This is a genomic window from Inmirania thermothiophila, from assembly GCF_003751635.1.
GTDB classification, from domain to species: Bacteria; Pseudomonadota; Gammaproteobacteria; order DSM-100275; family DSM-100275; genus Inmirania; species Inmirania thermothiophila.
In genome coordinates this window covers 1-55,397 of the sequence record NZ_RJVI01000001.1, presented here as the reverse complement: position 1 = coordinate 55,397, position 55,397 = coordinate 1, and the positions used below count along the sequence as shown (strand labels likewise).

Sequence of the window (55,397 nt, the reverse complement as noted above, 5' to 3'; positions counted from 1 at the left end):
TGGATGGAGCGGCTCTTCCTGCCGGGCCGGGGGCTGCCCGATCCGTCGCTGCTGCGCACCCACCCGCCCACCGAGGAGCGCATCCGGCGCATCCTCTCGGTGGCCGCCCGGCCCGTGGACTGGGGTCTCGACCCCGGGACGAGGCCGGTGCTGCGCCTGCCGGCGGTGGCGGTGCGGCCGCCGCGCTGGCGCATCGGCGGCCTCTGGTGGTAGGGCCTCAGTCTCCGCCGCCGCGGGCGAGGGCGGGCAGCGGACCGTCGAGGCCCATGGCCAGGCGCATGACGCCGGTCTTGAGCGGGCCCGCGCGGTCGGCCAGCGCGAGGCCCGCGCGCCGCGCCCACGCCAGCGCCGGGCTGCGGTTGCCGAAGCAGCGCTTGAAGCCGTCCATCACCGCCGCCGCGGCGAGGTTGTGGGGCCGGCGGCGGCGCTCGTAGCGGGCGAGGAGGGCGGGTTCGCCCGGGTCGTCGCCGGCGAGCACCGCCGCCGCCACCTCCTCGGCCAGGGTGGCCGCGTCGAGCAGGCCGAGGTTGACGCCCTGGCCGGCGAGGGGGTGCACGGTGTGGGCGGCATCACCCACGAGGGCGACGCGGGGCGCGTGGTAGCGCACCGCGTGGCGCAGGTGCAGCGGGAAGGCGGCGCGGCCCTCGATCGCCAGCATCTCGCCGAGGACGCCGCCGCTCGCCGCCTCCAGCGCGGCGAGGAAGTCGGCCTCCTCCAGCGCCATCAGGGCCTCGGCGCGCCCCTCGTCGTTGTGCCAGGCGAGCGAGCAGCGCCCGTCGGCGAGGGGAAGGAAGGCCACCGGGCCGGTGGGCAGGAAGCGCTGCCAGGCGGTGTCGCGGTGGCGGCGCGAGGTGGTGACGTGGCCGACGATGGTGCGCTGGCGATAGGGCCAGCCCACGGTGGCGATGCCGGCGAGGCGCCGCACCCCGGAGCGCGCCCCGTCCGCCCCCACCACCAGGGGGGCGGCGAGGCGGGTGCCGTCGGTGAGACGCAGGCAGGCCTCGCGGGCGCCGACGACGAGGCCCGCAAGCCCCGCCCCGGCGTGGATCCGCACCGTAGGCAGGGTCTGCAGCACCTGCCACAGGGCCAGGCGCACGGCGCGGTTCTCGACGATGTGGCCGAGGCGGTCGGCGCCCGTGGCGTCGGCGTCGAAGCGGGTGCCGGGGGCGTCGCCCTCCCAGACGCGGATGCGCCGGAAGGGCGCGCGCCGCCCGGGCTCGATCCGCTCCCAGGCGCCGAGGGCGGCGAGGATGCGTTCGGAGGCCACGGTCAGGGCCGAGACCCGCACCTCGAGGCCCTCGCCGGGGACGGGCGGCGCCGGCTCCACCAGGTCCACCGCGACCCCGGCGCGGGCGAGCGCCGCCGCGGTGCAGGCCCCCACCATCCCGCCGCCCACGACGACGACCTCGCTCCGGCGCATCAGACCGCCTCCGGGTCGGGCTGGTACGCGGCCTCGCCGCCGCCGTGGGCGAGGACCGCGCGGCGCAGGGGCGGGACCCAGCCCAGGAGGGCGGCGAGGCGCGCCGCCAGCGGCCGCAGCGGCGAGCCCCCGGCGAGGGCCCGCGCCGCGAGGTCGGTGAAGGCGGCGGTGCGCCGGTGGTCCTCGCGGCGGGCGCGGGCGTAGGCCTCCAGCACCGGCCAGCCGCCCGGGTCGCCCCCCGTCGCCACCGCCTCCGCCACCAGGGGCGCGAGGGCGGCGACGTCGCGCAGGCCGAGGTTGAGCCCCTGCGCCCCCAGGGGGTGGAGGGTGCAGGCGGCGCCCCCCGCCAGGGCCAAGCGGTGGTGGACCAGCGTGCGCGCGCGCACGAGGCGCAGCGGGACCGCCTGCGCCGGCGCCAGGGGCCGCCCCGGCGGCTCGCCCGCGGCGGCGGCGAGCGCCGCGGCGAGGGCGGCGGGGTCCGACCCCGCAAGATTCCGGGCCGCCTCCCGCGGCAGCAGCCAGACGAGCCCCAGGGCCTCGCCGCACGGGAGGAGGACGAGGGGGCCGCGGGGGGTGAAGCGCTCCTCCACCACGCCGTCGTGGGGGCGTCGCGGCGCCAGCAGGGTCACCAGGGCCGACTGCCCGTAGTCGGCCTCACGGGTCCCGATCCCGGCCAGCGCGCGCACCGTGGAGTCGGCCCCGTCGGCGCCCACCACCAGGCGCGCCCGCACCCGGGCGCCGCCCACCTCCGCCTCGACGCCATCCGGGCCGCGGCGCAGCCTGCGCACGGGGGCGCGCAGCCGCTCCACCCCGGCGCGCTCCAGGGCGGCGTCCAGCAGCCCGGCGAGGGTGTCGGCGCGGACCACCGCGCCGAGCGGCGCCCCCTCCCCGATCCGGCTGCTCCACCCCCCGGCGGCGAGCCGGACCGCCTGCAGCGGCGTCGCCGCCGCCGGCGCCCAGACGTCCAGCCGCGCCAGCAGCCGTACCGCCGCGCGCGACAGGGCGAGGGGGCGGGGGCCGTGGTGCCGCCCCGGGCCGGCGAGGGCGACGGCGACACCGCGCCGCGCCAGGGCGAGCGCCAGCGCCCCCCCCGCCGGCCCGTCGCCGGCCACGAGCACCTGGGTCCCTTGCTCCATGGGCGGGCAGTGTCGGGTCGGCCCGGGCGGGATGTCAACGCAACCCGACATGGGTCAGGCCGCGGATCGCGCAGCACGGGCCGGACCAAAAGGTGGAGGGGCGAGCGCTTGGGCGGCGGCGGCGCCTGAAGTACCATCGCAGTGGTCGGCTCCATCGAAGGCTTTCCATCGACGGGATTGGAGGTTTCTTGCGCCGGTATCCCATCCCCCTCGGCCGCTGGCTCCTCGTGCTGACGGTGCTTGCCCTCGCCGTGGCCCTGGCCGGGATCTACCACCTGGAGCGCGGCCTGCGCGCCCGCGCCGTCGAGGAGTTCGCCCGCGTCGACGCCCGCCAGCGCTCGCTCATGGTGTTCGAGACCCTCTACGCGGCCATGCGCGCGGGCTGGGGCAAGGACGACATCGCCCCCATCATCGAGCGTCTGAACCGGGTTGCGCCCGGGGTGGAGGTGCGGGTCCTGCGCGGCGAGCCGGTGATCCGCCAGTTCGGCGAGATCCCGGGCGAGCGGGCCGTGCGCGAGGCCGACCCGGTGCTGCAGGCGGCGCTGCGGGACGGGCGCGAGTTCCTGCGCACCGAGCGCGGGACGGTGCGCTACGTCTACCCGGTGCGGGTGCGCGACGAGTGCCTGCGCTGCCACACCGAGGCCCGCCTCGGCGACGTCAACGGCGTCATCGACGTCCGCATGCCGGTGGGGGAGGTGCGGGCGCCGGTGACCGTCGTCGCCCGTTCGGTGGCCGTGTCCGGGGTGGTCCTCCTCCTCGTCGTGTTCGCGCTGCTCAACCTCGAGCTGCGCCTCGGGGTGGTGCGGCCGCTGCGCCGCCTGGTGGAGGCGATGGCCGCGGTGGAGGCGCGGCGCGACTACGGGCGGCGCGTCGACGAGCGGGGCCGGGTGCGCGAGCTGGTGGTGCTGGCGCGCCAGTTCAACCATCTGCTCGAGATGGTGGAGCGGCACACGCGCGAGCTCGAGGAATACGCCGTGCGCGACACCCTCACCGGGCTCTACAACCGGCGCAAGTTCGAGGAATTCCTGGCCTTCGAGGTGCAGCGGGCGCGGCGCGCGGACACCGAGTTCTGCCTCGTGATGTTCGATCTCGACAACTTCAAGCACATCAACGACACCTTCGGCCATCCCGTCGGCGACCTCGTGCTGCGGGAGGTGGGACGGCTGGTGCAGGAGGGGCTGCGCACCACCGACCTGGCGGTGCGCCTCGGCGGCGACGAGTTCGCGGTGATCCTGCCCGAGACCGAGCCGGAGGCGGGGGTCGCCGTCGCGGCCAAGCTGCACCGGCGCCTGACCGAGGCGGAGATCGCGCTGCCCACGGGCACGACGCGGGTCACCGTGAGCATGGGCGTGGTCAGCTACCCGCGCAACGGCGACTCCCCGCAGGCGCTGCACGGCGCCATGGACGTGGCCATGTACGAGGCCAAGCGGGCGGGCAAGAACCGCCTGGTGCACCTGGGGCCGGAGGAGCAGGCGCGGGTGATGGAGGTCTTCGCCCAGGCCGACTGCCTGCGCCGCGCCCTGGACGAGGACCGCGTGGAGGTGGTCTTCCAGCCCATCGTCGCCGCCGCCGACGGCACCGTCGTCGCCTACGAGGCCCTGGCGCGGGTGGCGCTCCGGGGCGCCGAAGCCAAGGCGGGGCAGTTCATCTACGTCGCCGAGCAGGTGGGGCTCGCCGAGGCGGTGGACCTGCGCGTGGTGGAGCGCGTCTGCGGCCTGGTGCAGGCGGGGGGGCTGGGGGATGCCCCGGTCTTCGTCAACCTCTCCCGCGGCACCTTCGGCGATCCTGCGCGCATGGCCGAGGTGACCTCGCGCATCCGCGCCGCCGGCGTGGACCCGGCGCGGGTGGTCTTCGAGATCACCGAGCGGGAGGCGCTGCCCCACCTGGGGCGGCTGGCGCCGCAGGTGCAGGCGCTGCGCGAGGAAGGCTTCCGCTTCGCCCTGGACGATTTCGGCAGCGGCTTCTCCTCGTTCATGTACCTCAAGTACCTGCCGGTGGACTTCGTCAAGATCGAGGGCACCTTCGTCCGCGCCATGCCCCGGGATCCGCGGGACCGCGCCCTCGTGGAGCACATGCACGGCCTCGCCCGGCGCTTCGGCCTGCGCACCATCGCCGAGTTCGTGGAGGATGCCGAGATCGCCGCCGCCGTGCGCGAGCTCGGCATCGACTACGCCCAGGGCTACCACTACGGGCGCCCCGCCCCGGTGGGACGGGTAAGGGAGCGGGGCTGAGGCCGCGCCGTGGACGTCCTGCCTCCGTACCGGATCCGCGTCAGCGGGCGCGCGCGCCGCGCCCGCCTCACCGTGGACCCGGGCGGCGAGGTGGAGGTGGTGCTGCCGCGGGGGGCGCCGGCGCGCCTGGCGGCGGAGCTGGTGCGCAGCCACCGCGGCTGGATCGAGGCCCGCCGGGCGCCGGCCCGGGCCCGGCGCGCCCATCCCCGGCTCGGGCTCGCGCCGCGGCTCGTGGCCCTGCGCGCGGCGGGCGAGGCCTGGCGGGTGGTCTGCGACCCCGCCGCTCCGCCCGGGCTCCGGGAGGAGGCGGGCGCGCGCACCCTGCGCCTCGGCGGCGAGGCGGCGCGGCGGCCGGCGCGCTGGCTGCAGGCCTGGCTCGGGGAGCGGGCGCGCGCCCTGCTGCCCGCCCTGGTGGCGGCGCAGGCGGAACGGACGGGGCTTCGCCCGGCCCGGGTCACGGTGCGCGCCCAGCGCACGCGCTGGGGGAGCTGCTCGGCGGCGGGCACGGTGAGCCTCAACCGCAACCTGCTCCTGCTGCCGCGCTGGCTCGTGCGCTACCTCATCGTCCACGAGCTGGCGCACCTGCGCCACCTGGACCACTCCGACGCCTTCTGGGCCGAGGTGGCGCGGCACGAGCCGCGCTGGCGCCGCGCCGAGCGGGCGCTGCGCCGGCAGGTGCTGCCGCTGTGGAGCCTGCCCGCATGCGGCCGCTGACGGACGCCGCCACCCTCGCCGCCCGCCTCGGCGATCCGGGCTGGGTGGTGGTGGACTGCCGCTTCCGCCTCGACGCCCCGGAGGCCGGCGAAGCGGCGTGGCGCGAGGGCCACATCCCGGGCGCGGTCTACGCCCATCTCGAGCGCGACCTCTCGGGGCCGGTCACCGCGGCGAGCGGGCGCCATCCGCTGCCGGCGCCGGGGCCGCTCATGGCCCGGCTCGGTGCGTGGGGGATCGGCCCCGGGACCACGGTGGTGGCCTACGACGACGCCGGCGGCGCCTTCGCGGCGAGGCTGTGGTGGCTGCTGCGCTGGCTCGGCCACCGCCGGGTCGCGGTCCTGGACGGCGGTCTGGCGGCCTGGCTGGCCGCCGGCGGGGGCCTTGCCCGCGACCGCGGCGCGGTGCGGCCGTGCCGCTTCGAGGGGCGCCCCGGAGGCATGCCCACCGTGGACGCGGAGGCCGTCCGCGCCGGCGGCTGGTGCCTCGTGGACGCCCGCGCCCCGGAGCGCTACCGGGGCGAGGAGGAGCCCATCGACCCCGTGGCCGGGCACATCCCGGGGGCGGTGAACCTGCCCTTCACCGGCAACCTGGACCGGGCGGGCCGCTTCCTGCCCCCCGCCGCCCTCGCCCGGCGCTTCGCCGCCCTCGGCGCCGCCCCGCAGCGGGTGGTCCACTACTGCGGCTCCGGGGTCACCGCCTGCCACAACCTGCTGGCGATGGAGCTGGCGGGGCTCGCCGGGGCGCGCCTCTACCCGGGCTCGTGGAGCGAGTGGATCCGCGATCCCGCACGTGCGGTGGCCCGCGGCCCTGCGCCCTGAGGGCGGCGCCGCCCCCTCAGCGCCGCAGCGCCGCGGCCGCCACCAGCAGCCAGCCCGCCACCATCGCCGTCCCGCCCACCGGCGTCACCCAGCCCAGCGCCGCCGGCGCACCGAGGGCGAGGGTGTAGAGACTGCCGGCGAAGAGGCTGCCCGCTGCGGCGAGGAGCCCCGCGAGGGCCGCCGCCCGCGGCAGCGGGAGGGCGAGCACGGCCATCGCCGCCAGGGCGTGGGCGAGCTGGTAGCGCGCCCCCTTCTCCAGGAGCGCGGCGGCATCGGCCGAGGCGAGGTGGGCGGCGAAGGCCCCGGCGAGCACGGCGCAGGCCCCGCCGAGGGCGGCGAGGGCGAGGGCGGCGCGGGCCCCCGCGGTCACGGCGCCAGGGCCCGGCGCAGGACCTCGCCGCGGAGGCTGCCCGCGGCGCCGAGCCCGGCCACCACCCGCGCCTCCTCCGCCTCGAGGCGGTAGAGGGCGAAGTCGGTGAAGGCGAAGCGCGGCGCGGCGGCGGGGAAGCGCGCCAGGTAGGCCTGCCCGGCGGCCGCGCGCGCCGCCGCCTCCACCGGCGCGACGCGCCCGCGCAGGGTCGCCCGCGCCAGGGTCTGGGGATCGGTGCGGCCGTCGTCGGCCTCGCCCACGGCCAGCGCGGCGGCGGGATCGGCGAGGAGGTGGCGGGTGTGGGCGGCGAGGGTGCTCAGGTGCAGGAGCAGCCCGCCCCGCCAGGGGGCGAAGGCGACGTGGGCCGCCCACGGCCCGCGCGTGGCGAGGACGCCCCAGCGCTGCGTCTCGAGCAGCCGGGCGAGGATGCGGGCGAGGGCGGCGGTGTCCACGGCCGGCAAGGATACCAGGGGCGCGGACGGCGCCCAATCCCGTGCTACGCTGTCAAGTATGGCGGAGGCCGCGTGAGGAGGCCTGCGGACCTCGTGGACGGGACGTCGGAGGATGCGGCGCTGCGGCAGGCGGCGGCGGTGTTCGAGGCCGCAGGCGACGGCATCCTGGTCACCGACGCCCGCGGGGTGATCGTCCGCGTCAACCCCGCCTTCACCCGCGTCACCGGCTACACGCCCGCGGAGGCCCTCGGGCGCACGCCGCGCATCCTGCGCTCGGGCCGCCACGACCGCGCCTTCTACGACGCCATGTGGCAGGCGCTTCGGGAGCGGGGGCGCTGGGAGGGCGAGGTCTGGAACCGGCGCAAGGACGGGGAGGTGTACCCGCAGTGGCTCACCATCACCGCGATCCGGGACGGGGACGGCCGCACCACCCACTACGTCGCGGTCTTCACCGAGATCGGGCCGCTCAAGGCGGCCGAGGCGCGGCTTCGCCGCCTCGCCTACCGCGACGGGCTCACGGGGCTGCCCAACCGCATCGTCCTCCACGACCGGCTGGCGCAGGCCGAGCGCCGGGCCCGCCGCGGCGGCCGCCGCTTCGCCCTCCTCTACGTCGACCTCGACGGCTTCAAGGAGGTCAACGACCGCCTCGGCCACGCCGCCGGCGACGAGGTCCTGCGCGAGGCCGCGGCGCGCCTGCAGGGCGCGGTGCGCGGCGAGGACACGGTGGCGCGCATCGGCGGCGACGAGTTCGCCCTGATCCTGGAGGAGGCCGACAGCGTCGGGGCGGCGGTGCGGGCCGGGCGCGAGATCCTGAGGGCGCTGGCGCGGCCGTGGACGGTGGCGGGGCGCGAGGTGCGGGTGGGGGCGAGCCTGGGGGCGGCCTTCTACCCCGACGATGCCCCCGGGGGCGAGACCCTGCTGCGCTGCGCCGATGCCGCCATGTACCGGGCGAAGGCCGCCGGGGGTGGGTGCCTGCGCTTCTACGACGGCGCCGTGGCGGCGGAGGCGCAGGCGCGGGAGCGGATCGCGGCGGCGCTGTCGGCGGCGCTCGCCGCGGGTGGGCCCGAGGTGGCCTTCCGGCCGCGGGTGCGGCTCGCCGACGGTGTGGTGGCGGCGCTGGAGGCGGTGCCCTCGTGGCGCGGACCCGACGGCCCGCTCGAGGACGAGGCGCTGCGCCTCGCGGCGGAGCGGACGGGGCTCGGCGAGGCGCTGGACGAGGCGGTGGCGGCGGCGGTGCGGGCGGCGCAGGGGCGGTGGGGCGGGGACGTGCCGGTGGTGAGCCTGGCCGTCGGGCCGCGGGTGCTGGGCGGGCTCGCCCCGCGCGGGGCGTTGGGGCCTGCACGGCTGGAGGCGATGCTGCGGCTTGCGGAACTCGCCGCCGCGGCGCGGCTGCCGCGGGGGCTTGCGGTGGTGGGCGACGGCCTCGGCGCCGAGGCGGTGGCCCTCGAGGCCCTGGCGGCGGCGGGCCTCGCCGGCCTGCGCCTGCATCCGCGCCCGAGCGAGGCCGGGCTGCGTTCGGCGGCGGCCGTGGCCGCGGCCCTGGGTCTGCCCCTCTACGGGTGCGGCGTCGGCGACGAGGCCGCCTGCCGCCGGCTCGCCGAGGCCGGCTGCGCGGCCGCGAGCGGCCCGCTCTGGGGTCCGCCCTGGTCCGCGGCCGAGGTGCCGGCGCGCCTGCGCCGGGGGCGGTGACGCCGCCTCAGGCGGTCTCCGCCGCCCGGCGCTCGGCCACCACCGCCTTCTGCACCTCGGGCGGGGCGGGCTCGTAGCGGCTGAAGCTCATGGTGTAGCTGCCGTGGCCGCCGGTGGCGCTCTTGAGCCAGGAGGCGTAGTCGGCCATCTCCGCCAGGGGTGCCTCGGCACGCACCACCACGAGCCCCCCGGGGAGGCTCTCGGTGCCCTGGATCCGCCCGCGCCGCCCCGAGAGGTTGCCGGTGATGTCGCCCACGTGGGCCTCGGGGGCGGTCACCTCCACCTCCACCAGCGGTTCCAGCAGCACCGGGCGGGCCTTGGCGAAGGCGTCGAGGAAGGCCTTCTTGCCGGCGGTGACGAAGGCCACCTCCTTGGAATCGACGGGGTGGTGCTTGCCGTCGTGGACGATGACGCGCACGTCCTGGATCGGGTAGCCGGCGAGGGCGCCCTCCTCCATGGCCTGGCGCACGCCCTTCTCCACCGCGGGGATGAACTGCGACGGGATGGCGCCGCCCACCACCTGGTTGACGAACTCGAAGCCGGCCCCGCGCTCCAGCGGCTCGATGCGCAGGAAGACCTCGCCGAACTGGCCCGCGCCGCCGGTCTGCTTCTTGTGGCGGTGATGGCCCTCGGCGGCGGCACGCACGGTCTCGCGGTAGGCGATGCGCGGCGGGCGCGTCTCCACCTCCAGGTGGTGGCGGCTGCGCATGCGCTCGAGGATCACGCGCAGGTGCAGCTCGCCGATGCCGCGGATGATGGTCTCGTGGGTCGAGGGCGAACGCTCGTAGCGGAAGGAGGGGTCCTCGGCGGCAAGCGCCGCAAGCGCCCGCGTGAGTTTCTCGTCGTCGCCCTTCTTGGCCGGCTCCACGGCGAGGCCCTGCATGGGCTCGGGCAGGGCCACCGGCACCATGCACACGCCGCCGTCCTCGGGGGCGTCGTGCAGGACCGCGTTGTAGTGGAGCTCCTCGATCTTGGCCAGGGCGCAGAGGTCGCCCGGGATGCCCGCATCCACCTCGGTCTGCGTCTTGCCCTGGATGCGCAGGAGGTGGCCGACGCGGAACGGCTTGCGCCCGTCGTCGACGTAGAGCTGGCTGTCCGGGCGCACGGTGCCCTGGTGGATGCGGAAGATGCCGAGGCGGCCGACGAAGGGGTCGGTGGTGACGCGGAAGACGTGGGCGAGGACGTGGTCGTCCGGGTCGTGGCTGGCGTGGAACGGGGCCGCGCCGCGGCGGAAGGGCCGCGGGTTGCCCTCGAGCGGATTGGGGAAGAGCTCCACGATGGCGTCGAGCAGCTCGCGGATGCCGGCGCCGGTGGCGGCGCTGGTGAACAGGAGCGGGATCAGGTGGCCCTCGCGCAGGGCCGCCTCGAACGGCTCGTGGAGCTGCTCCGGACGGACCTCGCCCTGCTCCAGGTAGAGGGCCATGAGATCCTCGTCCATCTCCACCACCTGGTCCACGATCTCGGTGTGGGCGGCCTCCACCGAGTGGAAAGCGGCCTCGCCGCCGGGGGAGAAGAAGCAGTCGACGACGCCGCCGTCGCGCGCGGGCAGGTTGATGGGCAGCACCTCGCGGCCGAAGGCCTCGCGCAGGGCCTCGACGAGGGCGGCGAGCGCCTCCGGCCCCGCCTGGTCGATGCGGTTGACCACCAGCACCCGCGGCAACGCCAGCTCCGCCGCCTTCTCCATCGCCCGGCGGGTGCCGAGCTCGATGCCGCGCTCGGCATCCACCACCACCACCGCCGTCTCCACCGCCGGCAGCACGGCGTAGGCGCGCGGCAGGAAGTCGGGGTAGCCCGGCGTGTCCACGAGGTTGACGTGGCGGCCCTTCCAGTCGCAGGAGGCCACCGCCGGGCTGAGGGAGTGCCCGTGGGCCTGCTCCTCGGGCTCGAAGTCGCACACGGTGGTGCCGCGCTCGATGCTGCCCATCGCCGGGATCGCCCCGGCCGCGTGCAGCAGCGCCTCGGCGAGCAGGGTCTTGCCCGCCCCGGCGTGGCCCAGGAGGGCGAGGTTGTGGATCTCCGCGGTGGTGTAGCCCGGCATGCGCACCTCCTTCCCGCGCCCCGCCGCAGGGCGGGGCGTCCCGATGGCCCTTCAGGAAGGGGTAGTCGGCGCCCGCCGGGGCGTCAACCCCGGGCGGCGGGCGCCTCAGCGCTCCAGGTACTGGCGCTTGCCGGCGACGCCGTTCCACTCGTCGGCGTCGGGCAGGGGGTCCTTCTTCTCGGAGAGCACCGGCCAGACCTTGGCGAGCTCGGCGTTGAGCTGGATGAATTCCTTCTGGTCCTCGGGCACCTCGTCCTCCGGCACGATGGCCTCGGCCGGGCACTCGGGCTCGCAGAGGGCGCAGTCGATGCACTCCTCGGGGTCGATGACGAGCATGTTGGGGCCCTCGTGGAAGCAGTCCACGGGGCAGACGTCCACGCAGTCGGTGTACTTGCAGCGGATGCAGTTCTCCAGCACGACGAAGGCCATGGTGCCTCCTCCCTGTGGGGCCTGCGGCTCAGGCGGCCGAGCGGCGCCGGCCGCCGCGCAGGTCCAGGGCGGCGGCGCGCTCGCGCACCGCCGGGCGGCGCACCAGCTCGGCCAGGGTGATGCCGTCGAGGAAGTCGTGGATGCGCTCGCTCAGTTCCATCCACAGCTCGTGGGTCAGGCAGCGCTCGCCGCCGCGGCAGTCGCCGCGCTGCTCGCAGCGGGTGGCGTCGAGCTTCTCGTCCACGGCGGTGATGATCTCGGCGATGCTGATCTCGTCGGCCGGCCGCGCCAGACGGTAGCCGCCGTGGGGGCCGCGGGTGCCGCGCACGAGGCCGCGCCGGCGCAGCTTGGCGAAGAGCTGCTCGAGGTAGGACAGCGAGATGCCCTGGGCCTCGGAGATCTCGGCCAGGGGCACGGGGCCGTGGTCCTCGTGGACGGCGAGGTCCAGCATCGCGGTGACGGCGTAGCGGCCCTTGGTGGTGATGCGCATGGGGAGTCTCCGTTCCTGGAACGTGGAATTGACGGGTAGCATGGGATTTCTGAGCGGAGATGTCAAGATTGCGGGGCGCCGCCGGCGGCGCGGCGCCTCCTGTTAGGATGGGGCGATGGCCGCAGGGAGCAGGCAAGCCGCGCTCGAGGCCGAGGGGCTGGTCAAGCGCTACCCCGACGCCGGCGCCCTGCGCACGGTCCTCGACCGGGTCTCGCTGCGTCTCGAGCCCGGCGAGACGGTGGCGGTGACCGGCCCGAGCGGCTCGGGCAAGTCGACCCTGCTGCACCTGCTCGCCGGTCTGGAGACGCCCGACGGCGGCACCGTGCGCCTGCTGGGGCAGGATCTCGCCGGCCTCGGGGAGGCCGCGCGCAGCCGGCTGCGCCGGCGTCACGTGGGCTTCGTGCACCAGTTCTTCCACCTCCTGCCCACCCTCACCGTGGAGGAGAACGTGCGCCTGCCGCTGGAGCTCGACGGGGTCGATGCCGGGCGGGCGCGACGCCGCGCCCGCGCGCTCCTCGCCGCGGTGGGCCTGGCCGCGCGCGCCGGCGATTTCCCCGAGCAGCTCTCCGGGGGCGAGCAGCAGCGGGTCGCCATCGCGCGGGCGCTGGCGCCGCACCCGGCGGTGGTGCTCGCCGACGAGCCCACCGGGAACCTGGATCCGGCGGCCGCGGCCGGGGTGCTGGACCTGCTCGAGGCCGCGGTGCGCGAGCACGGGGCGGCGCTGGTACTGGTGACCCACAGCGCCGAGGCCGCCGCCCGCGCCGGACGGGTCCTGGCCCTGCGCGGCGGGCGCCTGGTGGAGGCGCCATGAGGCTTGCCGCCGCCGCGCTGGCCCGCCACCTCCTGCGCCACCGCGGCCAGCTCGTGCTGGCGCTGCTCGGGGTGGCGGTGGGGGTGGCCGTGGTGGTGGCGGTGAGGGTGGCCAACGCCGGCGCCCTGCGCGCCCTCGAGGCCGCCTCCGAGGCGGTGACGGGGCGGGTGACGCACCGCATCGAGGGGGGGGCCCGGGGGGTGCCCGAGGCGCTGCTCGCCGCCCTCGCCCTGGAGGGGGTGGCGGCGGCGCCGGTGGTGGAGGGGGTGGTGGAGGCCGACGGGCGGGCGCTGCGCCTGGTGGGGCTCGACCCGGTGGCGGAGGCGGCGCTGCGGCGCCATCCGGCCGGGCGCGGCCTCGCCTTCGACGGCGCCGCCCTGCTCGCCCCCGGGGCGGTGGCGGCGACGGCGGCCACCGCCGAGGCCCTGGGCTGGCGGCCGGGGGCGCGGCGCACGGTGCGCGCCGGCGGGCGCGCGCTGACCCTGACCCTCGCCGCCCGGCTCGAGGCCCGGGACGCGGTGGCGCGGCAGGGCGCCGAGGGGCTGCTCCTCGCCGACCTCGCCACCGCCCAGGAGGCGCTGGGCCTCGAGGGGCGGTTGAGCGGTATCGACCTCGTCCTCGACGCCGGGCAGGCGGCGGCGCTGGCGCGGTGGCTGCCGCCGGGCTACCGTCTCGCCGAGGCGGGGGAGACGCGGCGCTTCCTCGCCGAGCTCACGCGTGCCTTCCGCCTCAACCTGCAGGCGCTGTCGCTGCTCGCGCTCGCGGTGGGGGGCTTCCTGGTGCACAGCACCCTGCGCTTCGCCTTCGTGCAGCGGCGGGCCCTGGTGGGCATGCTGCGCGCGAGCGGCGCCCCCGCGGCGACGGTGGCGGGGCTGCTGCTCGCCGAGGCGGCGCTGCTGGGGCTGTGCGGCAGCCTCCTCGGGCTCGGCCTCGGCGCCGTCCTCGGCCGCGGCCTCATGGGGCTGGTGCTGCGCACGGTGGACGACCTCTACCTCACGGTGACGGTGCGCGGCGCGGCACCCGGCGCCGGCCCCTACCTCGCCGGCCTCGCCCTGGGGGCGGCGGCGAGCCTCGCCGCCGGGGCCGTGCCGGCCTGGGAGGCGGCGCGGACACCGGTGGTGGCGGTGCTGCGGCGGGCGACCCTGGAGGCGGGGGCACGGCGGCGGCTGCGGGCGGCCGTCGTCCCCGGGCTCGTCCTCGCGGCGGCGGCGGTGCTGGTGCCGGCGGTGGGGCCCGGGCTCGGTGCCGCCTTCGCGGCGCTTGCGGCCCTGCTCGCGGCGCTCGCCCTCCTCGCCCCCGCGGGGGTCCTCGCCCTCACCGCCCTCCTCGCGCCGCTGGCCGCGCGGGGCGGCGTGCTGGCGGCGATGGCGGTACGGGGGGCGGGCCGGGCCCTCAGCCGCACCGGCCCTGCGGCCTCGGCGCTGACCCTCGCCGCCGCCACCGCGGTGGGCATGGGGATCATGATCGACAGCTTCCGCGCCACCGTCGCCGACTGGCTCGGCCAGCGGCTGCGGGCCGACCTCTACGTCTCGGCGGCGGGCCCCGGCGGCACCCTGGACCGGCGGGTCCCGGCGGCGGCGCGGGTCGATCCGGCGGTGGCCGCGGTCGGGCTCTATCGCGGCGTGGAGGTGCCCTCCGAGCGCGGGCGGCTGCGGCTTGCGGCGGTGGCCCTGCCGCCCGCGGCACGGGCGGGCTACCGGCTGCTGGCGCAGGGGGCGGCGCCGTGGGCGGCCTTCGACGCGGGGGCGGTGCTGGTCTCGGAGCCGCTCGCGCGGCGGCTCCGCCTCGGGCCGGGCGACGCCCTGCCCCTCCTGACCGCGGCCGGTGTCCGCGCCTTCGCGGTGGCCGGGGTCTACGCCGACTACGCCTCGGACCGCGGCACCGTGCTCATGGCCCTGCCCGTCTACCGCCGCCACTGGGGCGACGAGGCGGTGACCTCGGTGGCGCTCTTCCTCCGCCCCGGGGCGGACCCGGCGGCGGTGGCGGCGCGCCTGCGCGCGGCCACCGGGCAGGCCCTCGCGGTGCGCTCGGGGCGGGAGCTTCTTGCCGCCTCGCTGGCGGTGTTCGACCGCACCTTCACGGTGACGCGGGTGCTGCAGCTGCTCGCCGCGGTGGTGGCCTTCGGCGGGATGCTGGGTGCGCTCATGGCGCTGCAGCTCGAGCGCACGCGCGAGGCGGCGGTGCTGCGGGCGGTGGGGGCGACCCCCGCGGGGGTGGCCGGTCTCGCCCTCGGCCAGGCGGCGGTGCTGGGCGGCGCCTGCGGGGTGCTGGCCTGGCCCGCGGGGCTTGCGCTGGCGGCGATGCTGGTGGATGTGGTCAACCCCCGCGCCTTCGGCTGGAGCCTGGCCTGGCGGGTGGACGGGCGCCTTGCCGTCGGCGCGGTGGCGCTGGCCCTGGCGGCGGCGGTGGGGGCGGCGCTCTGGCCCGCCTGGCGCATGGCCCGCGCCCGGCCCGCCCGGGCCCTGCGCGAGGAGTGAGGATGCGGGCGGCGGCGGCGGCGATGCTCCTGCTCCTTGCCGGCTGCGGGGCGGGCCCTGCGCCGCCGGGGCCGCCGCTGCGGCTGGACCGGCTCCTCGCCGCGCCGGATGCGCCGGGCTGGGCCCAGGTCACGGGGCCGGTGGCGCTGGCCTTCCCCCGCGACCACGGCCCCCACCCCGCCTATCGCCACGAATGGTGGTACCTCACCGGCCACCTCGCCGACGACGCCGGCGGCCGCTACGGCTTCCAGCTCACCTTCTTCCGCTTCGGCCTGCGGCCGGACGGGGCGGCGGCGGGATGGCGCGCGGCCCAGGCCTACATGGCGCACTTCGCGCTCACGGACGCCGGCGGCGGGCGCTTCCACGCCGCCGAGCGGCTCGCGCGCCCGGCGGCCGGGCTGGCCGGGGCGAGCCCGCGCCGGGTCTGGGTCGGGCCGTGGTGGATGGAGGGCGACCCCGACCGGGTGCTGCGCATCGGCGCCGCCGACGGCCCGTGGGGGCTCGCCCTGGCGCTGCGGCCGCTGCGGCCGCGGGTGCTCCACGGCCGGGCGGGCTACAGCCGCAAGGGGCCGGGGGCCGGGCAGGCGAGCATCTACTACGGCTACACGCGGCTCGCCGCCGAGGGGCGCGTGCGCACCCCGGCGGGGGCGCGGACGGTGCGCGGCACGGCGTGGATGGACCGGGAGTGGGGCTCCGGTGCCCTCGGCCCCGGGCAGGCCGGCTGGGACTGGTTCGCGCTCCAGCTCGAGGGCGAGGGGGAGCTCATGTACTACCGGCTGCGCCGGCGCGACGGGGGCACGGACCCGGCGAGCGCCGGGACCCGCGTCGGGCCCGATGGGCGGGTGCGGCCCCTCGCGGCGCAGGACGTGCGGCTGCGCGTCCGCGGCACCTGGCGCAGCCCCCGCACGGGGGTGCGCTACCCTTCGGGATGGACGCTGGCCCTGCCCGCGGAGGGGCTGGAGCTCGTGCTCGAGCCGCTCCTCGCCGATCAGGAGCTGGATCTCTCGGTGCGCTACTGGGAGGGGGCGGTGACGGTGACGGGGCGGCGGGGGGGGCGGCCGCTGCGGGGTCGCGGCTACGTGGAGCTCGTGGGCTACGGCGAGGAGGGGGGATGAGCGCGGATCTGCTGGACGAGGCCCTGGCGCGGCTTGCGGCGGCCATCGAGCGCGCGCGGGCGGCCGGGATGGTGCAGCCGGAGGCGATGGCGCTGGCGACCGCCGACGCCGAGGGCCGGCCCTCGGTGCGGGTGGTGCTGGCCAAGGGCGTGGGGCGCGACGGGATCCGCTTCTTCACCAACCTCGGCAGCCCCAAGGCGCGTCACCTCGCGGCGCGCCCGTGGGCGGAGGCCTGTTTCTACTGGGATCCGCTATGGGAGCAGGCGCGCGTGGCCGGGCGCGTGGAGCGGGTGTCCGAGGCCGAGGCGGATGCCTACTGGGCGAGCCGCCCGCGGGCGCGGCAGCTCGGCGCCTGGGCCTCGCGCCAGTCCGAGCCGCTGCCGGACCGCGCCACGCTGGAGGCGCGCCTGGAGGCGATGGCGGCGCGCTTCGGCGAGGGGCCGGTGCCGCGGCCGCCCTTCTGGTCGGGCCTGCGCATCGTGCCCGAGCGGATCGAGTTCTGGCGCGGCGACCCGGCCCGGCTCAACGAGCGCGAGTGCTATCGCCTCGAGGGCGGAGGCTGGCGGCGGCTGCTCCTCTACCCGTGAAGGTGCCGAGCCACGTCGTCGGCTTCGACGACGCCCCCTTCCCGCGCCGGGGCGCCGCGGCGGTGCCGGTGGTGGGCGTGCTCTACAGCGGCCGCCGCCTGGTGGGCGTGGTGCGCGGCGACGTCGCGCGCGACGGCGACGATGCCACCGAGGTCCTGGCGCGCCTCGTGGGCGGGCGCTTCCGCGGCCACCTGCAGGCGGTGCTGCTGCAGGGGATCGCCTTCGCCGGCTTCAACGTGGTGGACCTCCCGGAGCTGGCCCGGGCGACGGGCCTGGCGGTGCTGGCGGTGGCGCGGCGGGCGCCGGATCTGGGCCGCATCCGGGCCGCGCTGGCGGCGGTCCCGGGGGGCGAGGACAAGTGGGCGCGGATCGTGCGCGCCGGGCCCATGGAGCCCCTCGCCGGGGTCCACGTCCAGCGCGCGGGGATCGGCCGCCACGAGGCTGAGGCGCTGGTGCGCGCTCTGCAGCTCGAGGGGCGCGTGCCCGAGCCGCTGCGGGTGGCGCACCTCGTCGCCGGCGGCGTCTTCCGCGGCGCGAGCCGCGGCCGCGCCTGAGCCTCAGCCGGGCGCCTCGGGCAGGACCAGGATCGCGTCCATCTCCACCGCCGCCCCCATGGGCAGCGCGGCCACCCCCACCGCGGCGCGCGCGGGGTAGGGGGGTTCGAAGTACTGGGCCATGATCTCGTTGACCACCGGGAAGTGGCCGAGGTCGGGCAGGTAGACCGTGAGCTTGACGATGTCGGCGAGGTCGCCGCCGGCGGCGCGGGCGACCGCGCGCAGGTTCTCGAAGACGCGGCGCACCTGGGCCTCGATGCCGTCGTCGACGAGCTGCATGGTGGCCGGGTCCAGCGGGATCTGCCCCGACAGATAGACGGTGGCGCCGGCGCGCACCGCCTGCGAGTAGGTCCCGATGGCCTTCGGCGCGTGCTCGGTGTGGATGGCCTCTCGCTTCACGGGCTGCTCCTCCCTCGGGGTGCCTCAGCCGCGGCGCAGCCGCGCAAGGCGCAGCACCTGGCGGATGCGGCGCAGGCGGCGCATCACCGCCGCCACGTGGACGCGGTCGCGCACGGCGATGGTCAGGTCGATGGCGCTGTGGCGGCCGTCGCGCTCGTGCACGGCGGCGTCCTCGATGTTGCAGCCGCACTCGGCGATGGCGGCGGCGATGGTGGCGAGCACGCCGCGCTGGTTGACGGCGTCGATGCGGATCGCCACCGGGAACTCCCCCTCCACCCGCTCGGCCCAGTCCACCTCCAGCCACTCGCCGACGCGCCCGCTCCGCAGGTTGCGACAGGACTGGGCGTGGATCACGAGGCCGCGGCCGGCGCTGAGGAAGCCGACGATGGGGTCGCCCGGGATGGGGTGGCAGCAGCGGGCGTAGGTGACCACCATGCCCTCGGCGCCGGTGATGGCAAGGGGGCCGGTGCGGCCCGCCGCCCGCTCGCCCTCCTCGCCGCCGGCGGCGAGACGCCGCGCCACCAGCTCGGGGCTGCGCCGTCCGAGGCCGATCTCGGCCAGGAGGTCGTCCATGGCGGCGAGCCCGTACTCGGCCAGGACCTCGTCCCGGCGCCGCGGCGGCACGTCCTCGACGTCGCCCGCGCCCTGCCCGGCCAGGGCCTGGTCGAGGAGCTGGCGGCCGAGGCGGATGGCGTCGTCGCGCTCGAGCCGCTTGAGGTAGTTGCGGATGTTGGCGCGCGCCTTGCCGGTGGCGACGAAGGACAGCCAGGCCGGGTTGGGCCGGGCCGTGGGGGCGGTGAGGATCTCCACCGTCTGCCCCGTCTGCAGCGGCGTGCGCAGCGGCACCAGACGCCGGTCCACCTTGGCCGCCACGCAGTGGTTGCCGACGTCGGTGTGCACCGCGTAGGCGAAGTCCACCGGGGTCGCGCCGCGGGGCAGGCGCTTGATCTCGCCGTTGGGGGTGAAGACGTAGATCTCGTCCGGGAAGAGGTCGATCTTGACGTGCTCGAGGAACTCCACCGAGTTGCCGGCGCTCTTCTGCATCTCCAGCAGGTTGCGCAGCCACTCGGCGGCGCGGGCCTGGGGGCCGGGGGCGCCGCTCTCGCCGCTCTTGTAGAGCCAGTGGGCGGCGATGCCGGACTCGGCCACGCGGTCCATCTCCCAGGTGCGGATCTGCACCTCGATGGGCACGCCCCAGGGGCCGAACAGGGTCGTGTGCAGGGACTGGTAGCCGTTGGCCTTGGGGATCGCGATGTAGTCCTTGAAGCGGCCGGGGACGGGCTTGTAGAGGTTGTGCACCGCACCGAGGACGCGGTAGCAGGTGTCGACGCTGTCGACGATGATGCGCACCGCGTAGACGTCCATCACCTCGCCGAGGGAGACCCCCTTGCGGCGCATCTTGAGGTAGATCCCGTAGAGGTGCTTCTCGCGCCCGATGACGCGTCCGCCCAGACCCTCGTCGGCGAGCCGCCGCCGGATCGCCTCGGTGATCTTGCCCATGATCTCCTTGCGGTTGCCGCGCGCCCGCACCACCGCCTCGCGCAGGACGCGATGGCGCATGGGGTAGAGGGCGGCGAAGCCGAGGTCCTCCAGCTCGAGGCGCAGCGAGTTCATCCCCAGGCGGTTGGCGATGGGGGCGTAGATCTCGAGGGTCTCGCGGGCGATGCGCCGCCGCTTCTCCGGCGGCAGCGGGGCGAGGGTGCGCATGTTGTGGAGGCGGTCGGCGAGCTTGATGAGGATCACGCGGATGTCGCGCCCCATGGCCAGGATCATCTTGCGGAAGCTCTCCGCCTGGGCCTCGGCCTGGGTGCCCACCTTGAGCTGGGTGAGCTTGGTGACCCCGTCGACGAGCTCGGCCACCTCCTCGGAGAACTCCTGTGCCAGCGTCTCCTTGCTGACCGCGGTGTCCTCGAGGACGTCGTGGAGCAGCGCCGCCATGATGCTCTCGGCGTCCATGCGCATCTCGGCGACGATGCGGGCGACCTCGAGGGGGTGCAGGATGTAGGGCTCGCCGCTCATGCGGCGCTGGCCCGCGTGGGCGCGGCTTGCGAACTCGTAGGCGCGGTAGACGGCGGCGACCTGCTCCGGCTCGAGGTAGGCCTCGAGCATGGCGCCGAGGTCGCCGATGCGGAAGACCGCCCAGCTGGATTCGGAGACGTTCAAGGGGCGCGGGACCGGTGGCGCATACCGCACCGATCATACACCCCGGCCGCCGCGGCGGTCACCGGCGCCGCGGCGGCCCGCGTTCAGGAGAGCTCCTGGCGGGCCTCCTCGTCGGAGAGGATGGACTCCTGGGCGTGCTCGCGGGCGTCCACCTCGTCGAGGATGGAGCGATCGACGAGGCCGGCGGCGATCTCGCGCAGGGCCACCACCGTGGGCTTGTCGTTGTCCCACGGCACCCGCGGCTCCTCGCCCATGGCGAGCTGGCGCGCCCGCTTGGCCGCCATCAGCACGAGCTCGAAGCGGTTGTCGATTCTCTCGAGGCAGTCCTCGACGGTGATGCGCGCCATGACGGGTTCCTGCCCTCAGCTATCCCGTGGAAGGGCGGCGATTCTAGCACGCGGAGGCACCGCCGGTCACGAGACCGGCGAGCAGGCCCGCGAGGGCGCGGCGCTGGCGCGCCGTGCGCAGGCGGTGGCAGCGCACGATCGCGGAGAGGTCGTCGAGGGCCTGCGCGAAGGCGTCGTTGACCACCAGATAGTCGTACTCGGCGTAGTGGGAGAGCTCGGCCTCGGCCGCCGCCATGCGCCGCGCGATGACCTCCTCGCTGTCCTGGCCGCGCCCGCGCAGGCGCCGCTCCAGCTCCTCGCGGCTCGGCGGCAGGATGAACACGCCCACCGCCGCGGGCATCGCCGCGCGCACCTGCCGCGCCCCCTGCCAGTCGATCTCCAGGAGCACGTCCCGCCCCGCGCGCAGTTCCCGCTCCACGGTCTCGCGCGCGGTGCCGTAGCGGTTGCCGAAGACCTCGGCGTGCTCGAGGAAGGCGCCCGCCTCCACCATGCGCAGGAAGGCGGCCTCGTCCACGAAGTGGTAGTGCACCCCGTCGACCTCGCCCGGCCGCGGCGGGCGGGTGGTGTGGGAGACGGAGAGGACCAGCCCCTCGGTGCGCTCCACCAGCGCACGCACGAGGCTGGTCTTGCCCGCGCCCGAGGGGGCGCTGACCACGAAGAGGGTGCCGGCGGCGCTCATTCGGGCTCCTTCGCTGCGGCTACTCGATGTTCTGGATCTGCTCGCGCACCTGCTCGATGAGTACCTTGAGCTCGACGGCGATGCGCGTCACCTCGGTGTCGGCGGACTTGGCGGCCAGGGTGTTGGCCTCGCGGTTGAGCTCCTGGGCGAGGAAGTCGAGGCGCCGTCCCGCCGGCGAGCCCTCGGCGAGGACCCGCTCCACCTCGGCCACGTGGGCGGCGAGGCGGTCGAGCTCCTCGCTCACGTCCATCTTCTGGGCCAGCATCACCAGCTCCTGCTCGAGCCGCTGCGGATCGAGCTCCACCGCGAGCTCGGCCGCGCGCCGCCGGAGCCGCTCGCGCTGGGCCTCGAGCGCCCTGGGCTGCAGCTCGGCGGCCTCGTGCGCAAGCTCCGCCATCCGGCGGCAGCGCTCGCGCACCAGCTCGGCGAGCCGCGCCCCCTCGCGCTCGCGCGTGGCCACGAGGTCGGCGAGCGCCTCGTCGAGCAGCTTCAGGGCCGCCTCCTGCACCGGGCCGAGGTCCGGGCAGCCGGCCTCGAGGACGCCGGGCCAGCGCAGCAGTTCCAGCGGCGAGACCGGAGCGGGCTCGTCGAGCAGCGCCGCGGCGGCGCGCAGCTCCCGCACGAGCGCCTCGGCCAGGGGGCGGTTGAGGGCCAGGGTGGGGGCGGTGGCGCACTCCGGCTGGTAGCGCAGGGAGACCTCCACCTTGCCGCGCCGCAGCTCGCGCTCCACCGCCCGGCGCACCCGCGGCTCCAGGCCGCGGAAGTCCTCGGGCAGGCGCAGCGCGATGTCCAGGAAGCGGTGGTTGACGGTGCGCAGCTCCCAGCAGAGGCTGCCCCATGAGGCCTGGTGGGCGCGGCGGGCGAAGGCGGTCATGCTGCGGATCATGGGTCCGCTCCCCGGGGTGGATATAATCGCGCCATTCTAACGGAGCGACGCGGAGGAGCGAGCCATGCGACCCAGCGGCAGGGCCGCCGACGAGCTGCGCCCGGTGCGGATCACGCGCGGCTACACCAAGCACGCCGAGGGCTCGGTGCTGATCGAGTTCGGCGACACGCGCGTGCTGTGCACGGCGAGCGTCGAGGATCGGGTGCCGGGGTTCCTGCGCGGCACCGGCTCGGGCTGGGTCACCGCCGAGTACGGGATGCTGCCGCGGGCGACGGGCGAGCGCACCGCCCGCGAGGCCGCACGCGGCCGCCAGGGGGGGCGGACCCTGGAGATCCAGCGCCTGATCGGGCGCTCGCTGCGGGCGGTGGTGGACCTCGACGCCCTCGGCGAGCGCACCATCACCCTCGACTGCGATGTCCTCCAGGCCGACGGAGGCACCCGCACCGCCTCCATCACCGGCGCCTACGTGGCCCTCGCCGACGCCGTCGCGCGGCTGCTCGAGACGGGCCAGCTCGAGGCCTCGCCGCTGCGCGGCCAGGTGGCCTCGGTCTCGGTGGGCATCGTCGGCGGCGCGCCGGTGCTGGACCTCGACTACGCCGAGGACTCGGCGGCGGAGACCGACATGAACGTGGTCATGGACGAGCAGGGCCGCTTCGTGGAGGTCCAGGGCACCGCCGAGGGCCACCCCTTCAGCCGCGCCGAGCTGGACGCCATGCTCGATCTCGCCGCGCGCGGCATCGACCGGCTCCTGGCCCTGCAGCGGGAGGCGCTGGCGGGGCCGCGCCCGTGACCCGCGTCGTCCTCGCCACCGGCAACCGCGGCAAGGTGCGCGAGCTGGCCCCGGCGCTGGCCGAGCTCGGCATCGAGCTCGTGGGCCAGGGCGAGCTCGGCATCGGGGCCGCCGCGGAGACGGCGCCGACCTTCGTCGAGAACGCCCTCCTCAAGGCGCGGCACGCGGCGCAGGCGGCGGGGCTGCCCGCCCTCGCCGACGACTCCGGCCTCCTCGTGGACGCCCTCGGGGGCGCCCCCGGGATCCACTCGGCGCGCTACGCCGGCCCCGACGCCGACGACGAGGCCAACAACCGCCGCCTGCTGGAGGCCCTGGCGGGGGTGCCGTGGGCGCGGCGCACGGCGCGCTTCCACTGCGTGCTGGTGTACCTGCGCCATGCGGCCGATCCCACCCCCGTCATCGCCGAGGGCTCCTGGGCGGGCCGCATCGCCGAGGCCCCGCGGGGGGCGAACGGCTTCGGCTACGATCCGCTGTTCTGGCTCGACGAGCGCGGCTGCACCTCGGCCGAGCTCGCGCCCGAGGAGAAGGACCGCGTCAGCCACCGGGGCCAGGCCCTGGCGCGGCTGGTGGAGCGGCTCCGCGCCCTCGCCTGAACGGGGTGGACGTCCCGCTCACCCTCTACGTCCACCTGCCGTGGTGCGAGCGCAAGTGCCCGTACTGCGACTTCAACTCCCATCCCGCGCCGGGGCCCCTGCCCGAGCGCGAGCTGCTCGCGGCGCTGCGGCGGGACCTCGCCGAGGAGGCGGCGCGCGGCCCGTGCCGCCCCGTGCACGCGGTCTATTTCGGCGGCGGCACCCCGAGCCTGCTCTCGCCGGCGTTCTACCGCGGGCTGCTGGAGGCCGTGCGGGGGCGGCTGCGGCTCGCCCCTGGGGTCGAGATCACCATCGAGGCCAACCCGGGCACGGTGGACCGCGGCTGGCTGCGGGCGATGCGCCGGCTCGGCGTGAACCGCCTCTCGCTGGGGGTGCAGAGCCTGGACGATGCGATGCTGCGGGCGCTCGGACGCATCCACGACGCCGCCGCGGCGCGGGCGGCGGTGCGCGAGGCCCGCGCCGCAGGCTTCGACAACCTCAACATCGATCTCATGTACGGGCTTCCGGGCCAGGACCGGGAGGCGGCGGAGGCCGACCTCGAGGCGGCGCTCGCCCTCGCCCCCGACCACGTCTCCTACTACCAGCTCACCCTCGAGCCCGGCACCGCCTTCCACCGCCGGCCGCCGCCGCTGCCCGGCGACGACGCGCTCTGGGCCATGCAGCTCGCCGGCGAGCGGCGGCTGCGGCGGGCGGGGCTGGTGCGCTACGAGGTCTCGGCCTACGCCCGCCCCGGCCGGCGCTGCCGCCACAATCTCAACTACTGGCGCTTCGGCGACTATCTGGGGGTGGGTCCGGGGGCCCACGGCAAGCGCACGGCGGCGGACGGGACCGTGCTGCGGCGGGCCAAGCCCCGCGCCCCGGCGGCCTATCTCGCCGGCGCGCCGGTGCGGGAGGAGGCGGTGGCGGGGCCGATGCTGGCGCTGGAGTTCGCCCTGAACGCCCTGCGCCTGCCCGGCGGCTTCGAGCGCGACCTGTGGCGGCGGCGCACGGGACGACCCTGGGCGGAGCTCGGGCGGCGGCTGGCCCGCCCCGCGGCGCTGGGGCTGGTGCGCCTCGGCCCCCGGGTGCGGCCGACCCGCCGGGGCCTTCGGCACCTCGACGGTCTGCTAGCCTTGATGGTGGAGACGGTCCCCGGGGAGGCGCGCGATGCGGCCCTATCGGCCGATCCCCTGTGAGGTCTACGGCAGGCTCGAGCTCGCGATCATGCACGGCGAGCGGCTGCGCCTCGTGTGGTGCGGGCGCGGCGGGGGGCTGCGGGTGGAGCGGTGGCGGCCGCTGGACCTGCGCACCCGCGCCCACGCCGAGTACCTGATCGGGGTCGGTCCCGGCGGCGTGCGCCGGGTGCTGCGCCTCGACCGCCTGCGCGCCTTCCGCACCGCCTGAGGGCGGCTCAGGGGCCGAGCGGCCGGCCCCAGAGGTCGTGGTCGCCGCTGCGCTCCACCTCCACCTCCACCAGGTCCCCCGGCCGCAGGCCGGCGGCGTCGCGCACGTGCACGCAGCCGTCCACCTCGGGGGCGTCGGCCGGGCCGCGGCCGAGGGCGACGTCGCCCTCCACGGCGTCGACGAGGACCGGGATGCGGCGCCCCACCCAGCGGCGCAGCCGCCGCCGGCTGATCGCCTGCTGCAGGGTCATGAGGCGGGCGAGCCGCTCCTGCTTGACCTCCTCGGGGACCGCCCCCGGGAGCGCATTGGCGGCGGCGCCGGCCACGGCCGAGTAGGTGAAGCAGCCGACACGGTCCAGCTCGGCGGCCTCGAGGAAGTCCAGCAGCCGGCGGAAGTCGTCCTCGGTCTCGCCCGGGAAGCCGACGATGAAGGTGCTGCGCACGGTGAGGTCCGGGCACAGGGCGCGCCAGCGGGCGAGGCGGGCGAGCACGTCGGCGCTGCGTGCAGGCCGCCGCATGCGCCGCAGCACCGCGGGGCTTGCGTGCTGCAGCGGCATGTCGAGGTAGGGGAGGATGCGGCCCTCCGCCATGAGCGGCACCAGCCGCTCCAGGGCGCGGTAGGGATAGAGGTAGTGCAGGCGCACCCACACGCCGAGCTCGCCCAGCGCGGCGGCGAGAGCGGCGATGCCGGGCCATGCCCGCCCCCGCGGCGGCAGGTCGCGCCCGTAGGCGGCGGTGTCCTGGGCGATGACCACCAGCTCGCGGGCGCCGGCGGCGACGCGGGCCTCGGCCTCGGCGAGGACGTCCTCGGGCGGGCGGCTCGCGAGCGGGCCGCGAAGCTGCGGGATGATGCAGAAGGTGCAGCGGTGGTCGCAGCCCTCCGCGATCTTGAGGTAGGCGTAGTGGGGCGGGGTCAGGCGCACGATGGGGGTCGCCGCGCCGGGGCGGGGGCCGGGGGCGGGCAGCACCCGCGTCACCGCCGAGACCACCTCGTCGAAGGCCGCGGGACCGGTGACGGCGACGAGGCCGGGGAAGCGCTCGCGCAGGCGCTCGGCGCGCCCGCCGAGGCAGCCCGTCACCACCACCCGGCCGTTCTCGCGCATGGCCTCGGCGATCGCGTCCAGCGACTCGGCCTCGGCGGCCTCGATGAAGCCGCAGGTGTTGACGACCACGAGGTCGGCCGAGGCGTAGTCTGGCGCCGTGTCGTAGCCGGCGGCGCGGAGGCGGCCGAGGAGCCGCTCCGAGTCCACCAGCGCCTTGGCGCAGCCGAGGCTGACGAGGCCGATGCGGGGCCTGCGCTGCATGGGATCCGCCCTCCGGGGTGGGTGCGCCCCAGTACCACAGACGGGCGCCGACGGCAAGGGTTTTCTGCGGTTATGCACAGGGCGGCGGTGGGCCTGCCCGCGCCTCCAGGGGACGGGCCCGCTCCCGGGTCGCGCCCGACCTCAATCCGTAACGGCTTGATTGTTCAAGCGTTCCTGCGCAGGTCAAAAATTGACCGGCGCGTTCGCGGCGGCGCCGGGACGCCGCTTGCAACCGTTGTCTCGATCGACATCCACAGAGTTTTCCACAGGCTCTGTGGAAAAGGGACAAATCCCGCGGCTCTGCGTGGGATTGGCGGCCGCTCCTGAGGCGCGGTCTCGTGAAGGCGCGCCAAGTCCCCGGGGCGCCGTGCGCTCCGCCGATCGTCTTGCCAACCCGGCGGAACGCGCGTACCATCTCGCGCCTTTCCCCCGCCTGCCGGAAGGGACGAGGACTGAAGGCCATGAAACCGGACATCCACCCGCGCTACGAAGAGATCACGGTCACCTGCAGCTGCGGCAACAGCTTCAAGACCCGCTCCACCGCGGGCCGCGACCTCCACGTCGAGGTCTGCTCGCAGTGCCATCCCTTCTTCACGGGCCAGCAGAAGATCGTCGACACCGCGGGCCGGGTCGAGAAGTTCCGCCGCAAGTACGGCCTCGACTAGCCTGCCGCCGTGGCGTGGCCGGCCCGGATCGAGACGAGGGCGCCCCGCTGGGGCGCCCTCGTCCTTTTGGGCCTGGCCCTCGCGCTCGCCGGGCCCGCGCGCGCCGGCTGCCTCGCCGGGGCCGCCGACGAGGTGGTGCGGGTGCGCCACGTCATCGACGGCGACACGCTGGTGCTGGCGGGCGGCCGCCACCTGCGCCTGATCGGCATCGACACCCCGGAGCTCGGCCGCGACGGCCGTCCGGACGAGCCCCTGGCGCGCGAGGCGAGAGGCCGCCTCGAGGCCCTCGTGGCCGGGGCGCAGGGGCGGCTGCGCCTGCGCTACGACGCCGAGCGCGCGGACGGCTACGGGCGGCTGCTCGCCCATGCCCTGCTCCCGGACGGGCGCACGGTGGAGGAGGTGCTGCTGCGGGAGGGGCTCGCCGTCTCGCTGGTGGTGCCCCCCAACGTCGCCGGGCTGGCCTGCTACCGCCGTGCCGAGGCCGAGGCGCGCAGCGCCCGGCGCGGACTGTGGGCGCTAGCGCGCTACCAGCGGCAGGATGCGGCGCGGGCCCGCCTTGAGGAGGCCGGGCGCTTCGTCTGGCTGGAGGGCGAGGTGGCGGCGGTGCGGCGGACGCGGCGCTCGGTCTGGCTCGAGCTTCGCGGCGGTGTCGCCGTGCGCGTCGCGCGCGAGGACTGGGCCTGGTTCGAGGGCATCGACTGGCAGCGGCTTCGGGGGCGGCGCGTCGGCGTGCGCGGCATCCCCTACCGCGGCGGCGGGGCGTGGCGCATCCGTCTGCGCCACCCCGTGGACCTCGAGATCGGCGGGGGTTCATAGCGAAACATAATCGCCGCATACGGAAGAATTATCTGTATAATGCCGCCGTTTTCCGGCCGGCGCCCCCCGCCGCGGGCGGCCGCCGGCCCCCGATCGACGCCGCGGCGGGGTGCGGCCGCCCGTCGCCGGGCCATGGCGCGGAACCAGCGAGGAGGACCGAGGCATGTCCAACGACACCGTGACCCTCATCGACAACCGCACCGGCAAGCGGGCGGACCTGCCGATCCTCGACCCGACCCTGGGGCCCTCGACGGTGGCCATCGGCGGACTCCCCAAGGCGCTCGGCTACTTCACCTTCGACCCCGGGTTCGTGGCGACGGCGAGCTGCCGCAGCGCCATCACCTACATCGACGGCGAGGAGGGCGTGCTCCTCTACCGCGGCTATCCCATCGAGCAGCTCGCCGAGCAGAGCACCTTCCTGGAGGTGGCCTACCTGCTCCTCTACGGCGAGCTGCCCACGGCCGAGGAGCTGGCCGCCTTCGAGCGCTCCATCACCAACCACACCATGATCAACGAGTCGTTGAAGAGCTTCTTCAACGGCTTCCACTACGACGCCCATCCGATGGCGATGATGTGCGGCGTCGTGGGCTCGCTCTCGGCCTTCTACTACAACCACACCGACATCAACGACCCGGCCGACCGTGACCTCGCCGCCCACCGCCTCATCGCCAAGATGCCCACCATCGCCGCGGCCTGCTACAAGCACGGCAAGGGCGAGCCCTTCGTCTACCCCGACAACCGCCTGAGCTACACGGGCAACTTCCTCAGGATGATGTTCGCCATCCCCTCGGAGCCCTACGAGGTGGATCCCGTCGCCGAGCGGGCGCTCGACGTCCTCTTCATCCTCCACGCCGACCACGAGCAGAACGCCTCCACCTCCACCGTGCGCCTGGCTGGCAGCACCGGGGCGCATCCCTACGCCAGCGTCGCCGCCGGCATCGCCGCGCTGTGGGGGCCGGCCCACGGCGGCGCCAACGAGGCGGTGCTGCGCATGCTCGAGGAGATCGGCCATCCGGACAACATCCCGAAGTACATCGCCAAGGCCAAGGACAAGGACGATCCCTTCCGCCTCATGGGGTTCGGCCACCGCGTCTACAAGAACTACGACCCCCGCGCCAAGATCATCCGCCGCCACTGCTACGAGGTGCTCGAGAAGCTGGGCAAGCGCAACGAGGCGCTGCTCGACCTCGCCATGCGCCTCGAGGAGGTGGCCCTCAGCGACGAGTACTTCATCGAGCGCAAGCTCTATCCCAACGTCGACTTCTACACCGGGATCATCTACAAGGCGCTCGGCATCCCCACCAACATGTTCACGGTCATGTTCGCCATCGCCCGCACCGTCGGCTGGGTCGCCCACTGGCTGGAGATGGTGTCGGATCCGGAGCTGCGCATCGGCCGTCCGCGCCAGCTCTACACGGGGCCGGCGCGGCGCGACTACGTGGCGCTGGATCAGCGGGGCTGATCGGCGGCCGCCGCCGCCAGCAGGTCCAGCACCGCGCGCAGGGAGGCGCGCGCCATGGGCCGTCCGTCGACGGGGCTGACCGGCGCCTGGCGCAGGGCCCGCAGGGGCAGCACCACGAGCTCCACGGGCGCCGCCTCACGGTGGATGCGGAACAGCGGATAGGGCTCGGGCGCGGCGCCGGCGCGCGGGCGCAGGCGTCGCTCGTCCTCCTCGTAGCGGATGCCGCGGTCCAGGAGGAAGAAGGCCACCTCCTCGGGCGGCTCGCTGAAGAGGTGCAGCTCCACCACCGCGTGGGCGCCGGTCGCCCCGGCGAGCACCGGCCCCACCAGGCGCGGCTCGAACGGCGCGAGCAGGCGCATGGTGTCGGCCGCGAGCGCCAGCAGCGCCTGCCGCTCGGCCGCCGCCTCGACGGCGAAGAGCCGCTGGTAGGCGAGCAACGCCTCGGCCACCTCCTGGTTGGTGGGCAGGTGGCGCGGGCGGCTCGCGCCGAGCCGCGCCGCGGCCTTGCGCTTGGCCGCCCCGTAGTCGCGCACGCCCTCCTCGGCCATGATCCGGGCCGCGGCCTCGGCGATGCGAAGGCGCATGCGTTCCTCGCCCGCCATGGTCTCAGAAGAGCTGCTCCGGCGGCGGGGGCGGCGCCGGCGCGGCGCCCCCGCCGCCCGCGGCCGCCGGGGCCGCCGTCTCCGCCGGCGGCGGTACGTGGCCGGGTCGGAAGACCTCGAAGACGGCGTCCGGGTCGCCGGCACGCGCGAGCCGCCCCGTGCGGCGGTCGATGCGCGCCATGACCAGCCCCGCCGGCGGCGCCGGCACGGTCTCGGGGACGCCCCGCAGCGCCTCGCGCATGAAGGCGATCCACATCGGCAGCGCCGCCCGCGCGCCGGTCTCGCCCTCGCCGAGCGGACGCATGTCGTCGTAGCCCACCCACGCCACCGCCACCAGGGCGGGGCTGAAGCCCGCGAACCAGGCGTCACGCTGGTCGTTGGTGGTGCCGGTCTTGCCCGCGAGGTCGGTGCGGCCGAGGACGCGGGCCGCGCGGCCCGTGCCGCGGCGGACGACGTCGCGCAGCATGCTGGTGATGATGTAGGCGTTGTCCTCCGGGAGGACCCGCGGCGCGACCTCGTCCCCGCCGGGGTCCGATGTCCCCTCGGCGGGGGGCGGGCAGGCGGCGCAGACCCGTCGCGGGCGGGTCTCGAACAGGACCTCGCCCTCCGGGCCCTCGATGCGCTCGATCCAGTAGGGCTCGACGCGGAAGCCGCCGTTGGCGAAGACGGCGTAGGCGCGGGCGAGCTCCAGGGGGCTCACCGCCCCGCTGCCGAGGGCCAGGGAGAGGTTCCTCGGCAGCTGCTCGGGGTCGAACCCGAAGCGGGCGGCGTGGCGGATCGCGGCGTCGATCCCCACCGCCTGCAGGACGCGGATCGAGACCAGGTTGCGCGAGTGCACGAGGGCCTCGCGCAGGCGGGTCGGGCCGAAGATGCGCCCGCTATAGTTCTCCGGGCGCCAGGCGGCGCCGAGGGCGGGATCCTCCACCACCACGGGGGCGTCGTTGAAGATGCTGGCCGCGGTGTAGCCCGCCGCCAGCGCCGCGGAGTAGATGAAGGGCTTGAAGCTGGAGCCGGGCTGGCGCCGGGCCTGGAGGGCGCGGTTGAACTTGCTGCGGGCGAAGTCGAAGCCGCCGACGAGGGCGCGCACGGCGCCGTCGGCGGGATCGAGGGCGACGAGCGCCCCCTCCACCTCCGGGACCTGGGCGAGCTCCAGGCCGCCGTCGGCGCGCTCGCGCACCCGCACCAGGTCGCCCGGGGCGAGGACGTCGGCGGCGCTGCGGGGTGCGGGCCCGAGGCCGCCGTCGGCGGTGCGGGGACGGGCCCAGGCCAGGGCGTCCCAGTCGAGGGCGGCCTCGACGCCGTCGCCGAGGTAGACCGTGGCCCCGCGCTCGGCCACCGCGGTCACCACCGCAGGGTGCAGGTCGCCGATGCGGCCGGCCTCGCGCAGCCGGGCATCGAGGGCCTCGCGCCCGGGGGGCGGCGACCAGGGGATGCGCGCCTCCGGACCGCGGTAGCCGTGGCGGCGCTCGAAGGCCGCGAGGGCCTCGCGCAGGGCGGCCACGGCGGCGCGCTGCCGCGCCGCCTCCAGGGTGGTGTAGACGCGCAGGCCCGCGGTGTAGGCGGTCTCCTCGCCGTAGCGGGCGACCACCTCCTCGCGCACCGCCTCGGCGAGATGGATCGCCTCCACCTCGGGCTGCACGCCGTGCAGGCGCGCGTGCACGGGGGCGTCGAGGGCCCGCCGGTAGGCGGCCTCGCCGATGAAGCCGAGCTCGCGCATGCGGCCGAGGACGTAGTTGCGGCGCACGCGCGCCCGCTCGGGGGCGGCCACGGGGTTGTCCCGCGAGGGCGCCTTGGGCAGCCCCGCGATCATCGCCACCTCGTCGAGCGTGAGCTCGTCCACCCGCTTGCCGTAGTAGATCTGGGCCGCGGCGGCGACGCCGTAGGCGCGGTTGCCGAGGTAGATCTTGTTGAGATAGAGCTCGAGGATCTGCTCCTTGGTGAGCTCGCGCTCGATCTTGAGGGCGAGCAGGATCTCGTTGAGCTTGCGCAGGAAGGTCTTCTCGCTGCTGAGGAAGAAGTTGCGCGCCACCTGCATGGTGATGGTGCTGCCGCCCTGGCGCTTCTCGCCCGTGCGCAGGAGCGCCCAGGCCGCGCGCAGCAGCCCTTGGTAGTCGACGCCGGGGTGCTCGAAGAAGCGGTCGTCCTCGGCGGCGATGAAGGCCTGCACCACCACCTCGGGGATGTCGGCATAGCGCAGGGGCGTGCGCCGCTTCTCGCCGTACTCGGCGACGAGGGCCCCGTCGCGGGTATAGATCCGCAGCGGCACCTGCAGGCGGACGTCGCGAAGCTGCTCCACCGCGGGCAGCCGCGGCGCCAGGTAGAGGTAGAGGCCCGCGGCGGCGAGGACGCCCGTGAGCAGCGTCGCGGCCGCCAGGGCCAGAAGGCGGGCGAGGATGCGCATGAATGGGGTTGTCGTCTAGACTGCCGGAGGGCCGTGGAACCGGCGCGCAGTATACCCGGATTCTCGAAGGCGGTCGCAGTTCCGGTTCCGCGCTTGTGCTTTCCTGCTATATAGTTGGCTTCAAGGATTAAAGTAACAACACAGGTGGTCGACTGAGACCACCGGGGGCACGAAAAGGGGGATCCGTGCTCGGGCTCTTCCGCAGAGAGGCGCCGGCCCTGGTGGGGCTGGACATCAGCTCCACGGCGGTGAAGCTCCTCGAGCTGGGCCGAAGCGGCAGCCGCTACCGGGTCGAGGCCTATGCGGTGGAGCCGCTGCCGCCCAACTCGGTGGTGGAGAAGGCGATCGCCGACATCGAGGCGGTGGGGACGGCGATCCGCAGGGCCGTGCAGCGCTCGGGGACGCGGGCACGCCATGCCGCGGTCGCGGTCGCGGGATCGGCCGTCATCACCAAGGTCATCACCATGCCGGCCTCGCTCAGCGAGAGCGAGCTCGAGACCCAGATCCAGCTCGAGGCCGACCAGTACATCCCCTATCCGCTCGAGGAGGTGAACCTCGACTTCGAGGTGCTCGGCCCGTCCGAGAAGTCGCCGGACCAGGTGGACGTGCTGCTGGCGGCCTCGCGGCGCGAGAACGTCGAGAGCCGGGTGGCGGCGGTGGAGCACGGGGGGCTGACCGCCAAGATCGTCGATGTCGAGGCCTTCGCCATCGAGAACGCCTTCCCGCTGGTGGCCGGGCAGGTGCCGGACTACGACGAGGAGCTGGCGGTGGCGGTGGTGGACATCGGCGCCACCATGACCACCCTCAACGTCATCCACCGCGGCAAGAGCATCTACACCCGCGAGCAGGTCTTCGGCGGCAAGCAGCTGACCGAGGAGATCATGCGCCGCTACGGGCTGAGCTACGAGGAGGCGGGGCTGGCCAAGAAGCAGGGCGGCCTGCCCGACAGCTACGTGCCGGAGGTCCTCGACCCCTTCCGCGAGTCCATGGCGCAGCAGGTCAGCCGCTCCCTCCAGTTCTTCTTCTCCTCGACCCAGTTCAACAGCGTCGCCCACATCATCCTCGCCGGCGGCAGCGCCGCGATCCCAGAGGTGGACGAGATCATCGAGGAGAAGACCGGGGTCCCCACCTCCATCGCCAACCCCTTCGCCGACATGGCGCTCGCGCCCCGGGTCAAGCCGCAGGCGCTGAGCAACGACGCCCCGGCGATGATGATCGCCTGCGGGCTGGCGCTGCGGAGATTCGACTGATGGCGCGGATCAACCTGCTGCCCTGGCGCGAGGAGCTGCGGCGCGAGCGGCAGCGGCGCTTCTACGTCACCCTGGGCGGCGCCACGGTGGCGGCGGCCCTCGCCGTGGTCTGGGTCCACCTCTACATCAACGGGCTCATCGAGGCGCAGCGCACCCGCAACCGCTTCCTCGAGCAGGAGATCGCGCGCGTCGACCGCCAGATCAAGGAGATCCGGGAGCTCGAGAAGACGCGCAAGCAGCTCCTCGCGCGCATGCGCATCATCCAGGAGCTGCAGCAGAGCCGGCCGCTGGCGGTGCGCCTCTTCGACGAGATCGCGCGCGCGGTGCCGGAGGGGGTGCAGCTCCTGCGCCTCGCCCAGCAGGGCGACACCCTCACCATCGAGGGGCTGGCCGAGTCCAACGCCCGCGTCTCCGCCCTGATGCGCAACCTCGAGGCCTCGCCGATCCTCGCCGACCCGCGCCTCGAGGTGATCCAGGCCACGCGCGGCGAGGAGAGCCGCGTGCGCCGCTTCACCCTGCGCGTGACGCAGGTGGGCGCGAAGGGCGCCGCCGCAGAGGAGGAGCAGGCTGGATGAGGATGGCGGATCTTTCCCAGCTGCGGAACCTCGACCTGCGCGACGTGGGCTCCTGGCCCGCCGCGGCGCGGGCGGTGGTGCTGCTGGCGTGGGTGGCGGCGGTGCTCTTCCTCGGCTACTGGTTCGATCACCGGAACCAGCTCGAGGGGCTGGCGCGGGAGCGGGCGCGCGAGGCCGAGCTCAAGCAGACCTTCGAGGCCAAGCAGCACAAGGCCGCCAACCTCGATCGCTACAAGGAGCAGCTCGCCCTCATGCGCCGCTCCTTCGGCGCCATGCTGCGCCAGCTTCCCGACCGCACCGAGGTGGCGGACCTGCTCGTCGACGTCACCCAGACCGGGATCAGCAGCGGCCTCGAGTTCGAGCTCTTCCGCCCGGAGCAGGAGCAGCCGAAGGAGTTCTATGCTGAGCTGCCCATCCGGTTGCGGGTGGTGGGCCGCTATCATGAGCTGGGCCGCTTCGTCAGCGGCCTTGCGGCGCTGCCCCGCATCGTCACCATCCACGAGATCCGCATCGCGCCGGTCAGCGCCAACAGCGAGGAGCTGGTGATGGAGGCCACCGCCAAGACCTACCGCTACCTCGAAGAGGGGGAGCAGCGGTGAGCCGGCGGGTGGCGGGCGTGCTGGCGGCGGCCGCGGTGCTGGCGGCGGGCTGCGCGCCGCGCGCCGACGTGGCCGACCTCGAGCGCTACGTGGCCGAGGTCCGGGCGCGCCCGGGCGGGCGTATCGAGCCGCTGCCCGAGGTCCGGCCCTACGAGACCTTCGCCTATCGCCCGGAGGGCCTGCGCGATCCCTTCGAGCCCACGGTCTCGCGGCGCGAGCCGCCGGCGCAGGTCCAGGCCTCGGCGGGCGGCGGCCTGCAGCCGGACTTCAACCGGCCGCGGGAGCTGCTGGAGCAGTACCCGCTGGATGCCCTGCGCATGGTGGGGACGCTGGAGCAGGGCGGGCGCACCTGGGCCCTGGTGCGCGCCCCCGACGGCACCCTGCACCGGGTCACGGTGGGCAACCACCTGGGCCAGAACTTCGGCGAGATCGTCGAGGTGAGCGAGGAGCGGGTGCAGGTGCGGGAGATCGTGCCCGACGGGCTGGGCGGTTGGCAGGAGCGGATGGCCGCGCTGTCGTTGCTGACGGAGTGAGCGAGATGCCGATGGTTGCGAGTCGTGGCATGCGCGGATGGGGGTCGGGGCTGGCGGCGGCGCTACTGCTGCTGGGCGTCCTGACCGGGGTGCGGGCGGCGGCCGCGGCGGAGGCGGTCCTGGAGGACGTGCGCTTCGCGGCCCTGCCGGGCGATCGCGTCCAGCTCGCCCTGCAGTTCCGGGGCGAGGCGCCGGAGCCGGTGAGCTTCACCACGGAGAACCCCGCCCGCATCGTGCTGGACTTCCCGGACACGCGGCTCGGCATGGAGCGGCGCAGCCTGCCCGTGGGGGTGGGCCTGGTGCAGGCGGTGCACGCGGTGGAGGCGATGGGGCGGACGCGCGTGGTGGTCGACCTCGCCGCCATGGTGCCCTACGAGACCCGCCGCGAGGCGGACGGCCTGCGACTGCTGCTGCAGGGGCGGCCGGGGCCGGCGGTGGCGGCGGCCGCGCCGGCGCCCGAGGGCGCCGGCGGGGAGCCCCCGCGGCGCATCGAGGACATCGACTTCCGCCGCGGCGAGGAGGGCGAGGGCCGGGTGCTGGTGCGGCTATCGGATCCTGCCACCGTGGTCGACATGCGCACCGAGGGCGGGCAGGTGGTGTTGGAGTTCCCGGACACCGGCCTGCCGGAGGCCCTCGAGCGCCGCCTCGACGTGGTGGACTTCGCCACCCCGGTGCGCACCATCGACACCTTCCGCCGCGACGGCCGCGTGGTCATGGTGATCACGCCCATGGCCGAGTTCGAGCACTTCGCCTACCAGACCGACGACCTCCTCACCATCGAGTTCAAGCCGCTCACCCGGGCCGAGGTGGAGGCGCGTAAGCAGGAAAAGTTCGGCTATACCGGCGAGCGGCTCTCGCTCAACTTCCAGGACATCGAGGCGCGGGCGGCGCTGCAGATCATCGCCGACTTCACCGGCCTGAACCTGGTGGCGAGCGACTCCGTGCAGGGCAGCCTTACCCTGCGGCTCAAGAACGTGCCCTGGGACCAGGCCCTGGACATCATCCTCAAGACCAAGGGCCTCGCCATGCGCAAGGCGGGCAACGTCATCCTGGTCGCCCCCGCGGAGGAGCTCGCGGAGCAGGAGCGCAAGCAGCTCGAGGCGAGGAAGCAGATCGCGGAGCTCGAGCCCCTGCGCTCGGAGTTCATCCAGATCAACTACGCCAAGGCGGCGGAGATCGCCGCGCTCCTCAAGAGCGAGGGCAACTCGCTGCTGTCCGAGCGCGGCAGCGTCACCGTGGACGAGCGCACCAACACCCTGCTGGTGCAGGACACGGCCACCAAGCTCGCCGAGATCCGCCGCGTCGTCGCCCAGCTCGACATCCCGGTGCGGCAGGTCCTGATCGAGTCGCGGGTGGTGATCGCCAACAACGACTTCGCCCGCGACCTGGGGGTGCGCTTCGGGGTCACGGCCTCGGACGACCGCGGCGGCGGCGACATCGCCGTGCTGAGCGGCTCCAGCAACGCCACCGACACCGTGATCCAGAGCGGTGTGAGCAACTTCAACACCACGGGCAGCGCGACTCCGTTCGACGTCCCGTCCCTCAGTGACCGCTTCCTGGTGAGCCTGCCCGCCGTCAACCCCGCGGGCCGGCTCGCGCTCGCCATCCTCGGCTCCGACGTCCTCCTCGACCTGGAGCTTTCGGCGCTGCAGGCCGAGGGCCGGGGCGAGGTCATCTCGAGCCCGCGGGTCATCACCTCCGACCAGCACGAGGCGCTCATCGAGCAGGGCGTGGAGATCCCCTTCCAGGAGGCGACCTCGAGCGGCGCCACCGCGGTCTCGTTCAAGAAGGCGGTCCTGAGCCTCAAGGTGACGCCCCACATCACCCCGGACAAGCGCATCCTCATGGACCTGACCGTGAACAAGGACAGCCCCGACTTCTCGCGCAGCGTCCTGGGGGTGCCGCCGGTGGACACGCGGGAGATCTCCACCCGCGTCCTCGTGGACAACGGCGACACCGTGGTCCTCGGCGGCGTCTACGAGCAGACCCGGACCCACAACACGCGCAAGGTGCCGCTGCTCGGGGACATGCCGGTGCTGGGCTGGCTGTTCCGCCAGAAGTCGCTGCAGGACAACAAGAACGAGCTTCTGATCTTCGTCACCCCGAAGGTGCTGCGGGAGCAGGCGGTGCGGTGAGGCGCGGGCCTTCGGGGGGTTGGGGCTGCGTGGAGGCGCCTCGTCGGGGGCGCGAGGACCGAGCAGGAGAGAGCAGGATGATGGAAGGGATCCGCCGCTGGGGAAGGCTCCTGGGTGTCGGCATCTTCGTCCTGGCGCTGGCCGCGTGCGGGGGGGACTCCGGTTTCACCGCAGCGCCCGGCACCACCGGTAGCGGAACGGATACCGGCGGCAGCGGCGGGACCTCGGGCGGCACCGGGAGCAGCTCCGTTGGCACCGGGCAGGTGGCGTCGGTCACGGTGGCCGCGGGTGCCTCCTCGCTTACCGCGGACGGGGCGGACAGCGCGACGATCCGGGCCACGGTCCTGGACACGGCGGGGCAGCCCGTGGCGGGGGAGACCGTGACGTTCGCCACCGACGTCGGGACCCTGTCGGCCACGAGTGCGACCACGAATGCCTCGGGCATCGCCGAGGTGACCCTGTCCGGGACCCGCCTCGGGACGGCCACCGTCACCGCCACCGCCGGCGGCTTTCGCGGCGAGGTCCAGGTCACCTTCGTACCGGGCCCGGCCGATGCGACCAAGTCCGTCCTGACCATCTCGCCGGCGAGCGTCTCCGCCGACGGCAGCGCGCAATACACGGTGAAGGCGTTGCTGTTCGACAGCGCCGGGCATCCCGTGGCCGATGGGACCGCGGTGACCCTGCGGGTGGAGGACACGGGCGGGACCCCGGTGGGTGCCGTGCTCAGCACGAACCCCGCGCAGACCGCCGGGGGCGCTGCGAGCTTCACGGTGCAGGCGCCGGCGCCGAGTGCGGTGCCGTCGGGTGGTACGGCCACGGTCACGGCGGAGGTGGCGACCGGGCTGAGTCTCACGGGGACGGTGACCTTTGCCAGTGTGTCGGTGTCGCCGGCGGATGTGGGGTCGCTGGTGCTGGATGCTGCGACGGCGCAGGTGGTGGCGGACGGCGCGACGCGGGTGCAGATTCGGGCGACGCTGACGGATGTGGACGGTGAGCCCATCGCCAACGAGGCGGTGAGCATGAGCACCAATCTGGGGAGTCTGCAGACGCAGGCGGGTGCTGCGGCCTCGAGCGCGACCACGAACGCCGACGGTGTGGCGGTGCTGTTTCTGGAGGCGCCGACGACGGCGGGCAAGGCGACGGTGCGGGCGGAGTTTCTGGGGTATGTGGCGACGACGCAGGTGGAGTTCCTGCCTGGGGATCCTGATGCGGGGCGGTCGTCGATCACGGCGAGCCCGGCGAGTCTGCCTGCGGACGGAAGCAGCACGACCACGGTGACGGTGACGCTTGCGGACGCCAACGGCAACCCGGTGGCGGACGGGACGGAGGTGACGCTGGTGGCCAATGCGGGCACGGTGACGAGCGCCAACCCGACGACGACCACCAACGGGCGGGCCACCTTCACGGTGCAGGCGCCGAGTGCGGTGCCGTCGGGTGGTACGGCCACGGTCACGGCGGAGGTGGCCGCCGGGCCCACGGGGCTGAGTCTCACGGGGACGGTGACCTTCACCAGTGCGTCGGTGTCGCCGGCGGATGTGGGGTCGCTGGTGCTGGATGCTGCGACGGCGCAGGTGGTGGCGGACGGCGCGACGCGGGTGCAGATTCGGGCGACGCTGACGGATGTGGACGGTGAGCCCATCGCCAACGAGGCGGTGAGCATGAGCACCAATCTGGGGAGTCTGCAGACGCAGGCGGGTGCTGCGGCCTCGAGCGCGACCACGAACGCCGACGGTGTGGCGGTGCTGTTTCTGGAGGCGCCGACGACGGCGGGCAAGGCGACGGTGCGGGCGGAGTTTCTGGGGTATGTGGCGACGACGCAGGTGGAGTTCCTGCCTGGGGATCCTGATGCGGGGCGGTCGTCGATCACGGCGAGCCCGGCGAGTCTGCCTGCGGACGGAAGCAGCACGACCACGGTGACGGTGACGCTTGCGGACGCCAACGGCAACCCGGTGGCGGACGGGACGGAGGTGACGCTGGTGGCCAATGCGGGCACGGTGACGAGCGCCAACCCGACGACGACCACCAACGGGCGGGCCACCTTCACCCTGCAGGCGCCGTCGGCCGCCGGCACGGCCACCCTCAGCGTGCTGGAGGTGAGCGGGCTGACGGGCAGCGTCACCTTCGGCGGCGCCGCTACGGGCGACCCGGCCTCGGTGCAGCTCCAGGTCGATCAGCAGAACATCTTCGTCCAGGGGGTCGGCAAGCAGGAGATCGCCACCATCACCGTCACGGTGCTGGACGGCTCGGGCAACCCCATCGACGAGAGCAGCTACGGGGATCCCAGCCTGAACAACCTCCGGGTCACGGTCCTCGCCCAGCCCCACGGCGGCGAATACGTCACCGGGCGCAACGCGGCCGGGACCGTGGTAGACACCCGCTCCGGACCCATCGAGGTGCGCACCAGTGGCGGATCCATCAACCTCAACCTGATCGCCGGCACCCGGCCCGGCGTGGTGGAGGTGAAGGTGGAGGCGCTCCTGGACGAGAGCGGTGCGGCGCTGGCGGCGCCGGTGACGGCGGTGGCCCCCCAGGTGGTGATCGCCAGCGGCCCGCCGCACACCATCGTCTTCTCCTCGCCGCTGCAGGAGAGCATCGAGAACCTCGGCAATGGCAACTACCGCCGCGTGGGCAAGGTGGACGTCACCGACCGGTGGGGCAACGCCGTGCCGGACGGCACCGTGGTCCAGCTCCAGCTCATCGACTCGGTGATCGCCCACGGCGCCGCGGGGCAGGTCACCGCCGGCGACACCACGCTCACCGGCGGCGGCTCGCTGCTGACCCTTACCTGCACCAGCTCCACGAGCTGCACCAGCGCCAGCCTCGACTTCCTCGACACCATCGAGCGCAACGACGTGCCGCGGGGGATCGAGCCGGACGACGTGGTCCTGGTGCGCAACGCGCCGGCCGGCGACAAGGGCCGCTTCGTGGCCGCCAGCCCGACGCTGGGGACGGAGCTGGAGGTCCAGAACGCCTACGGCAACGACGGCACCGGCCTGGAGTACGTGGTGGGCGCGGCCGCGCTGGGGGCGACCATCGCCGGCCTCGATCCCGGCTCCGGCGCGCTGCTGCCGGGCTTCACCCTCACCCGGGACGGCATCGGCGAGTTCCGCGTCACCTACCCAGCCCACAACGACAACAGCGGCAACGCGCGGGGCACGATCCGCGTGGGCTGCTACGGCTATGCGGGCTCCGGGGCCTACTCCACCGACGACAAGCGCTACACGGTGCCGCAGTCGGCGCAGGTCTGGATCTGGGCCAAGGCCAGCGACACCGACGCCGAGGCGGTGAGCAAGGGGCGCTTCTGCTTCGCCTCCATCGCGCCGTGGACGGTGACCGCCCTCCCGGCCGCGCTGAGCAGCGGCGGGACGGTGAGCGTGGACGTGCGCGACGGCGGCGACGGCATCCTGCTCCCCTTCGTCGGGGTGTGGGTCTCCTCCGTGGTGACCTCCCGCGACACCGACAAGGGCAGCGACTTCGACGTCCACGCGGGCACGCCGCTCGGCTACGACGTCGACGGCGACGGCCGCATCGACGGCAACGAGGACCTCGACGGCGACGGCAACCTTGATGTGAACGAGGACGCCAACAGCAACGGCACGTTGGATCCCGGCGAGGACCTGGACGGCGACGGCCGTCTCGACACGACCGACGAGGACGTGGACGGCGACGGCCGTCTCGACACCGGCGAGGATCTGAACCACAACGGCGTGCTGGATCCCGGCGAGGATCTCGACGGCGACGGGGTCCTGGACCGCAGCGAGGGCGCCATCTACGGCACCGCGGACGCCGACGGCGACGGCCTGCGCCTCGTGGACACGGACGGCGACGGCGCGGCCGACGTGGACGACGACTTCGTCCTCGGCTGCGCCCTGGCGCAGAGCGCGCCGGAGAACGTGACGTGGCGGCCGTGGGTCTACCCCAACGCCGAGAACGGCAAGCCCCAGACCAACATCGGGGGCGCGGCCTCGGCCTGCGTCGCGGTGGAGGGGAGCAACGTGCAGTCCGGCGACAGCGCCACCATCACGTTCTTCACCGCCGAGGGCGCGGCCGAGGTGGAGCTGACCATCCCCTAGGGTCCCGGCGGGCTTGATCCGCGCCGCGGGGGCCGCTAGCTTGCCGGCCATGGACGGGCCGGCGAGCGTCTTCCTGGTGGGGCCCATGGGGGCGGGCAAGAGCAGCGTGGGCAGACGCCTCGCACGCCTGCTCGGCCTCGACTTCGTGGACGCCGACGAGGTGGTGGCGCGCGAGGCGGGGATGGACATCCCGGCGATCTTCGCCGCCGAGGGCGAGGCCGGGTTCCGCGCCCGCGAGCGCGAGGTGATCGACCGCCTGACGCGGCTTCCGGGCATCGTGCTGGCCACCGGCGGCGGCGCCGTGATGGATCCGGCCAACCGCGCCTGCCTGCTCACCCGCGGCCACGTGGTCTATCTCTACGCCGACGTGGAGACCCAGCACGCGCGCACGCGCCGCAGCCGCCACCGCCCGCTGCTGCAGACCGAAGACCCGCGCGCGCGCCTGGCGGAGCTCTTCGCGCGGCGCGACCCCCTCTACCGCGAGGTGGCGGACTTCGTGGTGGACACCCGCGGCGGCGGGGTCGAGGACACGGTGCGGGCGGTGCTCGCGCAGCTTCGGGCGACGGGCGAGTTCCGCCGCCGGCGCGGGGTGGGGCGAAGGCGCAGGGAGGGACGGCGGGAGCGGCCATGAGCGCGCGGACCACGCTCACCGTCCGCCTCGGCGGCGGACGCGACTATCCCATCCACATCGGCGCCGGGATCCTGGGCGAGGCGGAGCTGCTGCGCCCGCATCTGCCCGGGCGGCAGGTGATGGTGGTCACCAACGAGACCGTGGCCCCGCTCTACCTCGACGCCCTGGCGCCGGCGCTGGAGGGCCTGGAGCGGCGCGAGGTGGTGCTGCCCGACGGCGAGGCGCACAAGACCCTGGCCACGGTCGCGGGGATCTGGGACGCCCTGCTCGATGCGGGCTTTCACCGCACCGCCACCGTCCTCGCCCTGGGCGGCGGCGTGGTGGGCGACATCGCCGGCTTCGCCGCCGCCTGCTACCAGCGGGGGGTGGCCTTCGTGCAGGTGCCCACGACCCTGCTGGCGCAGGTGGACTCCTCGGTGGGCGGCAAGACCGGGGTCAACCACCCCCTCGGCAAGAACATGATCGGGGCCTTCCACCAGCCCCGCTGCGTGCTCGCCGACGTCGCGACCCTCGACACCCTGCCCGAGCGCGAGCTGCGGGCGGGGCTTGCGGAGGTGATCAAGTACGGCCTCATCCGCGACCCCGACCTCTTCGCCTGGCTCGAGGCCCGGATGCCGGCGCTCCTCGCCCGCGAGCGGCGCGCCCTCGTGGAGGCGGTGGCGCATTCCTGCCGCAACAAGGCGGCGGTGGTGGCCGCCGACGAGCGGGAGGCCGGGCAGCGGGCGCTGCTCAACCTCGGCCACACCTTCGGCCACGCCATCGAGCGGGTGCTGGGCTACGGCATCTGGCTGCACGGCGAGGCGGTGGCCGCGGGCATGGTGCTGGCGGCGCGGCTGTCGGTGGAGATGGGGTGGCTGGAGCCCGCCGCGCTGGAGCGCATCGTGGCCCTGCTGGAGGCGGCGGGGCTGCCCACGGCGCCGCCGCGGGAGGCCGACGGGGGCGCGATGCTGGAGGCCATGGGGCTCGACAAGAAGGTCGCCGACGGGCGCTGGCGGCTGGTGCTGCTGCGGGGCATCGGGCGCGCGGTGGTCACCGACGCCTTCGACCGCAACGCCCTCGAGCGGCTCCTCGGCGCGGGATGATGCCGGCGGCGCGGCTCGCCCCCTACGCCGCCTCCGCGGCCAGCTCGCGGGGGCGCCGGCACCCGGAGCCGCCGCCGCGCTACCGCGGCGAGTACCAGCGCGACCGCGACCGCATCATCCACTGCGCCGCCTTCCGCCGGCTCGAGTACAAGACCCAGGTCTTCGTCAACCACGAGGGCGACCTCTTCCGCACGCGCCTCACCCACAGCCTGGAGGTGGCGCAGATCGCGCGCACGGTGGCCCGCGCCCTGGGGCTCGACGAGGATCTCACCGAGGGCATCGCCCTCGCCCACGACCTCGGCCATCCCCCCTTCGGCCACGCCGGGCAGGAGGCCCTCGACGCCTGCATGGCGCCGTGGGGCGGCTTCGAGCACAATCTGCAGGCGCTGCGGGTGGTGGACGAGCTGGAGGAGCGCTACGCGCGCTTCCGCGGCCTCAACCTCATGTTCGAGACCCGCGAGGGCCTGCTCAAGCACTGCCCGCCGGCGCGGGCGCGCGGGCTCGGCGAGGTGGCGCGGCGCTTCCTCGACGGCACCCAGCCGACCCTGGAGGCGCAGGTGGTGAACCTCGCCGACGAGATCGCCTACCATGCCCACGACGTCGACGACGGCCTGCGGGCGGGGCTGCTGCGGCTGGAGGAGCTCGCCGGGCTCGCCCTCGTGCGCGCGTGCCTCGACGAGGTGGAGGCCGAGCACCCCGGCCTCGGCGGCCGGAGGCGGGTCCACGAGCTGGTGCGCCGGCTCATCGACCGCCAGGTCACCGATCTCATCGAGGCCACGGCGGCGGCCCTGGAGGCCGCGGCGCCCGCGGACGTGGAGGCGGTGCGGGCGCGGCCCGAGCCCCTCGCCCGCCACTCGGAGGCGATGCGCCGGGCGAGCCTGGAGCTCAAGGGCTTCCTGCGCGAGCGCCTCTACCGCCACTACCGCGTCGAGCGCATGACCGCCAAGGCGCGGCGCGTGGTGACGGCGCTCTTCGAGGCCTTCGTGGACAACCCGCGGCTGCTGCCGCCGGCGGCGCGCGAGGCGGCGGCGCGGCTGGAGGCGGAGGCGGGCGAGGCGGGACGGGCGCGGGCGGTGGCCGACTACATCGCCGGCATGACCGACCGCTACGCGCTGGCCGAGCACCGCCGCCTGTTCGACCCGCCGGAGCTGACCTGAGGGGGGCGGCCGATGCGCATCTACATGCAGACCCCGCCGATGCACGGCGAGCCGCTGCGCTTCTGCCACCTCATCCTGCAGCGGGACCTGCTGGGCGGCTGGGTGCTGGTGCGCGAGACCGGCTACCAGGGCGGGGCCGGGCGCGTGCGGCGCGAGCACTACGACAGCCGCGACGAGGCGGTCCGGGCCCTGGAGCGGGCGCGGGACACGCAGCTTCGGCGCGGCTTCCGGGTGGTCTTCGCGGAGGGGCGGGAGGCCCCGGCGTGAAGGGTGCCGCCGCTTTCTATCTGCCCGACGGGCTGCGCCAGCGGCTCGATCTCGCCTATCACCTGCTCCAGCACGGCCGCGCCTGTCTCCACGTCGCGGGCCCGGCGGGCAGCGGGCGCAGCACCTTCGTGGCGCTGCTGGCGGGGCGGGGGGAGGCTGCCGGCTGGTGCGTGGTGCGGCTCGGCGGCGGCGAGGGCGAGGGGCGGGCCGCGGCGCTGGGGCGCCTCGCGCGCGCCCTGGGGATTTCGGAGGACGGCGGCGAGGCGGCGCTGCGCCGGGCCGTGGAGGCGCGGCTCGAGGCGCTGGGGCAGGGGCGCGGCGTGGTCCTGGTGGTGTTGGACGACGCCCATGCCGCACCCCGGGAGACCGTGGACCTGCTGCTCGCCCTCTACCGGAGCCCGCGGGCGGGGGCGCTGCGCCTGGTGCTCGCGGGGCCGCCGGAGCTCGTCGCGGACGGGGTCCCCGGCGTGGCCGGGGCCCTGGAGGCGGCGGTGACCCACACGGTGGAGCTGCTGCCGTGGGGTGAGGAGGAGGTGCGCGGCTACCTCGCGCACCGGCTGGGGCGCGACCCCGAGGAGGCGCTGGTGCGGCGGGCCCTGCGCCGCGGCGGGGGGATGCCCGGGAGGATCGAGGCCATGCTGGGCGGAAGCGACGAGGAGCGGAAGGGGGGGCGCGGGCCGGCGGCGCTGCCGCGGCGGGTGTGGCTGCTCGCGGGCGGCGGTGTCCTGGTGGCGGCGGCCCTGGTCCTGACCCTGGTGGGGGGCGACGAGGAGCAGGCGGGGACGCGGCCCCTGCCGGTGCCGCCGCAGCCCGCCGCCCCGCGCGCCGAGCCCCCGGCGGCGGAACCGCCCGCCCGGGCGGACCGGGAGCCGCCGGGGCCTGTGCCCACCGAGGCGGCCGGGCCGCCACCCACCGCGGAGGTCGGACCCCCGCCGAGCGCCGGGGCGGAACCCCCGCCACCGATCGAGGGGGCCGCGGGCGCGCCGCCGGGGGCGAAGGCCACGGCGGGGCCCGCCGCGGCCGAGGCGCCGCCGCCCGCCGCCGGCGAGCCCCCGGCCGCCCCGGCCGAGGGTGCGCAGGCGACGGCTGCGGCGCCCGCCGAGCAGGCGCCACCGCCCGCAGGCGGGCAGGTGCACGACGAGGCGTGGGTGCTCGCCCGCCCGGCCGGGCACTACACGTTGCAGCTTGCCGGTGCGCGCGCACGCGAGGCGCTCCTGCGCGAGGCGGCGCGCCTCGGCGGCGCGGCTCCGGCCGCGGTGGTGCGGCTGCGCCGCGCCGGCGCGGACTGGTACGTGCTCCTCTACGGCGAGTTCCGGGACCACGCGGCGGCGGTGCAGGCCCGGGCGCGGTTGCCGCAGCGGCTGCGCGCGGCGGGGCCGTGGCCGCGGCGGTTCGGCGAGCTGCAGGCGGCGATCCGCGCGGCGCGCTGAAGACCTTGCCGTCGTAGGGGATGACCGCGAGAATGGGGCCATGCCGCCGCTGACTCGCAGGGCCTTCCTTCGCCTCGGTGCCGGGGTCGCGCTGGCGCCGCTGCTGCGCGCGCGAGCGGTGCGGGCGGCCGACGGCGTGCGCGAATACCGCCTGCGGGCGCAGGTGGCGAAGGTGCGCCTCGCCGACGAGCCGTTCCCGGAGACCGAGCTGTGGTGCTATGACGGGCGCTCGCCGGGGCCGCTGCTGCGGCTGCGCCAGGGGGAGCCGTGCCGCATCGTGCTGCGCAACGAGCTGCCCGAGCCCACCACCCTGCACGCGCATGGGGTGCGCCTGGCCAACGCCGCCGACGGCGTGCCCTACCTGACCCAGGAGCCCGTCGCCCCCGGCGAGACCTACGTCTACGAGTTCACGCCCCCGGATGCGGGCACCTTCTGGTACCACTCCCACTTCAACTCCGACGAGCAGCTCGGGCGCGGGCTGTATGGCCCCCTCATCGTCGAGGAGCCGGAGCCGCAGCCCTTCGACCGCGAGATCCTGTGGGTCCTGGACGACTGGCGGCTGACCCGGGACGCCCGGATCCGGGACGACTTCCACCGCGAGGAGGACTTCGCCCGCGCCGGCCGCCTCGGCAACACCATCACCCTCAACGGCCGCATGCCGCGGCCGGAGCCGGTGCGCGCCGGCGAGCGCGTGCGTCTGCGCATCCTCAACGCCTGCAACGCGCGCATCTTCCAGCTCCGCTTCGCCCGCCACGTCCCCTGGGTGATCGCCGTCGACGGCCAGCCCTGCGAGCCCTTCCAGGCCGACGGCGGGATCACCATCGCGCCGGCCCAGCGCGTGGACCTGATGCTGGACATGACCGGGGAGCCCGGCCGCGGCTACGGGGTGCTCGATACCTTCTATCCGCAGTCGCCGCTGCGGCTGACCGAGCTCGCCTACGCCGCCGAGGCGCCGCTGCGGCCGGGGCCGCCCGGCGACCCCGTGCGGCTGCCGCCGAACCCGGTGCCGCTGCCCGACCTGGCGCGCGCCCGGCGCGAGTTCATCGACCTCGAGGGCGGCGACATGGGCGAGATCACCAACCCGCGTCTCTACGGCGCGCCGCAGGGCCTGGGGCGGCTCCTGCTCATGGGCAAGCTGTGGGCCATCAACGGCATCGCCGGCTTCCGCACCGTGATGGCCCCGCTGTTCACGATCCGCCGGGGCAGCCACGTCCTGTTGCACTTCCGCAACTTCACCGCGTGGCCGCACCCGATGCACCTGCACGGCCATTCCTTCCGCGTGGTCCATCACGAGGACGCGGCCGCGGTGGGGCGCATGATGGACACCGTGCTGGTCGGGCCCGGGGAGCAGGCGCAGGTCGCCTTCGTCGCCGACAACCCCGGCGACTGGCTCTTCCACTGCCACATCGTCAGCCACGCCGAGGCGGGGATGATCGCGGTGGTGCGCGTGACCTGAGACGGGGGGTCAGCCAGGCACCGGCAGGCCCATGGCGCGCAGGGCGCGCACCAGCTGCCGGTTCGCCTCTTCCATGGTGCGGATGGCGCGGGCCCAGTCGCCGGCCGCGGCGGCGGCCTCGGCCTCCTGGCGGAGCTGCTCGGCGCGGTCGCGGAAGGGATCGGCGAGGCGGCGACGCGCGGCCTCGGCCTCCGCCGCCATCTGCTCCACCAGCATGCGGTAGCTCTCGTTGCGGCGCTGCTCGTAGGCGTACTCGTCGGCGGGGGTGCGGAAGTCGAGGCCGTAGACCACGGTGTCGTTGCGCCGCAGGCGCGTGAGGGCGGTGACGATCATCTGGTAGGCATGCTCGAGCCGGGTCCGCGCCTCGCCCAGCCGGCCCTTCCTCTCCGCCTCCCGCGCCTCGGCCACGAGGGCCTCGAAGCGCGCGCGGTCGAGCAGCGCGGCGGCCTGTGGGCCCTTCTCGCGCAGGCCGGCGTCGAAGGCCTGGCGGTAGGCCTCGATCTCCTGCCGCATCTGGCGGATGCGCTCGCGGTCCCTGGGGGTGTCGCCGTCCGCGCGCTCCTGCGCCGCGCTACGCGCACTGGCGAGGAGCTGGAGCGCGGTCTCGGTTCGGCGCGCGGCTTCCTCCTCGTCGCCCGCCTCCGCCGCCCGTTCGGCGGCCTCGGCCGCGTCGCGGGCGCGCGCGAGCAGCTCGCGCGCCCTGGGGTTGGCGGCCTGCTCCAGCGGCCGGGTGAGGTCGGGCTGGAGGTAGTAGCGCAGCAGCCGCAGGCGCTGGGCCAGGCCCTCGTCCGCACCGGCCGGTGCGACGGGCCCGGCGGCCACGGCCAGGGCGAGCAGGGCGCAGCCGAGGCCTCGGGCAAGGGCGCGTGCGGCGGGCATGGTCTCCAACGCTCGGACGGTCCTGCCCGGGGATTATCCGCCACCCGTCCAGGTCCCGCCACCGGCGCCCCCTCAGCAGCCCGGGATGAGCACGGTGGAGCCGGTGGTGCGCCGGGCCTCGAGGTCGCGGTGCGCCTGTGCCGCCTCGGCCAGCGGGTAGGTCTGGCGGACCTCGATGCGCACGGCGCCGCTTCGCACCACCTCGAAGAGCTCGCGGGCGCTGGCGAGGAGGTCCTCGCGCCGGGCGGTGTAGGTCATGAGCGTCGGCCGCGTCAGATAGAGCGAGCCCTTCTGCGCCAGGACCCCGATGTCCAGCGGCGGCACCGGGCCCGAGGCCTGGCCGAAGCTCACCATCATCCCCAGCGGGCGCAGGCAGTCGAGCGAGCCCATGAAGGTGTCGCGGCCCACCGAGTCGTAGACCACCGGGACGCCCTCGCCGCCGGTGAGCTCGCGCACGCGGGCGACGAAGTCCTCCTCGCGGTAGTTGACCGGGTGGTGGCAGCCGTGGGCGCGGGCGAGCTCGGCCTTCTCGGCGCTGCCCACGGTGCCGATGACGGTGGCGCCGAGGTGTCTCGCCCACTGGCACAGGATCAGGCCGACGCCGCCGGCGGCGGCGTGGACGAGGATGGTCTCGCCCGCCTGCACGCGGTAGGTGCGCCGCAGGAGATACTGCGCGGTCATGCCCTGGAGCATCACGCCCGCGGCCTGGACATCGTCGATGTCGTCGGGCAGGGGCACGAGGCGATGGGCCGGGATCAGGCGCACCTCGGCGTAGGCGCCCACGGGCAGGCCGGCGTAGGCGACGCGGTCGCCGGGGCGGACCTCGGTCACCCCCTCGCCCACGGCCTCCACCACGCCCGCGCCCTCCATGCCCAGGACCGCCGGCAGCGCGGGCAGGGGATAGAGCCCGGTGCGGTGATAGACGTCGATGAAGTTGAGCCCGACGGCGGTCTGCCGCAGCCGGACCTCGCCCGGCCCCGGCTCGCCCACCTCCACCTCCTCCAGCCGCAGGACCTCGGGGCCGCCGTGCTCGTGGATGCGGATCGCCTTGGCCATGCCTGCCTCCTCCGTCGGGGGTTGGGATGGGGCGATTTCAGCGCGCCCGGCGGGCGAGGGCAAGCTTCGGCATTGCGCGCACGTCCGCAGGTTGACCCATGCGTCAACGTCGTCTATGTTGGGTCAATGAGATCGAGCACAGGTCATCCGGTGGAGGAGCGGCTCTATTCCATCACCGAGCTCGCCCGGGAGCTGGGCGTCTCGCCCCGCGCCATCCGCCTCTACGAGGCCAAGGGCCTGCTCCGGCCCCAGCGGGTGGCCGGCACGCGGGTCTACACCCGCCGTGACCGCGGGCGGCTGAAGCTGATCCTGCGCGGCAAGCGCCTCGGCTTCTCCCTGGCCGAGATCGGCGAGTACCTCGCGCTCTACGACGTCGACCCCAGCCGCGTGCGCCAGCTCGAGGCGCTGCTCGGGGGGGTGCGCCGGCGCATCACCCAGCTCGAGCGCCAGCGCGAGGACCTGGAGCTGACCCTGGAGGAGCTGCGGGAGATCGAGCGCGAGGCCGAGGCCGAGCTCGCGCGCAGACGAGAGCAAGCGCCCGCGGCGCGGGCATCCTGAAGCGAGGAGCACCTGCCATGACCGACATCGTCATCGCCGCCTACGTGCGGTCCCCCTTCCACTTCGCCCGCAAGGGCGCCCTCGCCCGCGTGCGCCCGGACGACCTCGCGGCGCAGGTGGTGCGCGGGCTGATCGAGCGCACCGGGGTCGATCCCGCCACCATCGAGGATCTGCAGCTCGGCTGCGCCTTCCCCGAGGGGGAGCAGGGGCTCAACCTGGGCCGCCTGGTGGCGCTGCTGGCGGATCTGCCCCTCGCGGTGGGCGGGGTCACGGTCAACCGCTTCTGCGGCTCGTCCATGCAGGCCATCCACAACGCCGCCGGCGCCATCGCCCTCGGCGCCGGCGAGGCCTACATCTGCGCCGGGGTCGAGTCCATGACCCGGGTGCCGATGATGGGCTTCAATCCGCTGCCGAACCCGGGCCTGCGCGAGCGCATGCCGGGGGCCTACATGGGCATGGGCGAGACCGCCGAGAACCTCGCCCGCAAGTACGGTATCCCCCGCGATGAGCAGGAGGCCTTCGCCGTCGAGAGCCACCGCCGCGCCGCCGCGGCCCGCGCCGAGGGGCGCTTCGCCGACGAGATCGTGCCCATCGAGGGGCCCGACGGGACCGTCACCGAGGACGGCTGCATCCGGCCCGACACCAGCCTGGAGGCGCTGGCGGGGCTCGCGCCCGCCTTCATGGCCGACGGCACGGTGACCGCCGGCACCTCCAGCCCGCTCACCGACGGCGCCTCCGCCACCCTGGTCTGCTCCGCCGCCTACGCCGAGCGGCACGGGCTCGAGCCGCTTGCGCGCATCCGCAGCTTCGCGGTGGCGGGCTGTGCGCCGGAGATCATGGGCATCGGCCCCGTGCTCGCCACGCGCAAGGCCCTCGAGCGGGCCGGCCTCGAGCTCGAGCAGATCGACGTGGTCGAGCTCAACGAGGCGTTCGCGGCCCAGGTCCTCGCCTGCCTGCGCGAGCTGCCCATCCCCTCGGAGCGGCTCAACATCGACGGCGGCGCCATCGCCCTCGGCCACCCCCTCGGCGCCACCGGCGCGCGCATCACCGGCAAGGCCGCGGCGCTGCTCAGGCGCACCGGCGGCCGCTACGCCCTCGCCACCCAGTGCATCGGCGGCGGCCAGGGCATCGCCACCATCCTGGAGGCCCTGTGATGGAGATCCGCAAGGTCGCGGTGATCGGCGCCGGCGTCATGGGCGCCGGGATCGCCGCCCATCTCGCCAACGCCGGCGTCCCGGTGCTGCTGCTGGACATCGTGCCCGAGGGGGCGGAGGACCGCGACGCCCTCGCCAAGGGCGCGCTGGAGCGGCTGCGCAAGGCGAAGCCGGCCGCCTTCATGCACCGCGGCGCCGCCCGGCTCGTCACCCCCGGCAACGTGGAGGACCACCTGGAGCGGCTCGCCGAGTGCGACTGGATCATCGAGGCCGTGGTCGAGCGGCTCGACGTCAAGCAGGCGCTCTACCGGCGCATCGAGGCCGTGCGCCGGCCCGACGCCGTGGTCTCGTCCAACACCTCCACCATCCCCCGCGCGCGGCTGGTGGCGGGGCTGCCGGAGCCCTTCGCCGCCTCCTTCCTCATCACGCACTTCTTCAACCCGCCGCGCTACATGCGCCTGCTGGAGCTGGTGGCGGGGCCCGAGGTGCGGCCCGAGGCGGTGGAGGCGGTGGCCGCCTTCTGCGACCGCCGCCTGGGCAAGGGCGTGGTGCGCTGCAAGGACACGCCCGGCTTCATCGCCAACCGCATCGGCATCTTCTGGATGCAGACCGCGCTCGCCGCGGCGATCGAGCAGGGGGTGCCGGTGGAGGAGGCCGACGCCGTCCTGGGCCGTCCCCTGGGCATCCCCAAGACGGGGGTGTTCGGGCTCGCCGACCTGGTGGGCATCGACCTCATGCCGCACCTGATGGAGAGCCTGCTCGCGACCCTGCCGCCCGGGGATCCGCTGCGCGCGGTCGCCGAGGTGCCGCCGGTGGTGGCGCGGATGATCGCGGAGGGCTACACCGGCCGCAAGGGCAAGGGCGGCTTCTACCGCCTGCGCCGCGACGACGGCGGCCGCCTCAAGGAGGCCCTCGATCTGGCGAGCGGCGCGTACCGCCCGGCGCGCAAGGCGCGGCTCGAGAGCGTCGAGGCGGCGCGCACGGGGCCGCGGGCGCTGCTCGAGCACCCCGATCGCGGCGGCCGCTACGCCCGCCACGTGATGCTGCGCGTCATCGCCTACGCGGCGGCGCTGGTGCCCGAGATCGCCGAGCGGGCGAGCGCCGTCGACGAGGCCATGCGCCTCGGCTACAACTGGCGCTGGGGCCCGTTCGAGCTCGCCGACCGCATCGGCGCGGGCTGGCTCGGCGAGGCGCTCGCCGCGGACGGGCTGGAAGTCCCGCCGTTCCTCGCCCGGGCCGCGCAGGCCGGCGGGTTCTACCGCGTCGAGGCGGGGCGGCTCGAGGAGCTGGGGCCGGACGGGGCCTGGCACGCGGTCCCCCGCGCGCCCGGCGTGCTCCTGCTCAGGGACGTGCAGCGGCGCGGCGAGCCGCTCGCCCGCAACGGCTCGGCGAGCCTCTGGGACGTGGGCGAGGGCGTGGCCTGCCTCGAGTTCCACACCAAGATGAACGCCCTCGACCCGCAGGTGCTGGCCATGGTGCGGCGGGCGGTGGAGGAGATCCCCGCGCGCGGCATGCGCGCGCTGGTGATCCACAACGAGGGCGAGCACTTCTCCGCCGGCGCCAACCTCGGGCTGCTCCTCTACTCGGCCAACCTCGCCCTGTGGGATCAGATCGAGGCCATGGTGCGGGAGGGCCAGGAGACCTATCTCGCCCTCAAGCGGGCGCCCTTCCCGGTGGTGGGGGCGCCCTCGGGGATGGCCCTCGGCGGCGGCTGCGAGATCCTGCTCCACTGCGATGCGGTGCAGGCCCACGCCGAGCTCTACATGGGGCTGGTGGAGGTGGGCGTGGGGCTGATCCCGGCCTGGGGGGGCTGCAAGGAGCTGCTGGCACGGTTCGCCCGGGGAGGGCCGCGCGGGCCCATGCCGCCGGTGATGCGCGTCTTCGAGACCATCAGCCTGGCGAAGGTCTCCACCTCCGCCGAGGAGGCGCGGGAGCTGGGCTACCTGGGCCCGGACGACGGCATCACCATGAACCGCGACCGCCTCCTCGCCGAGGCCCGGGCCCGCGCCCTGGCGCTGGCCGAGGGCTATCGCCCGCCGGAGCCGCCCACCTTCGTCCTGCCGGGCCCCGCCGGGCGCGTCGCCCTCGAGATGGCCCTCGAGGACTTCCGCAAGCAGGGCAAGGCCACCGCCCACGACGTGGTGGTGGCGTGCGAGCTCGCGCGCGTGCTCTCGGGGGGCGAGACCGACGTCACCGCCGCCCTCGCCGAGGAGGACCTGCTGGCGCTGGAGCGGGCCGCCTTCATGCGCCTGGTGCGCCATCCCGACACGCTGGCCCGCATGGAGCACATGCTGGAGACCGGCAAGCCGCTGAGGAACTGAGCCATGCCGAGCTATCGCCCGCCCCTGCGCGAGATGCGCTTCGTCTACCGGGAGCTCCTCGACCCGGCCCGCCTGCAGGCCCTGCCGGGCTACGGCGAGCTGGACCCGGAGCTCGTCGAGGCCGTGATCGAGGAGGCGGGGCGCTTCTGCGCCGAGGTCCTCGCCCCCCTCAACCGCGTCGGCGACGAGGAGGGCTGCCGGCTCGAGGGCGGCGAGGTGCGCACGCCCACGGGCTTCCGCGACGCCTACCGCCGCTACGTCGAGGGCGGCTGGCCCGGGCTCGGCTGCGAGCCCGAGCACGGCGGCCAGGGCCTGCCCGAGACCGTGCACGTCCTCGTGGAGGAGATGGTCTGCTCGGCCAACCTCGCCTTCGGGATCTATCCGGGGCTCGCGCGGGGGGCCTACAACGCCATCCTCGAGCACGGCGACGAGGCCCAGAAGGCGGTCTACCTGCCGCGGCTCGCCGACGGCTCCTGGGGCGGCACCATGTGCCTGACCGAGCCCCAGTGCGGCACCGACCTGGGGCTGGTGCGAACCCGCGCCGAGCCCGTCGGCGACGGCAGCTACCGCATCACCGGCAGCAAGATCTTCATCTCCGCGGGCGAGCACGACCTCACCGAGAACATCGTCCACCTGGTGCTGGCGCGCCTGCCCGACGCCCCGCCCGGCACCGCCGGGATCAGCCTCTTCATCGTGCCCAAGTTCCTCCCGCGCGAGGACGGCACGCCGGGCGAGCGCAACGCCGTCACCTGCTCGGCCATCGAGCACAAGATGGGCATCAACGGCTCGGCCACCTGCGTGCTCGACTTCGACGGCGCCGTGGGCTGGCTCATGGGCGAGCCCCACAAGGGCATGCGCGCCATGTTCACGATGATGAACGCGGCGCGTCTGGCCGTGGGCATCCAGGGGCTGGGGCTGGCCGAGGCCGCCTACCAGGCGGCGGCGGCCTACGCCCGCGAGCGCCTCCAGGGCCGCGCCCCGGGCGGGCCGCGCCACCCCGACAAGCCCGCCGACCCCATCCTCGTCCACCCCGACGTGCGCCGCATGCTGCTCACCATGCGCGCCTGGACCGAGGGCTGCCGCGCCCTCGCCGGGCGGGTCGCGCAGGCCCTGGACGTCGCGCGGCGGGACGAGGACCCGGCGCGGCGCGAGGCCGCCCACGACTACGTCTCCCTCATGACCCCGGTGGTCAAGGCCTTCTTCACCGACGCCGGCTTCGAGTGCGCCAACCTCGCGGTGCAGGTCTACGGCGGCCACGGCTACATCCGCGAGCAGGGCGTGGAGCAGCTCGTGCGCGATGCGCGCATCACCCAGATCTACGAGGGCACCAACGGCATCCAGGCCCTCGACCTCGTGGGGCGCAAGCTGCCGGCGCACTTCGGCCGCCTGGCGCGGCGCTTCTTCCACCCCGTGGCCGAGTACCTGGAGGCGCGCCGCGGCGACGAGGCCCTCGCCGAGTTCACGGCGCCGCTGGCCAAGGCCTTCGGCCGCCTCCAGCGCGCCACCGCCTGGATCGCCGAGCAGGGCCTGCGCGATCCCGAGCAGGCGGCCGCCGCGGCCACACCCTACCTGCGGCTCTTCGGCCTCACCGCGCTCGCCTTCGAGTGGGCGCGCATGGCCGAGCTGGGGCTCGCCGGCGCCGACGGGGCGGAGGGGCGCTTCTACCGCGCCAAGGTGGAGACGGCGCGCTTCTACATGCAGCACCTGCTGCCGCAGAGCGGCGGGCTGCTGGCCTCGATCCTGGCCGGCAAGGCCGCCATCACCGGCTTCGACGACGAGGCCTTCTGAGCGCCCATGAACCTGTGGCTGCGGCTGCTCTGGCTGCTCGGCGTGCGCGGCTGGCTGCGCCCGCGCGTCGGCCTGCTCGAGCCCTCGGTGCTGGCGCTGCGGGTGTGGCCCGGCGACCTCGATCTCAACGGGCACATGAACAACGCCCGCTACCTGGCGGTGATGGACCTCGGGCGGCTGGACCTGCTGCGCCGCGCCGGGCTGCTGGGCACGGTGCTGCGCCGGCGCTGGCGGCCGGTGCTGGGGGCGGCGGCGATCCGCTTCCGCCGCCCCCTGGCGCCCCTCGCCCGCTATGCGCTGGTGACGCGGGTCGCGGGCTGGGACGAGAAGTGGTTCTATCTGGAGCAGCGCTTCGAGCGCGGGGGCGATCTCTGCGCGGCGGCCTGGGTGCAGGGGCTCTTCGCCGGGCCGCGGGGGCGGGTGCCCACCGCCGAGGTGCTGGCGGCGGCCGGACACCGCGGCGCCTCGCCGGCGCTGCCGGAGGCGGCCCGGATCCTGCGCGGACTGGGCACGGACGGGAACGAGGCACGGGAGAGAGCGGCATGAAGGTACTGGTCGCGGTCAAGCGGGTGGTGGACTACAACGTTCGGGTTCGTGTGAAGGCGGACGGTTCTGGGGTGGAGACGTCGAACG

At 75.2% G+C, this 55,397-nt stretch carries 51 protein-coding genes and 1 pseudogene (1 of these 52 running past the window's edge); 35 read left to right on the top strand and 17 right to left on the bottom strand.

The window, feature by feature from the left end:
- Positions 1-213 carry the end of a zinc metalloprotease HtpX gene (locus EDC57_RS00260; protein ID WP_123399099.1) on the top strand. The gene continues 741 nt to the left of window position 1, outside the view, so only the last 213 of its 954 coding nucleotides appear in the window; its start codon lies off the left edge, out of view; its stop codon occupies positions 211-213.
- 4 nt (positions 214-217) lie between these two features.
- Here EDC57_RS00260 and EDC57_RS00255 read toward each other — a convergent pair whose 3' ends face one another.
- Both EDC57_RS00255 and EDC57_RS00250 read right to left on the bottom strand, forming a co-directional pair.
- A complete protein-coding gene (locus tag EDC57_RS00255; RefSeq protein WP_123399097.1) occupies positions 218-1,420 on the bottom strand; it encodes a UbiH/UbiF/VisC/COQ6 family ubiquinone biosynthesis hydroxylase in 1,203 nt (400 codons plus the stop codon).
- A complete protein-coding gene (locus EDC57_RS00250; RefSeq protein ID WP_170164989.1) occupies positions 1,420-2,556 on the bottom strand; it encodes an FAD-dependent monooxygenase in 1,137 nt (378 codons plus the stop codon). The genes EDC57_RS00255 and EDC57_RS00250 overlap by 1 nt, the downstream gene beginning before the upstream one ends.
- A gap of 188 nt (positions 2,557-2,744) precedes the next feature.
- Here EDC57_RS00250 and EDC57_RS00245 point away from each other — a divergent pair, with 188 nt between their 5' ends.
- From EDC57_RS00245 to EDC57_RS00235, 3 genes are read left to right on the top strand one after another with little or no spacing between them, the layout of a single operon-like run.
- Positions 2,745-4,787: a putative bifunctional diguanylate cyclase/phosphodiesterase gene (locus tag EDC57_RS00245; RefSeq protein ID WP_123399093.1), complete on the top strand. Its 2,043-nt coding sequence runs from the start codon at positions 2,745-2,747 to the stop codon at positions 4,785-4,787.
- Between the two features lie 9 nt (positions 4,788-4,796).
- Positions 4,797-5,501: a M48 family metallopeptidase gene (locus tag EDC57_RS00240; protein ID WP_123399091.1), complete on the top strand. Its 705-nt coding sequence runs from the start codon at positions 4,797-4,799 to the stop codon at positions 5,499-5,501.
- Positions 5,489-6,319, top strand: coding sequence for a sulfurtransferase (locus EDC57_RS00235; protein WP_123399089.1), 831 nt, complete (start codon positions 5,489-5,491; stop codon positions 6,317-6,319). The genes EDC57_RS00240 and EDC57_RS00235 overlap by 13 nt, the downstream gene beginning before the upstream one ends.
- Before the next feature lie 16 nt (positions 6,320-6,335).
- On the opposite strand, the gene EDC57_RS00230 is transcribed toward EDC57_RS00235, so the two are convergent.
- Together EDC57_RS00230 and EDC57_RS00225 are read right to left on the bottom strand one after the other, a co-directional pair.
- Entirely contained in the window at positions 6,336-6,689 is a 354-nt protein-coding gene (locus tag EDC57_RS00230) for a DUF423 domain-containing protein (RefSeq protein WP_123399087.1), read from the bottom strand.
- A complete protein-coding gene (locus EDC57_RS00225) occupies positions 6,686-7,141 on the bottom strand; it encodes a pyridoxamine 5'-phosphate oxidase family protein (RefSeq protein WP_170164988.1) in 456 nt (151 codons plus the stop codon). Before EDC57_RS00225 ends, EDC57_RS00230 begins: the two co-directional genes overlap by 4 nt.
- A 72-nt stretch (positions 7,142-7,213) precedes the next feature.
- Here EDC57_RS00225 and EDC57_RS00220 point away from each other — a divergent pair, with 72 nt between their 5' ends.
- Complete coding sequence (locus EDC57_RS00220) at positions 7,214-8,830, top strand: diguanylate cyclase domain-containing protein (protein ID WP_170164987.1); 1,617 nt, start codon at positions 7,214-7,216, stop codon at positions 8,828-8,830.
- 7 nt (positions 8,831-8,837) lie between these two features.
- Here the strand turns inward: EDC57_RS00220 and fusA are convergent, their stop codons facing one another.
- The 3 genes from fusA to EDC57_RS00205 form a co-directional block, all read right to left on the bottom strand.
- Positions 8,838-10,868 (bottom strand): elongation factor G, encoded by a 2,031-nt coding sequence (gene fusA / locus EDC57_RS00215; protein ID WP_123399084.1) that lies wholly within the window; start codon positions 10,866-10,868, stop codon positions 8,838-8,840.
- Between the two features lie 105 nt (positions 10,869-10,973).
- Positions 10,974-11,297, bottom strand: coding sequence for a ferredoxin FdxA (fdxA, locus tag EDC57_RS00210; RefSeq protein ID WP_123399081.1), 324 nt, complete (start codon positions 11,295-11,297; stop codon positions 10,974-10,976).
- Between the two features lie 28 nt (positions 11,298-11,325).
- Positions 11,326-11,787, bottom strand: a complete 462-nt coding sequence (locus tag EDC57_RS00205) for a Fe-S cluster assembly transcription factor (RefSeq protein WP_123399079.1) — start codon at positions 11,785-11,787, stop codon at positions 11,326-11,328.
- A 115-nt stretch (positions 11,788-11,902) separates the two neighbouring features.
- Here EDC57_RS00205 and EDC57_RS00200 point away from each other — a divergent pair, with 115 nt between their 5' ends.
- Genes EDC57_RS00200 through EDC57_RS00180 form a run of 5 tightly spaced genes read left to right on the top strand, consistent with a single transcriptional unit; the run spans position 11,903 to position 17,331 of the window.
- Positions 11,903-12,598, top strand: coding sequence for an ABC transporter ATP-binding protein (locus EDC57_RS00200; RefSeq protein WP_123399077.1), 696 nt, complete (start codon positions 11,903-11,905; stop codon positions 12,596-12,598).
- On the top strand, positions 12,595-15,075 hold the full coding sequence (locus EDC57_RS00195) for an ABC transporter permease (protein WP_123399075.1): 2,481 nt from the start codon (positions 12,595-12,597) through the stop codon (positions 15,073-15,075). The genes EDC57_RS00200 and EDC57_RS00195 overlap by 4 nt, the downstream gene beginning before the upstream one ends.
- A gap of 2 nt (positions 15,076-15,077) precedes the next feature.
- A complete protein-coding gene (locus EDC57_RS00190; protein ID WP_123399073.1) occupies positions 15,078-16,190 on the top strand; it encodes a lipocalin-like domain-containing protein in 1,113 nt (370 codons plus the stop codon).
- Entirely contained in the window at positions 16,187-16,777 is a 591-nt protein-coding gene (gene pdxH, locus EDC57_RS00185; protein ID WP_123399071.1) for a pyridoxamine 5'-phosphate oxidase, read from the top strand. Before EDC57_RS00190 ends, pdxH begins: the two co-directional genes overlap by 4 nt.
- A complete protein-coding gene (locus tag EDC57_RS00180) occupies positions 16,774-17,331 on the top strand; it encodes an endonuclease dU (protein ID WP_211331842.1) in 558 nt (185 codons plus the stop codon). Before pdxH ends, EDC57_RS00180 begins: the two co-directional genes overlap by 4 nt.
- 3 nt (positions 17,332-17,334) lie before the next feature.
- Here EDC57_RS00180 and EDC57_RS00175 read toward each other — a convergent pair whose 3' ends face one another.
- From EDC57_RS00175 to EDC57_RS00155, 5 genes are all read right to left on the bottom strand, one after another.
- Positions 17,335-17,730: a RidA family protein gene (locus EDC57_RS00175; protein ID WP_123399069.1), complete on the bottom strand. Its 396-nt coding sequence runs from the start codon at positions 17,728-17,730 to the stop codon at positions 17,335-17,337.
- Positions 17,731-17,754: 24 nt separating this feature from the next.
- Positions 17,755-19,839, bottom strand: a complete 2,085-nt coding sequence (spoT, locus tag EDC57_RS00170; protein WP_123400849.1) for a bifunctional GTP diphosphokinase/guanosine-3',5'-bis pyrophosphate 3'-pyrophosphohydrolase — start codon at positions 19,837-19,839, stop codon at positions 17,755-17,757.
- Between the two features lie 137 nt (positions 19,840-19,976).
- Positions 19,977-20,240: a DNA-directed RNA polymerase subunit omega gene (rpoZ, locus tag EDC57_RS00165; RefSeq protein WP_123399067.1), complete on the bottom strand. Its 264-nt coding sequence runs from the start codon at positions 20,238-20,240 to the stop codon at positions 19,977-19,979.
- A gap of 43 nt (positions 20,241-20,283) precedes the next feature.
- Positions 20,284-20,919 (bottom strand): guanylate kinase, encoded by a 636-nt coding sequence (gene gmk, locus EDC57_RS00160; RefSeq protein WP_123399065.1) that lies wholly within the window; start codon positions 20,917-20,919, stop codon positions 20,284-20,286.
- 19 nt (positions 20,920-20,938) lie between these two features.
- Positions 20,939-21,805, bottom strand: a complete 867-nt coding sequence (locus EDC57_RS00155) for a YicC/YloC family endoribonuclease (protein ID WP_123399063.1) — start codon at positions 21,803-21,805, stop codon at positions 20,939-20,941.
- Positions 21,806-21,869: 64 nt separating this feature from the next.
- On the opposite strand from EDC57_RS00155, the gene rph reads away from it, so the two are divergent.
- From rph to EDC57_RS00135, 4 genes are read left to right on the top strand one after another with little or no spacing between them, the layout of a single operon-like run.
- Positions 21,870-22,595, top strand: coding sequence for a ribonuclease PH (gene rph / locus EDC57_RS00150; RefSeq protein WP_123399061.1), 726 nt, complete (start codon positions 21,870-21,872; stop codon positions 22,593-22,595).
- Positions 22,596-22,651: 56 nt separating this feature from the next.
- A complete protein-coding gene (gene rdgB / locus EDC57_RS00145; protein ID WP_425454787.1) occupies positions 22,652-23,188 on the top strand; it encodes an RdgB/HAM1 family non-canonical purine NTP pyrophosphatase in 537 nt (178 codons plus the stop codon).
- A complete protein-coding gene (gene hemW, locus EDC57_RS00140) occupies positions 23,185-24,363 on the top strand; it encodes a radical SAM family heme chaperone HemW (RefSeq protein WP_123400848.1) in 1,179 nt (392 codons plus the stop codon). Before rdgB ends, hemW begins: the two co-directional genes overlap by 4 nt.
- Complete coding sequence (locus EDC57_RS00135) at positions 24,335-24,571, top strand: transcriptional antiterminator, Rof (protein WP_123399057.1); 237 nt, start codon at positions 24,335-24,337, stop codon at positions 24,569-24,571. Before hemW ends, EDC57_RS00135 begins: the two co-directional genes overlap by 29 nt.
- A 7-nt stretch (positions 24,572-24,578) precedes the next feature.
- Here the strand turns inward: EDC57_RS00135 and rimO are convergent, their stop codons facing one another.
- Positions 24,579-25,874, bottom strand: a complete 1,296-nt coding sequence (gene rimO, locus EDC57_RS00130; RefSeq protein WP_123399055.1) for a 30S ribosomal protein S12 methylthiotransferase RimO — start codon at positions 25,872-25,874, stop codon at positions 24,579-24,581.
- Positions 25,875-26,335: 461 nt separating this feature from the next.
- On the opposite strand from rimO, the gene rpmE reads away from it, so the two are divergent.
- From rpmE to EDC57_RS00115, 3 genes are all read left to right on the top strand, one after another.
- A complete protein-coding gene (rpmE, locus tag EDC57_RS00125) occupies positions 26,336-26,539 on the top strand; it encodes a 50S ribosomal protein L31 (protein WP_123399053.1) in 204 nt (67 codons plus the stop codon).
- Positions 26,540-26,548: 9 nt separating this feature from the next.
- Positions 26,549-27,355, top strand: a complete 807-nt coding sequence (locus EDC57_RS00120; protein WP_123399051.1) for a thermonuclease family protein — start codon at positions 26,549-26,551, stop codon at positions 27,353-27,355.
- Positions 27,356-27,518: 163 nt separating this feature from the next.
- Complete coding sequence (locus EDC57_RS00115) at positions 27,519-28,817, top strand: citrate synthase (protein WP_123399049.1); 1,299 nt, start codon at positions 27,519-27,521, stop codon at positions 28,815-28,817.
- On the opposite strand, the gene EDC57_RS00110 is transcribed toward EDC57_RS00115, so the two are convergent.
- Together EDC57_RS00110 and EDC57_RS00105 are read right to left on the bottom strand one after the other, a co-directional pair.
- Positions 28,805-29,401: a hypothetical protein gene (locus EDC57_RS00110; RefSeq protein ID WP_245995082.1), complete on the bottom strand. Its 597-nt coding sequence runs from the start codon at positions 29,399-29,401 to the stop codon at positions 28,805-28,807. The two genes, EDC57_RS00115 and EDC57_RS00110, sit on opposite strands and share 13 nt — an antisense overlap.
- A gap of 22 nt (positions 29,402-29,423) precedes the next feature.
- Positions 29,424-31,820, bottom strand: a complete 2,397-nt coding sequence (locus EDC57_RS00105) for a penicillin-binding protein 1A (protein WP_123399044.1) — start codon at positions 31,818-31,820, stop codon at positions 29,424-29,426.
- 185 nt (positions 31,821-32,005) lie between these two features.
- Here EDC57_RS00105 and EDC57_RS00100 point away from each other — a divergent pair, with 185 nt between their 5' ends.
- The 12 genes from EDC57_RS00100 to EDC57_RS00045 all read left to right on the top strand — a co-directional run bounded on the left by EDC57_RS00100 (position 32,006) and on the right by EDC57_RS00045 (position 47,008).
- Positions 32,006-33,070 carry a pilus assembly protein PilM gene (locus EDC57_RS00100; RefSeq protein WP_123399042.1) on the top strand — a complete coding sequence of 355 codons (1,065 nt, stop codon included), beginning with the start codon at positions 32,006-32,008 and terminating at the stop codon, positions 33,068-33,070.
- Positions 33,070-33,645, top strand: a complete 576-nt coding sequence (locus EDC57_RS00095; protein WP_123399040.1) for a PilN domain-containing protein — start codon at positions 33,070-33,072, stop codon at positions 33,643-33,645. Before EDC57_RS00100 ends, EDC57_RS00095 begins: the two co-directional genes overlap by 1 nt.
- Positions 33,642-34,244, top strand: a complete 603-nt coding sequence (locus EDC57_RS00090) for a type IV pilus inner membrane component PilO (RefSeq protein WP_123399037.1) — start codon at positions 33,642-33,644, stop codon at positions 34,242-34,244. Before EDC57_RS00095 ends, EDC57_RS00090 begins: the two co-directional genes overlap by 4 nt.
- A complete protein-coding gene (locus EDC57_RS00085; RefSeq protein WP_123399036.1) occupies positions 34,241-34,777 on the top strand; it encodes a pilus assembly protein PilP in 537 nt (178 codons plus the stop codon). The genes EDC57_RS00090 and EDC57_RS00085 overlap by 4 nt, the downstream gene beginning before the upstream one ends.
- A 29-nt stretch (positions 34,778-34,806) precedes the next feature.
- Positions 34,807-36,912, top strand: coding sequence for a type IV pilus secretin PilQ (locus EDC57_RS00080; protein ID WP_123399033.1), 2,106 nt, complete (start codon positions 34,807-34,809; stop codon positions 36,910-36,912).
- A gap of 77 nt (positions 36,913-36,989) precedes the next feature.
- A complete protein-coding gene (locus EDC57_RS00075) occupies positions 36,990-40,985 on the top strand; it encodes an invasin domain 3-containing protein (protein WP_123399031.1) in 3,996 nt (1,331 codons plus the stop codon).
- A gap of 49 nt (positions 40,986-41,034) precedes the next feature.
- On the top strand, positions 41,035-41,616 hold the full coding sequence (locus EDC57_RS00070) for a shikimate kinase (RefSeq protein WP_123399029.1): 582 nt from the start codon (positions 41,035-41,037) through the stop codon (positions 41,614-41,616).
- A complete protein-coding gene (aroB, locus tag EDC57_RS00065) occupies positions 41,613-42,698 on the top strand; it encodes a 3-dehydroquinate synthase (RefSeq protein WP_123399027.1) in 1,086 nt (361 codons plus the stop codon). Before EDC57_RS00070 ends, aroB begins: the two co-directional genes overlap by 4 nt.
- A complete protein-coding gene (locus EDC57_RS00060) occupies positions 42,698-43,855 on the top strand; it encodes a deoxyguanosinetriphosphate triphosphohydrolase (protein ID WP_123399025.1) in 1,158 nt (385 codons plus the stop codon). The genes aroB and EDC57_RS00060 overlap by 1 nt, the downstream gene beginning before the upstream one ends.
- 12 nt (positions 43,856-43,867) lie before the next feature.
- Entirely contained in the window at positions 43,868-44,122 is a 255-nt protein-coding gene (locus EDC57_RS00055) for a WGR domain-containing protein (protein ID WP_123399022.1), read from the top strand.
- Complete coding sequence (locus tag EDC57_RS00050) at positions 44,119-45,552, top strand: AAA family ATPase (RefSeq protein WP_123399020.1); 1,434 nt, start codon at positions 44,119-44,121, stop codon at positions 45,550-45,552. Before EDC57_RS00055 ends, EDC57_RS00050 begins: the two co-directional genes overlap by 4 nt.
- A 40-nt stretch (positions 45,553-45,592) precedes the next feature.
- Positions 45,593-47,008, top strand: coding sequence for a multicopper oxidase family protein (locus tag EDC57_RS00045; RefSeq protein WP_123399018.1), 1,416 nt, complete (start codon positions 45,593-45,595; stop codon positions 47,006-47,008).
- A 9-nt stretch (positions 47,009-47,017) separates the two neighbouring features.
- On the opposite strand, the gene EDC57_RS00040 is transcribed toward EDC57_RS00045, so the two are convergent.
- Together EDC57_RS00040 and EDC57_RS00035 are read right to left on the bottom strand one after the other, a co-directional pair.
- Positions 47,018-47,887: a hypothetical protein gene (locus EDC57_RS00040; RefSeq protein ID WP_148051411.1), complete on the bottom strand. Its 870-nt coding sequence runs from the start codon at positions 47,885-47,887 to the stop codon at positions 47,018-47,020.
- 72 nt (positions 47,888-47,959) lie between these two features.
- Positions 47,960-48,943, bottom strand: a complete 984-nt coding sequence (locus EDC57_RS00035) for a quinone oxidoreductase family protein (protein WP_123399014.1) — start codon at positions 48,941-48,943, stop codon at positions 47,960-47,962.
- Positions 48,944-49,069: 126 nt separating this feature from the next.
- Between EDC57_RS00035 and EDC57_RS00030 the strand changes: the two genes are divergently transcribed.
- The 6 genes and pseudogenes from EDC57_RS00030 to EDC57_RS12680 all read left to right on the top strand — a co-directional run.
- Entirely contained in the window at positions 49,070-49,501 is a 432-nt protein-coding gene (locus EDC57_RS00030; protein ID WP_123399012.1) for a MerR family transcriptional regulator, read from the top strand.
- A gap of 17 nt (positions 49,502-49,518) precedes the next feature.
- Positions 49,519-50,655 (top strand): thiolase family protein, encoded by a 1,137-nt coding sequence (locus EDC57_RS00025; RefSeq protein WP_123399010.1) that lies wholly within the window; start codon positions 49,519-49,521, stop codon positions 50,653-50,655.
- Positions 50,655-52,976 carry a 3-hydroxyacyl-CoA dehydrogenase/enoyl-CoA hydratase family protein gene (locus EDC57_RS00020; protein ID WP_123399008.1) on the top strand — a complete coding sequence of 774 codons (2,322 nt, stop codon included), beginning with the start codon at positions 50,655-50,657 and terminating at the stop codon, positions 52,974-52,976. The genes EDC57_RS00025 and EDC57_RS00020 overlap by 1 nt, the downstream gene beginning before the upstream one ends.
- Positions 52,977-52,979: 3 nt before the next feature.
- Positions 52,980-54,764, top strand: a complete 1,785-nt coding sequence (locus tag EDC57_RS00015; RefSeq protein ID WP_123399006.1) for an acyl-CoA dehydrogenase C-terminal domain-containing protein — start codon at positions 52,980-52,982, stop codon at positions 54,762-54,764.
- A 6-nt stretch (positions 54,765-54,770) separates the two neighbouring features.
- Positions 54,771-55,310, top strand: coding sequence for a thioesterase family protein (locus EDC57_RS00010; RefSeq protein ID WP_123399004.1), 540 nt, complete (start codon positions 54,771-54,773; stop codon positions 55,308-55,310).
- A pseudogene (locus EDC57_RS12680) lies at positions 55,307-55,397 on the top strand (electron transfer flavoprotein subunit beta/FixA family protein); the annotation flags it as partial. The gene EDC57_RS00010 and the pseudogene EDC57_RS12680, both read left to right, overlap by 4 nt.

Bases quoted from the DNA above. Each gene is read 5' to 3' on its own strand.
- EDC57_RS00255 (WP_123399097.1), bottom strand. From the start codon at position 1,420: ATGCGCCGGAGCGAGGTCGTCGTCGTGGGCGGCGGGATGGTGGGGGCC.
- EDC57_RS00250 (WP_170164989.1), bottom strand. From the start codon at position 2,556: ATGGAGCAAGGGACCCAGGTGCTCGTGGCCGGCGACGGGCCGGCGGGG.
- EDC57_RS00235 (WP_123399089.1), top strand. From the start codon at position 5,489: ATGCGGCCGCTGACGGACGCCGCCACCCTCGCCGCCCGCCTCGGCGAT.
- fusA (WP_123399084.1), bottom strand. From the start codon at position 10,868: ATGCCGGGCTACACCACCGCGGAGATCCACAACCTCGCCCTCCTGGGC.
- fdxA (WP_123399081.1), bottom strand. From the start codon at position 11,297: ATGGCCTTCGTCGTGCTGGAGAACTGCATCCGCTGCAAGTACACCGAC.
- EDC57_RS00205 (WP_123399079.1), bottom strand. From the start codon at position 11,787: ATGCGCATCACCACCAAGGGCCGCTACGCCGTCACCGCGATGCTGGAC.
- EDC57_RS00200 (WP_123399077.1), top strand. From the start codon at position 11,903: ATGGCCGCAGGGAGCAGGCAAGCCGCGCTCGAGGCCGAGGGGCTGGTC.
- EDC57_RS00195 (WP_123399075.1), top strand. From the start codon at position 12,595: ATGAGGCTTGCCGCCGCCGCGCTGGCCCGCCACCTCCTGCGCCACCGC.
- EDC57_RS00190 (WP_123399073.1), top strand. From the start codon at position 15,078: ATGCGGGCGGCGGCGGCGGCGATGCTCCTGCTCCTTGCCGGCTGCGGG.
- pdxH (WP_123399071.1), top strand. From the start codon at position 16,187: ATGAGCGCGGATCTGCTGGACGAGGCCCTGGCGCGGCTTGCGGCGGCC.
- spoT (WP_123400849.1), bottom strand. From the start codon at position 19,839: ATGCTCGAGGCCTACCTCGAGCCGGAGCAGGTCGCCGCCGTCTACCGC.
- rpoZ (WP_123399067.1), bottom strand. From the start codon at position 20,240: ATGGCGCGCATCACCGTCGAGGACTGCCTCGAGAGAATCGACAACCGC.
- gmk (WP_123399065.1), bottom strand. From the start codon at position 20,919: ATGAGCGCCGCCGGCACCCTCTTCGTGGTCAGCGCCCCCTCGGGCGCG.
- EDC57_RS00155 (WP_123399063.1), bottom strand. From the start codon at position 21,805: ATGATCCGCAGCATGACCGCCTTCGCCCGCCGCGCCCACCAGGCCTCA.
- rph (WP_123399061.1), top strand. From the start codon at position 21,870: ATGCGACCCAGCGGCAGGGCCGCCGACGAGCTGCGCCCGGTGCGGATC.
- EDC57_RS00135 (WP_123399057.1), top strand. From the start codon at position 24,335: ATGCGGCCCTATCGGCCGATCCCCTGTGAGGTCTACGGCAGGCTCGAG.
- rimO (WP_123399055.1), bottom strand. From the start codon at position 25,874: ATGCAGCGCAGGCCCCGCATCGGCCTCGTCAGCCTCGGCTGCGCCAAG.
- rpmE (WP_123399053.1), top strand. From the start codon at position 26,336: ATGAAACCGGACATCCACCCGCGCTACGAAGAGATCACGGTCACCTGC.
- EDC57_RS00115 (WP_123399049.1), top strand. From the start codon at position 27,519: ATGTCCAACGACACCGTGACCCTCATCGACAACCGCACCGGCAAGCGG.
- EDC57_RS00110 (WP_245995082.1), bottom strand. From the start codon at position 29,401: ATGCGCCTTCGCATCGCCGAGGCCGCGGCCCGGATCATGGCCGAGGAG.
- EDC57_RS00105 (WP_123399044.1), bottom strand. From the start codon at position 31,820: ATGCGCATCCTCGCCCGCCTTCTGGCCCTGGCGGCCGCGACGCTGCTC.
- EDC57_RS00095 (WP_123399040.1), top strand. From the start codon at position 33,070: ATGGCGCGGATCAACCTGCTGCCCTGGCGCGAGGAGCTGCGGCGCGAG.
- EDC57_RS00090 (WP_123399037.1), top strand. From the start codon at position 33,642: ATGAGGATGGCGGATCTTTCCCAGCTGCGGAACCTCGACCTGCGCGAC.
- EDC57_RS00080 (WP_123399033.1), top strand. From the start codon at position 34,807: ATGCGCGGATGGGGGTCGGGGCTGGCGGCGGCGCTACTGCTGCTGGGC.
- EDC57_RS00075 (WP_123399031.1), top strand. From the start codon at position 36,990: ATGATGGAAGGGATCCGCCGCTGGGGAAGGCTCCTGGGTGTCGGCATC.
- EDC57_RS00070 (WP_123399029.1), top strand. From the start codon at position 41,035: ATGGACGGGCCGGCGAGCGTCTTCCTGGTGGGGCCCATGGGGGCGGGC.
- aroB (WP_123399027.1), top strand. From the start codon at position 41,613: ATGAGCGCGCGGACCACGCTCACCGTCCGCCTCGGCGGCGGACGCGAC.
- EDC57_RS00060 (WP_123399025.1), top strand. From the start codon at position 42,698: ATGCCGGCGGCGCGGCTCGCCCCCTACGCCGCCTCCGCGGCCAGCTCG.
- EDC57_RS00055 (WP_123399022.1), top strand. From the start codon at position 43,868: ATGCGCATCTACATGCAGACCCCGCCGATGCACGGCGAGCCGCTGCGC.
- EDC57_RS00045 (WP_123399018.1), top strand. From the start codon at position 45,593: ATGCCGCCGCTGACTCGCAGGGCCTTCCTTCGCCTCGGTGCCGGGGTC.
- EDC57_RS00040 (WP_148051411.1), bottom strand. From the start codon at position 47,887: ATGCCCGCCGCACGCGCCCTTGCCCGAGGCCTCGGCTGCGCCCTGCTC.
- EDC57_RS00035 (WP_123399014.1), bottom strand. From the start codon at position 48,943: ATGGCCAAGGCGATCCGCATCCACGAGCACGGCGGCCCCGAGGTCCTG.
- EDC57_RS00030 (WP_123399012.1), top strand. From the start codon at position 49,070: ATGAGATCGAGCACAGGTCATCCGGTGGAGGAGCGGCTCTATTCCATC.
- EDC57_RS00025 (WP_123399010.1), top strand. From the start codon at position 49,519: ATGACCGACATCGTCATCGCCGCCTACGTGCGGTCCCCCTTCCACTTC.
- EDC57_RS00020 (WP_123399008.1), top strand. From the start codon at position 50,655: ATGGAGATCCGCAAGGTCGCGGTGATCGGCGCCGGCGTCATGGGCGCC.
- EDC57_RS00015 (WP_123399006.1), top strand. From the start codon at position 52,980: ATGCCGAGCTATCGCCCGCCCCTGCGCGAGATGCGCTTCGTCTACCGG.
- EDC57_RS00010 (WP_123399004.1), top strand. From the start codon at position 54,771: ATGAACCTGTGGCTGCGGCTGCTCTGGCTGCTCGGCGTGCGCGGCTGG.